Raw genomic sequence first — 57,671 nt, forward strand, 5'->3', positions numbered from 1 at the left:
CGTTCTGCCTATAAAGACCGTGTGTATATTATTTTCATCTTGCTGACCATCATTTTTGCATTCTGTTTTTTTCAGTTGTTCAGCACGGTTCCGCTTTTTTATAAAGAGCAGCTTCGTCTCGATGAAAGTTTCATTGGTATTGTAATGGGCATAAATGGTGTGTTGATAGCTTGTTTCGAAATGGTGACCGTTTACTCATTGGAAGGCAAGCGGCATAACCTGTATTATATCGTTTATGGCGTCATCATGATAGCTTTATCCTATGCGGTTTTTAACTTGTTGCATAATGGCTATGTAGTCGCTGTTGCATCGGTTTTGCTGGCTACTGTCGGTGAAATTTTTTCAATGCCGTTTATGAATTCCTTCTGGACTAGCAGGTGTGTGCCTGAAAACCGTGGACAATACGCAGGATTGTATACTGTAGCATGGTCTATAGCGCAGATTGCGGGAATGGGCGCGGGACCGTGGCTGGCGCAGCAATTTGGCTTTGCTGTACTTTGGTGGTGCATTGCTGGCTTGTGCTTGTTTGCTGCTGTTGCTTTTAAATGGCTGAGTTTAAATGAAGATATATTTTGATATTAGCAATATTTATATGTAAATTGCTAATGTTGAAAATAGCTACCCATGACAAACATTTCTCCAGTCAGGTTGACCGTCGACAACCCAGACGCATTTCTGACAGATTTAGCAAAAGAAATCAAAGAAAAGTGGAAAGGCCAGGTGCATTACAGTAATGATCTCCTCAAAATTAAAAATGATGTATGGGATGGGGAGTTACGTAATTTTTCTGTTGATAAAGGTCTGAGCATTACGCTTGTAAATTTATCAATAAAGCAGCCTTGTCAAGTCTTTCATGATCTCGGTGAAGGAGAGCTTTACTATCACTTTTATTTTGACAGGGCGCTGGGGCAACGGTTACATGTAAATGATAAAGGTAACGACATAACGCCCATTGGGCTAATGGAGAAAAACTCCTATATCGTAATGTCTTCTAACACTATGGCACATACGGATATGCCCGTTTGTCAATTGGACAATATTATCTTACACATGTCGCGGAAGTTTTTTACCGATAATGTTCCCGTAGATAATCTTAAGGTAGATGCAGCAACCTGGAAAAGATTGTTTGGAACAAAGCCGCTGGTGTTGTACGGAACTTGCAACGATAAAATTCTAAAGCTGACAGATGATCTCAGCCGTATTGATATAACAGATTATGCTCTGGCAATTTATTTGAAAGGAATTGTGATGCAACTTATTGCACAAGTCCTGCAGATTGAAATAGGAAAACATGCGGGAGAAATAACGGGCGTATCGAACTTAAAAGATGTCCGGGCATTACTTGATATCAATTTTAGGATAGAACAACAGTTTGACGAACCTTTGCCGACTATTGAAACGGTAGCTGCTGAGGCACACATGAGTGCGACCAAATTCAAGGATTTTTTTAAAAAGACATTTGGTGTCAGTTACTACACGTACTATAAACAACGCCGTATGGATAAGGCCCGGGAACTACTGTTGACAAAAAAATATTCTGTTGCGGAGGTTGCAAGCATGGTGGGCTTTTTAAACAGCGGCAAATTCACCAAGCAATTTCAAAACACCTTTAATGTTTTGCCAAAGGATATTCTTAAAACGGCTGATGATGACACGAACTGGCATCTTATAGATGCCGTAGTGAAAGACAGGCACTTTAGAATCAAATTCCAGTAGAGTAGTTCGTACTAGCATGAGTATTATGCTGCAACATCATTTTGAGTTCCAACCGAAATGTCTTTTTGGTTAATTATAATGTCTTTTCGGACCGGTATTTTTTCCGCATCTGGAGGATCTTTGTATTCGTACACTAAAGCAGAAACTTGTGTTATGAAACAAGAAAATCCGGCAAATAACCTGAGAGAGAGATTAGCAGCGAAGAAAAGCCAGCAGGCTCAGTTTCAGAAAGTCATCAGCCAGTATAATTATGCGCTCATGGTGCTTGATAAAGAAATTAACAAGCTTACACAGGAACTATCATGCAGCGATAAGTCCAAAAGAAAATGGTATTATAGTAATGATTGGGATATTGTTATCGCGGATATCATTGCAACAGCCGGTTGCCCGCTTACCAGAGAGGAAATCGAAGAAACCCTGATGGCTAGCAATCTGATTCCGGATAATATTACTAATCCAAAACAGTATATGTACCAAAAGATATTGCATGCTCAGAAGAGGGATGTCATTTTCGGGTATCATACCGCAGGCAGTCGCAGACTGTATTACAGCCTTCCTTCGTGGATTGATGAGTTCGGTAATATAAGAGAAGAAATGACCGCCGACAATAGTCAATTGGTCAACTAAGCGCGTGAAAGAATGTAGCATTTATTGTTTTTCCATTATTCACAATTAGATTTTAGCTTTCTGTTTCATCAGCAGAAAGCTTTTTTGTTTTTACGCTTGAAATGTTTTTGATCTTGCTCTTCTGTAAAATTGTGCCATAGTTTTTTCGTGGTTGCAGCCGGAGTTAATTCCCAAAAATGGGGAAACCATAGACCGCTGCGGTAGTGATGCATATACTTATGGTAATAAGCATTCTGAAAAGTTGTGTAGGTAATGGATTCTCGCCTTGGCATCAATTTTTAACCATCATAGTGTCTAAAATTTTTAACCCATAAAAAGAACATCATTATGAAATCATTCATCTTATTAAGCATGTCTGCGGCATTATTGATTACGGCCAGCTGTAACAATAGCGGTTCTACAGACAGTGTAAAAGAAGCTAAGTCCGAAAACAACGCTATGATTGATAGCCAGAATGCACCGCAGGCAATGCCTCCTGCTCCTATGACTGATTCGCTGACTAAGTCAGATGCCAACTTTGTAGTAAATGCTGCTGACGCAGGTATGCTGGAAGTAGAGCTGGGGAATGTTGCACAAACTAATGGTATGAATCAGGCAGTAAAAGATTTTGGTAGTATGATGGTGACAGATCATACAGCTGTTGGAGAGAAGTTAAAAAAATTAGCTGCTGCAAAAAACCTTGCAGTGCCAGAAACACTTTCTGATAAGTCTCAGGACAAGAAAAATAAAATGCAGGAAAAGAAAGGAAAAGACTTTGACAAAGCATATGCAAAAGCAATGGTGGATGGTCACAAAGACGTAATCAGCTCTTTTGAGGAAGAAGCAAAATCAGGTACAGATGCAGACATCAAAGCATTTGCCGCAGATCAATTGCCAACATTACATCATCATCTTGATGAGGCGCAAAAAATGCTGAACAAAGTAAAATAGAACCGGAGCAACTTAAATTATTAATAGTATTTAAACAACTAACTATGAAAACAACAAATGAAGCAAACAGCGAAGTACTGAACGATCTGCTGTTGATCAACAATGATCGTATTCAAGGTTATCAGAAAGCAAAAGATCAATTGACTGATCCAAAGGATTCCGATCTTGCGATGACATTTGATGAAATGGCCGCGCAGAGCCGCAAAAATGTTACAGAATTACAACCATATGTGCATACAGATGCTGCAGCGAATAATGAAACCACCAATGCCGGTAAACTGTATCGGACGTGGATGGGCGTAAAAGCTACATTCGCCGGTGATGATCGTAAATCAATGCTGGAAGCTTGTGAATACGGAGAAGACAAAGCACAGGACGCATATCGTAATGCACTTGCAGAAGATGGTCTTTCCAGCGAAGCGAGAGAACTGGTTACAAAACAAAAACAAGAATTGAAAAGCTCACATGATCGTATCAGAAACATGCGCGATCAGCAAAGAGCTGCCTAATTGCCGACGGCTGATAGCTGATTTCCCGATTTGGTTGTCAGGTGCCGGAAGTGAACACAATGAAATGTATTCTGTAAAGACGTTGCGAGCAACGTCTTTACTTCTTAGGACCAAATTCAGACATCAGCGATCACAAAATCAGCGCTATGGATTTAAGAACCGACTATCCTTTCTGGCTATTGGAAAAAGGCATTATCGCTACTTATCCTTCGCTGGTACAAGATTTGCATACAGAGGTGCTCGTGATAGGTGCGGGCATCAGTGGAGCGCTTGTTGCGTGGCGTTTGTGCAAGTCAGGTATAAAAACAGTAGTGGTAGATAAAAGACACGTAGGTATGGGTAGTACAGCTGCCAGCACAGCTTTACTGCAATATGAAATAGATGTGCCGCTGCGCGAACTTATCCCGAAAATAGGGCAGCGGAACGCAGAAGAGAGTTATTTGCTAGGCATTCGTGCGATCGATGAAATCGGAAAGTTGAGCAAACACTTTGCTGCGGTAGATTTTCAAACGCGTCCCAGTTTACAGTATGCTTCTTATAGGAAAGATTATAAGGATCTGAAAATTGAATATCAGCTGCGTAAAAATATTGGCATCGATATAGAATGGCTGGAGCAGGAAGATGTGAAGAAGTGGTATGGCTTTGAAAAGGCCGCGGCTGTGCTTTCTGCAAATGGTGCTGTTGTGAACGCTTATGGACTGACGCACGCTTTACTGCTTGACGGTTTGAAATCCGGTCTGCAAGTTTACGATCACACAGAAATAATTTCAATCACCAATAATAAAAGAAGTGTATCGGTGAAAACCGGCGATGGGTACAGCATAACCGCGAGAAAGCTGGTGATTGCCTGCGGTTATGAGTCCAATAAATATTTGGCAAGGCCGGTAGATCAGCTGTCGACCACCTATGCTATCGTCAGTGAGCCTTTTGCCGAAAAACAATTCTGGCATCAGAATTCTTTGATCTGGGAAACTGCAACGCCTTATTTGTATCTCCGCACTACCGATGATCATCGCATTTTGATTGGCGGTAAAGATGATAATTTTACTTCGGTACAAAAAAGAAACAAAGCATTGTCCTTAAAAGCGAAAGCGCTGGAAACATCATTCTGCAAGCTTTTTCCACATATTAATTTCAAAACGGATTTTCGCTGGGCAGGTGTGTTTGCTACTACCAAAGACGGTTTGCCTTATATCGGAAATTATGGTACGAACAGGCATATTTACTTTGCATTGGGTTTCGGTGGCAATGGAATTATCTACAGCCAGATTGCTTCAAATATTATTCATGATCTGATTACGGGCAAAAAGAATAACGAAGCAAAATTATTTTCGTTTGATCGTTGACCCTGAAATTCAAAACTGTTGGAGATGCATTGCCCGCGTATACAGATAGAGCCGCTGCAGTGCAACGGCTCTATAAAACTAAGAATTTCAAAATTCGGAAATCAGCGTTCACCAGTTATTTCCCAGGCCCCTTCAAAATAGAGCCGGTACCTTGTTGGTTGAAATTCGCCGTAGGCAAAAACAATCACAACATTATGTTTCCTGATGTAATAAAGACGCATGTCTTCGGAACCTTTATATAAATGCAGAAAACCTTCATCTGGTTGGAACGCACCATCTTTCGCAATGCCGAAAAAGTCTTCCGGATTTAATTTGTCACGCAAGCCTTCGAAGGTATTGTCTCCAAAATCAACAAAACGAATCGGCTCATGAATGTCGACGTCGACATTGTCCAGCAAAATCTGCATTTTGCCGAGTTCTGTTTCAGGACCATCGAAGATCAGTTTTTTGTCTATTGCTAATTTCCGAACCATAACTATTGTTTTTCTTCTTGAAGATAACCCTCTTTTTTCAGATCGTTGACGGTGTATGGTAATTCATATTGAGTACCGAGTCCTGGCTGGCTGAACCACGGAATGATCTGACCTTCTTTTACGTTCGGAATCGGCTTTACAATTTTGTACACGCGGTGCGGTGAGCTGAGTGTTTTTTCTGGCAATGCACGCTGCGGAAACGGTACATCTGTTTTTGATACAAAGGTGCCTTTGTCTTGAAACACGCTGTCTGCGTCATAATATCCGCCATAGCGATCTACGAGGACACCGGCAGAAAGCGTCGTGATTTTCATGTTGACTGCACCACGGTTTGGAGGCCAGCCACCATTCAGATTATTGCGTGTGAAGAAACTTTCCAGGTCTGGCCATCTTTCTGTTTTCCACATCGTCCAGGCACTATCTGCTAATGGCATTTTTGTGCTGTCAGTGAAATCTGAAACAGAAGCTTTGAAATAATCAAAGCTGACACCGCGGATTGTCTGATCTTTTTGTTGTTTTTTTTCGTGGGTGTGGGAGTGGTCGTTTTTGGTATGCGTTTTTTGCGCATTGGCTAATAGCGGAAAGAACAGCGCTGTAAGTAACAGGCTCTTAATGTTTTTCATGTGGTAGATTTTGAAGCAACAAGATAATAATCAATTTGACACTTCGGTAATCTGATGCATCCGGGAATGAGCACGACGGGCAGAATCGCGTAAATCGATGTGCGCGGTGACCGATCGCCTAAATCCGCAATTGTCGAATTATAAGTTTGCCGAATTAAATTTATTTTTACATCACCATCGAAAGAACCACCATTTAAACGAAATATTGCCCACGCATGTTCACCCTTTATTTGCTTGCATTGTTTATCGCCTACACAATTGCCATATTGCTTCATGTGATCAAGATTGTGAAGTTGGGCCGGAAGCAAGGCACCCGTGAAGAATTAGCAGAAAACGGATTTATGATCCGGCGCCTGAATAAGCGGCTTTTCACATACGCTATCGTTTTTATCGTAGTGATTTTTGTTTCCTATTTTTTGATGTTTTCGCTTTTCGGAAGCGCTTAATTTTTACCAACCCAACTAAATTTTTATCTCATTTTTTACCTGCGATTTTCGAGACTCAGAATTTTGCGGGCATCGTTTGTTTGTACTTTATTGACAGTAGCAAATTGCTTAAGCGGAATATTTTCCGAAGAAATTCATATTTTTTTTACAAACGTTTTTTTTTATAACCTGATTTTTTGCAGTACTGTTATAAGGAATTGAAGACGCTGCTTTTTTAGGAGTGAAATTTTTTCAAATATTTAAAAATCAATAAATTATGTGATGTTGTTTGTTTTGTTCTCGTAATGTATTTGCATCTGTTAATGTAAATTGTCATAATGTATAATCTGTGTGATGGACGGCAGGCGCCGTCGCCAAAATTCTAAATTGGCACAGGGTTTGATTTTTCTCTGGTAACACAAAGAAAAAAATTATGAAAATTTTCCCCCGAATTTTACCACTCCTATTCCTTGGTATTAGTTCACAAACAAAAGCGCAAACTTATTATTACAGTTTTCCTCTCTATTCTATTATCAACTCTATGCCGGGCGGCACAAAACTTCCGGACGGCACAATTGTAAAAGTTGATAAAATCAGCACCGGCGGTGGTACACACACAGATACAAGCGGTACTAAGGGGACAGGTCACGATATGGGCGGTACCTTTACCGGAAAAACACTGGCAGCCTATACCGGATCAAAAGATTCTTCAGAATTTACCGTGATTCAGGGCAACACCCAGACGATTGATAATGGTGAGGCAAACAACTGTGCCGCCAGCATCGGGTTTCATGTTTATTTTGACCGCCCAACCGCAAATATCAATTTCCTGGCGCTAGATATTGATGGCGCGTATAATGGTCCCGGTGTTAGTGGTAATGCAGAATGGGTATCGTCCATGGCATTTAATGGAACTGCTTTTGTTCCATATACACAAACTACATCGACGACGGTTACACCAGTTTTGACGGCTCGCAAGATAAACATTGGTGCCAGTCATAGTTGGCGCACATTGGTGACCAATAGCGTCTCGGCTGCCGCAGCGGCAAATATCCCAGCGAGCAATTATTATATTCAAACCGCAAATGTTAACAATCTGCAGCCAGATGATTTAAATAGCCAGGTATTTTTTAATCCAACTACAGCTACTGATCTCGTTACAGATTTCTTCTGTATGTGGGGGATCTGGCCTAAAACAAATAATGTTGGTCAACAACGTTCCGGAGTAAGCCCGATCATTGTATCCGTAAAATCAGACTTTGGTGATGATCCGGACAGCTATAAAACATTGCTGGCTTCTGGTGGTCCGTCGCATGGTGTATTGCCGGGATTGTCTTTGGGAAATACCAACGAGCCAAAGCTCGATGGGCAGCCATCAGCAGCCGCCAATCTCGATATTAACGATGATGGTGTTGCTAATGTGCCGGCAATTATCAATACGCCGTTGCTGACAACGCAGACAATTTCATCTTACACTATTATTACAACCTTTAACAACAACACCGGCCGCGATGCCAATCTGGTTTGCTGGATTGACTGGAATGGTGACGGTACATTTGATCCTTCGGAGGCGATAACCGCTACCGTACCTGCATCTACCACCAGCGGCAGCGTTCCGTTTACCTGGAATAATGTTACGTTGTCCGGCGCCGGCGGTGCAATGCAGACATACGCTCGTATCCGCCTCACAACAGGAGCTATTACCACATCAGATGTTGGCGGCGCATTCAGCGATGGTGAAGTTGAGGATTATCGTATTCCGTTTGTTGCACCATTGGTTATTACACTTGGTGATTTCAAAGGCAACATCATAAATGGCCACGCACAGCTGAACTGGAACACACTGGAAGAAAAAGATGCACAATCATTTGTTGTCGAATATGCTGCCAATGGTGCTGATTTCAATAAAGTGGGAGAAGTTACTGCAGTAGGCAGTGGTGCTAATAGTTACTCGTTTACTGATGATAACCCTGCACGAAATATTAATTACTACAGGCTCAGAATGCGTAACAATGACGGTACGGAAACATCGAGCAAGATCATCGCACTGAAGTCTGCGAACATGATTCCGTTTGCTGTAACAATCGCACCAAATCCGGTCAGCAACAATATTAATCTCGTTACAACTTCCGAAACTGCGCTGACAGTTCAAGTGTATAATATTTTAGGTAAGATTGTATACACAGGAAAGATGTTTAATCCATCTTATTCATCTGTCGACTGCTCCGGATTTACACCAGGCACTTATTTTATGAAAGTGACAAGTGATGCGGGTGAAACACAGACACTACAATTCGTAAAAAATTAAGCTCCCCAACGAAGCATGAATAAAGGGCAATCGATTTCGATTGCCCTTATTATTTTCATCGACTGGAATGGTAAAAAATTTTTTTGGCATCAGCTCCGGAAGCATCGATCGGACTTTGGTTGCGACGCTCCGTTCATCAGCAGAATTGCTATCGTGCATGAAAAATCACTCGATTACCAGATCATACTTGTATAGTAATCCTGCAAGTCCGTCTGTCGAAAATTTTGCTTTCTTCAAGCGGTTGCGCTCCGGATCAATCATAAAATAAGTAGCTGTGCGAAAATCAGCTTTCTCAAGGTTGCATTGCTGGAAAATTGCAGCTGAAAGATCACAGCGATCAAATATCGATTGTGAAAGATCAGAACCCGTAAAATCACATTCTTTCATGCTGCAATGGCTAAACGAGGTTTTTTTCAGTTTGCGTTCGGAAAAATTTGCATAATCAAGAATGCAACCGCCAAAGCTCATCGACAAAAACATATCGTTGCAAACAGCAAAATCAACACCTGTGATCTTACAGTTTTCAAAACGAATATTATTGAGTTTAGCGTTTTTAAATTTCGTTAAACTCAGATTGCAGTTTTCAAATTTGCAGTCGAGAAAATGATTGTCGGAAAGATCAGTTCCAGAAAAATTGCAGCCAGAAAAAGAACACGAAATAAATTCATGAAACCGGTGTGTCTGGCCAGTGTAATCCAGTTTTTCGTAAACCTTGTCCTCGTGTAGTTTTTCGCTCATAAAAGAAATATTGGAACCGTTTTTTGCGCCAGCAATATTACAAAACCGGAGGCAGTTTTGATGACCGGAGATCGCCAATTAGTATATTTACACCCATGAATGAATCCCGCAACGTGCTGTTTGATCTCGCGGCGTCTTATGTACATCATACCAACAGGCATTTATTTCTCACCGGAAGAGCCGGAACGGGGAAAACTACATTTTTGAAGCAAATTCAGGCACAAACGCTTAAGAATACAGTTGTTGTTGCGCCAACAGGCGTAGCCGCAATCAATGCAGGCGGCGTTACGATGCATTCATTTTTTCAATTGCCGTTTGGTCCGTTTATTCCTGGCTCCCGCCGTGGTTTCGACGGAGCGGCTGATGCAGCGACTGATCAGCATAGTTTATTTAAAAATATCCGGTTTAATGGTAACAAAAGGAAACTGTTACAGGAACTGGAATTGCTGATTATTGACGAAGTATCTATGGTGCGGGCCGATATGCTGGACGCTATAGATCTCATTTTGCGTCATTTCCGGAAAAAATATACACAGCCATTTGGTGGCGTGCAGGTTGTTTACATCGGTGATTTGTTTCAGTTGCCGCCGGTAGTGGGAAATGAAGAGTGGGGGATTCTGAGCCGTTATTATAAAAGTCCGTTTTTCTTCGACGCGCACGTGATGCAGCAGGCGACGCCTTTGTTTATTGAACTGAAAAAAATATACCGTCAGAATGATGCAGATTTCATTCATCTGCTCAATAACGTACGTAACAACTGCGCTACACGCCAGGATTTAGATACACTCAATGCTTATTATCGTCCGGATTTTATCCCAAATGAGAAGGACCGATATATTTTGCTCAGCACGCATAATTACCGGGCGGATGAGGTCAATCAACGGGAATTAGAACGGTTAAGGGGAAAATCACACACATTTACCGGTGCTATAAAAGGCGAATTCAGCGATAAAGCTTTACCGGTAGACATAGATCTGCAGTTGAAGGAAGGTGCGCAGATCATGTTTATCAAAAATGATAAAGGCGAAGCACGACGTTTTTACAACGGCAAACTGGCCACAATCGATAGTATTACGGAGAATGGCATTTACGTGCGGTTTGCACCTGGCGATGATGCGTTTTTGCTGGAAAAAGAAATCTGGAAAAACGTTCGCTACGAATACAATGAAAAAGATGATAAGGTAGAAGAAGAGGAAGTCGGCAGTTATACACAATATCCCGTTCGTCTGGCATGGGCAATTACCATTCACAAGAGTCAGGGGCTTACGTTTGAGAAAGCAATTGTGGATGCAGGATCTGCCTTTGCGCCAGGACAGGTTTATGTGGCACTAAGCCGTCTTACTTCGCTGAAAGGTTTGGTACTGCATTCGAAAATCAATAGTGACGCCATTTATACTGATGAGCGCATTCTTGCATTTTACGATACCGAAATGGCAGAAGATTTGATACAGCAACAGCTGCGTCAGGATCAGACTGTCTTTTTGCTTGACAGGCTCTCGCTGCTATTTGACTGGAATAATTTACTGGATGAAGTGAAAGAGCATCATAAAGCATATAAAGACCGAGCACTAGCCGATAAACAATTGGCCATGCAATGGTCGGCTGGCTTTATGGAGCGGGTTTCAGACGCAACGGCCACGGGAGATAAGTTTGTGAAGCAGATACATTTTCTGGCTGCGACGGCAAACGGGGATTTTACGCAACTGCTGCAACGTACGGATGCTGCCATCGCTTATTTTACGAAGCTGATTGATGAAGAAATTCTTTATTCGCTGCAGAAACATTATGACGAAATAAAAGTGCGTAAAAACGCAAGAGCCTATTTGCGTGCACTTGAAGCACTCCGACATGGCTTGTTGCGCAGAAAACGCCAAATGACTCAAGGCAGAATAATTGCGAAGGGACTAAGCGAAAATGCAGATCCGGAAACCATTATAAAACTGGTAGAAGCGGTACCGCCTATAGTGGAAGCATGGAGTGGGGAAGAGGAACAGAAACCAAAAGAAGATAGTAAAACGATCAGCTATAATATGTTTAAAGAAGGTAAGCTGATCAATGAAATTGCAACAGAGCGTGGTCTTTCTAATAGTACGGTTGAAGGTCACTTACTGCAGTTCATCAAAACCGGAGAGATCAGCGTGTCCATGTTTGTTTCTGATACGGTGCGAGATCAGATTTTGAAAGTGATGGCTGAAACGGAAGATAATTCAGCCTCGGCTATCAAATCAAAGCTCGACGAAAGTATTACGTACACAGAAATCCGCGCCGTATTTTATTATGATGAGTTTGTGAAGGCGAAAAATTAATTCAACGGGCATAATGGGCAGGAGGAGTTCGGGAGTGTACTTCCCACAAAAGTGGAGCCTAACGCCGGAGCCGGTGGGCATTTAATTAATGTCCAGATTTCTTTTCCGGAAGGGGGCAGTTAGAAAACGGAAAAATATTTTTTGTTTCGTCAGCCATGAAATCTGGCTGCCGTTGGTATTGTTATTGAGTAAAAGTTGATCGGCAATCCATGGTGTTACTGTTTCCACTTTATCCGCCAATACGCGGAAAATCCATTTCAGTTTCTTAATCTGTTCCGGGTCCTCCGTATCGTTACCTACAAGTAAGTCAGTCAGTACCATGCCCGGTAAAATAGTGCCCACTTGCACATTGGTTTTTGCCATGTCTTTTATGAGCGTTTCTGTGAAGTACCTCATTGCATATTTAGTACTGCTGTAAAGTCCGTAGCCTTTTACTTTCATGCCATTGCTGCCTAAGCCAAGCATATTGTACAAGTTGCCGAAACCTTGTTCCATCATTCCTCTTATTGCTACAGAAGAACCGTTCATTGCACCAAGCAGATTTGTATCCACGACAGACCGTAGCCGTTCCGGTGTTTGTTGCCAGATGCTTTTTCGAGGATGACTCTGGCCGGCATTGTTAATCCATATATGTACTTTGCCGTAACTTTCTGTTGCAAGATTCCAAAGTGCCATTACGCTTTCGTAGTTGGCGACATCACATGCCATGCCAATAACCCTACCAGAGGTATATTTTTCTTGTAAAGTTTCTAAAGCTGCCTCTACTGAATGTATCGACCTGCTGCAAATTACTACAGAACATCCTCTGGCCAGAAATGCTTCTGCCAGCCCATAACCAATACCTTTTGTACCGCCTGTTATTACTACGACTTTCAAAATGAATAAAATAATATTATATATAAATAATGGGCGTAATCGCGCCCGCGTGCGGCTTTCGTGGTGGGAAAAAGATATTGCAAAGCTATTTAATTCGGACAGGGAGTTTTGCTAATAATTTGTTATTGGAATTAATTGCTTTTTGATTATGCATTTTTTGTTTTTAAATGTGTAATTGCGATGAATATTTAAATTCTACTTTTCGATTAGTCCATATTGAAAGAACTTCGATTCGATTTTAGGAATTTCATTGCTTCGTCTAATTGATTTTGTTCAAAATATTTTTCTTCAAACGCCGTTTTTTTGAAGCTGAGGATTTTGCACTCAATTTCAAATAATGAATTGAGTAACTCAACAGGTGCCACTATTGCACAACAATTTATTTTATCAGCGTGTAGAAAATCCCACAGGAAGCCTTCAAGAAAGGCTTTGAATTTTATGAGACTAGTTACAGCTCCATTTTCGACCTTAACCAGGAGGTTAATATGTTTGCAGTTTTCTTTTAATCTAGTTTCAAATATTTTTTTAATCAATGCTGCATCATTTTTGGTAAATGTTTTTGTCAATTCCAGAACAATCCCATTTTCAGAGAACACTTTTATTTGTCGCAGCATAACTGAAATAATAAGGCAAACAAGTATTATCAACCTTCATTTTGATTGAAAAAATTATTAGAACTAACGGTATAGCTAAAATCTTTCTCAACTGATATAAACGGGTGTATAAAAAACTTTTTTTTCGTCAACATAGAAATTTTATAGTCTGCGGAATCGACGAAATTCGCCGCTATTATCGTTTTAAAAAATTTCTGGAATATCACAGTAAACTGTATCCCAGAAAAGATGTCCGTTTTAAAAACATTTGCCGCGGTGTTGATTGAGCAGTCAATTGTTTGAGAACATCCATTTAGAATATCAGCTTCATAAGATTGGGCAATTGTTATGCACTCAGCCAATTGTTTTGGAGAATAATGTTTGGTGAAACTATGGCTGTCCTTACAGATGATCACATATTCATCTGTTTCGTGAGTTAGATTTTGGAGTATATAAATAATCGTATTCCAAAATCCGATTGCATCAATTTTATGCTCGAAAACAGGTACAATCTGAATTGAAAATTCAGATCTGCCGCCAAATTCATTGATACAATGAATTACCCGCTCTGCATCAGGTTTTAAATTTATTATATATACAGGAATTGGCATTTTAAGAATTCATGGACTATTGATACAATATCAAATATCATGCCGGACTTTTGACAATCAATAATTTATCGTGCTTGATCTACCTGTAAAACCTGCTTGAACATAAAAGTGAGGGTATATATTTCGGGTATAAGGGCATAAAAAAGCGGTTGCCTCTAGTTTTTGAGACAACCGCTTTTACAGTTAGTGAACTTTATTATTTGTTCAGTTTTGTCTTCAGATTCGCATCCAGTGCATCGAGGAATTCCTCTGTGTACAGATAATGATCGCCGTGTTTCACGTTGTTGCCGTGGATACAAACAGCCAGATCTTTAGTCATTTTACCGCTTTCTACTGTTTCGATACAAACAGCTTCCAGAGCGTTTGCAAAATCGATCAGTTCCTGGTTGTTATCCAGTTTACCGCGGAATGCCAGACCACGCGTCCATGCGAAGATAGATGCGATTGGATTGGTAGACGTTGGTTTACCTTTCTGATGATCGCGGTAGTGACGTGTTACCGTACCGTGTGCAGCCTCAGCTTCCATTGTTTTACCGTCAGGTGTAACCAGAACAGAAGTCATCAGACCCAGTGAACCGAAACCTTGTGCTACAGTATCGCTTTGTACGTCGCCATCGTAGTTTTTACAAGCCCATACAAAGTTACCGTTCCATTTCAGTGCGCTTGCTACCATGTCATCAATCAGACGATGTTCGTAAGTGATGCCTGCAGCGTCAAATTCAGCTTTGAATTCGCCTTCGTATACTTCTTCGAAAATATCTTTGAAACGGCCATCGTATTTTTTCAGGATGGTGTTTTTTGTAGAAAGATACAGCGGCCATTTTTTGCTGAGCGCCATGTTGAAGCAAGAGCGTGCAAAACCACGGATTGATTCATCTGTGTTGTACATAGCGAGCGCTACGCCATCACCTTTGAATTGGTATACTTCATGTTCGATTACGGTACCGTCTTCACCCTCAAATTTGATAGTGAGTTTACCTTTTCCTTTTGTAACGAAATCGGTAGCACGGTATTGATCGCCGAATGCGTGACGACCTACGATGATTGGAGCATCCCAGTTAGTAACCAGGCGCGGGATATTCTGAATAACGATTGGCTCGCGGAATACGGTACCATCAAGGATGTTACGGATAGTGCCGTTCGGACTTTTCCACATCTGTTGCAGGTTAAATTCTTTTACGCGCGCTTCGTCCGGAGTGATGGTAGCACATTTGATACCTACGCCCACTTCTTTGATTGCGTTTGCGGCATCAATAGTTACCTGATCGTTGGTAGCATCGCGGTGCTCCACGCCGAGGTCAAAATATTTGATGTTTACATCAACATATGGAAGGATCAGTTTGTCCTTGATAAATTTCCAGATAATTCGGGTCATTTCATCCCCGTCCAGTTCCACTACCGGATTTGCTACTTTGATCTTAGCCATGAAGGATCGATTATTTTTTGTTGTTGTATTAAAAGTTAGCGGCTGCTAAATTACAATTCTCAGATTAATCCCAACGCGTGATATGTTAGATTTTTGCGACGTGGGGATAAAAGATTTAGATAGCTATAAAAAAACGGCATTGTATATGTAAAAAACAAATTTATTGTCGGGTAAATTGTATATTACGGCCGAGTTCAAAGGACCACCATCTAGAACTGCGCAGATACCGGATGTCGTATTTCCGGTCATTTGACGGCGTTGCAGGGCTCTTTTTCATTATGTGCCAGTTTGAAGCTATGACTTCAGAAACCCGGTTTGCTGCTTATTTAAGAAAATCCACGCGGTGGCGATGGTTGTTGGTTTTTACCAATGCGCCTCGCCGCTATGCCGCTGGATAAGTGGAAGAGAGCTCATTGCCCCCGTTTATTTTTCCTTCTGATCCGGCCCGGAATCTTCCGTTACTGCCTCTACCGTTACCTCATCGTTGATGAATTCATTGATGTATACACGTACCAGCAAGATAAACAGGGAAAGCAGCAATGGTCCGAAGATGACACCCCAAAAACCAAACATATCCAGGCCAACCACTACGCCGAATACGGTGATGAGCGGGTGGATATCGACCAGCCTTTTTTGCAGGATCAACCGGAGTACGTTATCGCTGAGGCCGATGACGATAAATCCCCAGGCAATAAGCCCGGCGCCTTGTCCAACGTGCCCCTGCGCTAATGTGTACACTGCAATCGGCACCCAGGTAGCCATAGTGCCTACAAATGGAATCACGGAGCAGATACCGGTCATGATGCCCCACATTACTGGATCTGATACGCCGAAAAGATAATAACCAAGCACAGCCAGTAATCCCTGTAAAGCCGCTACAATGGGAATGCCAATAGCATTACTTGAAATGATAGCCTTAGCCTGACTGAGCACTAATATTTTATTTTCCTGCCGTAGGGGAAGGCTTTTACGAACCCATGCTTCTAATGAAGTAATGCTGGTCAGCATAAAATAGAGCAGGAAATACATGACTATCAGATTGGTCAGCATATTGAGCGTAGAGCCGAGTAGTGTCGGCGCCAGACCGGTAATCGCATTTGTGATTTTTGCCAGATTTTCTTTGTCCAGCATATTGAAATGAAACTGGTGTTGTAAATAACCATCAATTTGGGTGAAAAAATGATTGATGGCGTTGGGGTCCTGGAGAAAAGGGGAAATACGGTCAATGACTATGGAACCCAGCCAGCCAAACGGAAGGACAATGGCAACGAGCGACAGCAACATCAATGAAAGTGCAGACAGTCCATTTTTCCATTTCCAGTGCAGCGTCATGCGTATCATTGCCTTGCGCAACAGCACATAGAGCGTGACAGCGCCCAGCAATGCACTCAGCAAAAAGAAGAAATGAATGCAGAGCACCACCAGGATCAGTAACAACAGTGAAAGGAAAAGTACCTGTCGTACTTTATTAGGGTGAATTCTTACGTTAAAATCCATAGAACTAAATTTAAGGAATGGAAAGCAAAAAGCAGGCCAATGGCCTGCTTTTCTTTATTCCGGTAAGAATAATCTACTATTGAAATTCGCTGTCAGCGATGCCTTTGTTCACTTCTACGGTAGTTACTTTAGAATCGATAGACATGTTAGGGCCAGCCGGGATTTTAACCGAGTATGGAACCTTGTAACCATTAGTACCCGGTACTTCGCGATAATCTGCGAATTCGGTTGTAGCTGCGCCTTGTTCAGACATTTCTACTTTTTTTACCAGGAAGTTGGTTGCCGCATCATAGTATTCAGTGCTTTTATCACCTTTAGCGTTTACTACATCCAGCACATAAACGTCTTTGTCGTTCACTTTATCCATGCCTTTCAAAGTGCGTTTGATGCCATATTGCGTAGCATGCAGGTCGCTTTGCAGATCCGCTTCTTGTTTCAGATCTTTCAGTTCATCAGCTGTAAGATCTACTTTTTGTCCGCGTTCTACTTTGTAACCTTTGTCGCCGTTTACAACCATTTTTTGCAAAGTCATGCTACCCATCGCAACTACCATTGACATCTGGGCTGGTGCTTTTTTGATAGAAGTAAAAGTCAGCGTTTGTCCCTGGATAGAACCTGAAGCTACCAGTTTCATATCTTTCAGACCGTTGATCGCTTTTTCACCACCGATAGCTGCAACATATTTATTGTAAACAGCATCAGCAGTTACTCCGGCAGGAGCTGCAGCAGTAGCGGTTTCCTTCAGCGGACGACCGTAACCATCGAAATAAGCGATGTTGCCATCTTTTGAGTATTTAGCCAGTTTCTTAGATTCATCTTTGCTACCTACTACAACGATGTTTGCGTTTGCAGGCGTGATGTATTTTTTAGAAATAGCCATTACATCATCAGAAGATACGGCAGCCAGATTTTTCAGATAGTTCTGATAGTAATCTTTTGGCATGTGGTAACGTTCTGTGTTGATCGCAAATTGTGCAATACGCGCAGGATCTTCCAGGCTCATTGCGAAACCGCCGCTCATATAAGCAATGGTGTTCTGCAGTGATTCGTTATCTACTTTTTCTACGCTCAGGCGGTTCATCTCATTCAGGATTTCGCCAACAGAGCTATCGGTAACAACGTTGCGGCATTTTGCATATGCAGTGAAATTACCCGCCAGCTCATCTGCAGTAATAGAAGAATAAGAACCGTAAGTCCAGGCGTGTTTTTCACGCAGGTTCAGGAACAGACGACCCTGTGAACCACCACCGAGAATAGTACCTGCTACTTTAGCCTTGATCACTTCCGGCGTGCCAGGTTTCAGATCAATTGGGTAAGTAACATTGATTACGCTTTGTACAGCGCCGTCACGTGGTACGAATTCAACGCCGGTTGTTGCCGGCGCAGTTGGTTTTGCATAAGTCGCTACCGGAACGGTTGCTTTAGCCCATTTGCCAAAATATTTTTCCAGCAATGGTTTTACCTCAGCAGCTGTGATATCGCCAACTACAGCCATGTAAGCTACATTTGGACGGAAATAAGTGCTATAGTATTTTTTTACGCGATCCAGACTGATCTTTTTTACAGATGTTTCTGTAGAAACTTCGCCGTAAGGATGTTTCGTGCTGTAGTTGAGGACTGCTGCCACGTTTTTCAACATCGCATCCGGTTCGTTTTTGCTTGCTTCCAGACCAGAAAGTGTACGTTGTTTGGTTTTATCCAGTTCTTCCTGTTTGAAATCAGCGTTCATAGCGATATCGCCCATCAGCGTCAGCAATTGGTCCTGATGCTTTTTGAGTGAGCTACCGTTCAGGCCTTCAGAAGTTGCAGATACATCAGCGCCAATAAAATCGATTTCTTCGTTCAGTTTGTCTTTAGAACGTGTTTTAGTACCGCTGGTCATCAGTTCAGAGAACATGTCGCGGAAACCAGCCATATCGCCTTCCAGTTCTGGTTTGATATCGAGCTGGATAGAGTATTCAACCGTTGGCAGTTTGTGATTTTCAACCACGAAAACTTTCATGCCGTTAGACAGTGTGAATGTTTCAGTTTTACCAAGTTTTACTTCAGGAGCAGGACCTGCTTTCGGGCGAATGCTGCGATCCAGAGTCTGTGCGCGGCTTACAGAAGAAAGCAGTGCGAGTGTAAGTATAGAGAGCGTGATCTTTTTCATAAATAATTAGTTTGAAAGCTGTGATCAGATGAACAATCGCTTATTTTTTTTCTTCAGATTTAGGTAAATAATAAACGACCAGTCTGTTCTCTTTCGTGAAATACTTGTTAGCTACACGCTGCAGATCTTCCTTCGTGATTTTTCTATAACGGTCCAGTTCTGTATTGATCAGATTCGCGTTGCCTTCAAATGTCCAGTAAGTAGCGAGGTTAGTTACCACGCCCAGTACTTTTTGGTTTTTAGCTACGAAATCAGTTTCTGCCTGGTTAATGAGTTTTTGATATTCTTCGTTAGAAAGCGGTGTTGTTTTTACTTTCTCGATTTCATCTTCCATTGCCTTTTCCAGTTCAGCTGGTTTTACGTTCATGTTCGCAATGCTGAACATTACAGCCAGAGAAGGATCTTCGTTTGGCAATGCGAAAGCGCCTGCTTCAACAGCTTTTTGTTGTTTGTCTACGATTTCTTTGTGAAAACGAGAGCTGTTGCCCTGGCTCAGCAGTTGTGTCAGCATCTGGATCGCATAGTAATCATCCGTGCCGATTTTTGGTGTATGGTAAGAAAGCAAAACTGCAGGCAACTGTACGTTATCATAGAAAGTAACGCGTTTTTCAGCTGTCTGTGCAGGTTCTACCGCCGTTGGACGAGGAATTGCTTTTGTGCCTCTTGGAATATCACCAAAATATTTAGTGATCAGCGCCTTGCTCTGCTCGATGTTGATATCACCACCGATAACAACTACTGCATTGTTTGGCACATAGAATGTTTTGTAGAAATCCATGAATTCGCCCAGCGTAGCCTGATCGATGTATTGTTCTTTACCGATCGGCGTCCAGCGGTACGGATGCACCGTGAATGAGTTTTCATACACAACATTGAGCAATTGGCCGTAAGGACGGTTATCATAGCTCTGTTTCTTTTCTTCTTTTACCACTTTACGTTGCGTTTCTACGCCGATCGTGTCGATTTTGGCGTGCAGCATACGCTCAGATTCCATCCATAAAGCCAGTTCCAGCTGGTTAGATGGTAATACTTCGTAATAAAAAGTGCGGTCTTGCGTAGTATTGGCATTCAGCTCGCCGCCGTTTGCCTGAACCAGCTTCATATATTCGCCGCGTTTGATGTTTTCGCTGCCTTCAAACAAGAGGTGTTCAAAGAAGTGAGCGAAACCAGTGCGTTGCGGATCTTCGTTTTTAGAACCAACATGGTACATTACAGACATCGCTACAATGGGAGTAGCGTGATCTTCATGGAGGATTACATGCAGCCCGTTGGGCATGTCATATTCTGTAAATTTAATGTTGCCTTCAGCGCGTGCACCTGCACTAAGCAGCGATGCACCTACCAGAAAAGCATAAAAAGCATTGCGCTTCTTCATAAAGAATTGGAATTTTGCGGTCAAAAATAATCTTTGGCACCATTCAAAGCCATTTTTTATTGAAAATTTCACCCGAAAAGTCACCCAATACGGCCATTCTCTACAGGGATGCCTCATCGGAAAGTTACCATATCGGTCACAATCAACAGATTAATTGCATCCGTTATCAGGAATTAACACCGCTTTGCGCTGTAAGCTTTCGGCTTTTGCCCGGTTGTCCGTAATTTTGCGGCGGCATAAAGGCCCCTTTAACTCCTCCAAAGGAGGAGAACGCCCAACGCGATCTATTTGATTTAACAAGGGGTGCTTTCTGCTTTGAGCTTTCTGCTTTCAGCTTTTTTGACTTTTTGAATTTTGACTTTATGATAAATACCGTATTGTTCGACATGGACGGATTATTGCTGGATACAGAGCCCCTGTGGGGCGAAAGTATGCTGCGCATTGCCGGTAAACACCGGATTCCGATCACGCCGGAACGATTTAAAGAAACAACTGGTCTCCGCATTTATGAAGTAACGGATTACTGGGCGGTGAAATATCCATGGGAAGGGCAAACTGCTAGTTTTGTGGCCGACGAAATCCTTGATGATATTATAGAATTATCAAAACAACGTGGCCGCGTGATGCCGGGTATTGAAAAAGCTTTGGAATTGCTGAAAGCAAATAATTATAAAATCGGATTGGCGTCTTCCTCTCCGATGCGCATGATACAGGCCTTGACCGATTATTTTGGCATCTCTCATTATTTTGATTGTATTACTTCCGCCGATTCTGTTGAATTAGGCAAGCCGCATCCTGGTGTGTTTTTGCATTGTGCAAAAGAGCTGGGATCTACGCCGCTTCAATGTGCTGTGCTGGAAGACTCAGTAAATGGTATGATTGCGGGAAAATCGGCGAGAATGAAAACGATTGTGGTTCCGGATGCTGCACATTACAATGATCCGCGTTTTGCAATTGCCGATGTGAAGCTGCACAGTATGGAAGAATTTACTTTAGACTTAGTAAAATAATCGCTGCGATAAACAACAATCCTTCCCTAAGCGGAAGGATTTGTTTTATGTATCTGTTTGCGGAAACTTCGGTAGCGGTCGGCCAAGACAAGTAATACTACAATATAGATGGCGGCGCCAAAGAAGAGTAAATTATGATTTTCCTTGCTGCTGAATTCCCAATGGAATATTTGCGTATTGCCCGTTCCTTTGGTGGTAAATAACAGGACGCCCCACAGAATAGTCGATAACACAAAAAAAGCACCTAATAATTTTACAACCCAGCTTTTCGCCAAAGGCTGCATCTTATGGGCAGGTTGAACAGTCGCCAATTGCTCCATGATGTTTTGTGTAAAACGCATGGATGGCTCATCCAGTAAATTTTTATCACTAAGCAAAGATTGCATTGCCAAAAGGCGCTCATAAGTTTCCTTCCAGGCGCGATCTGTCGCAAGCAACATTTCTGTTTTTTGTTTTTCTGTTGCAGTATCGAGGCCGTCGATATAGGCCCATATCCGCTGATCTATTTCATATTGCTGCATGACAATTTTTTTATGAGGGCTTATCGATAGGTTTCTAATTCTTCTTTAAAATGCTGTTCCAATATATCTTTCAATCGGTTTCGTGCACGATGCAGTTTTACTTTTACGGTATTTGCGGAGATTCCGGTGATTAATACGATCTCGTCTATCCGCTGCTCTGCAAGGTAGAACAACTGAAGCAATTGAGCGTCGGCTGCCGGTAAGTGCTCCAGCGCCCGTTGTATCAATTGGTAATTTTGTTTTGACAGCGGTAAATGATCTGCTGTTGCGCGGTTTTCTGAAAGGTGAACCAGGTCGGCTTCTTCGAAAAAATGCACATTTTCCTGCTTCTTCCGTAAATAAGACAGACAAGTAGTGTTGACAATTGTATAAAGCCAGGTGCTGAATTTGCTGGTACCTTTAAAATCGACCAGTGAACGAAACGCTTTCACAAACACGTCCTGAGCCAATTCTTCTGCGGTTTCCCGATTATTTACATAACGCAAAACCAGCGTGAACACGTAGTTCTTATAACGATCCACGAGTATTGCATAGGCATTTTTCTGCCCGTTTAATACTTGCTGAATAATATCGTTGTCCTGGATTTGCGAATTCATCTATGGCTATATGACGCTGTTTGCCGGAAACTGGTTACACCTGAAGAAATCTTTTTCCGGCTGTAACCTTTTTGTTGCCTGTTGCGTCTTAGATCTGTAGAAGCCTGCAGGCGACTGCTCAACAAAATAACAATCACAAATTAAACAGAAATATTATGCTCGCAACAGAAGCTATGATTCCAATTGCTGTCTCATTTGCCATTTGTGCTACCATCTTTGGAATTTATTATTTCAGAACAAAAGAAAATCTATCGCTGATCGAACATGGATTTAATCCTAAGGAACGAAAGCAACGACCTTCCGCCTATGTAAGCCTGAAATACGGCCTGCTGCTGGCCGGAGCGGGAATGGGCCTGCTGGCCGCCTATATTCTCGATGTCATCATTATGAAGCATGGTGTACATGTCGCACATGAGGTGGTGGGAGGTTCAACTGTTTCTGATATGGTAGATGACCGTGAACCAGTATTGTATTTCGCAATGATTGCTATCGGCGGCGGTTTAGGGTTGATTATTTCCTATGCTAAAGAAAAGAAAGACTTTAAATTATTAGATCGCTGAATTCTGGCGAAATAAAATTTATAATGACCCTATCGAATGGTAAAGTTTAAATGCGATGAGTAAAGAGACGTCTATGGCGTCTCTTTACTTGTTCTTTAAATAATCGATGCACAAAAAGAGAGGCGTCTTACGGGACGCCTCTCTGCTTACATTTCAATGAAACATTTAACCAAAAACCATGAAAAACACATCATTTATAGAAACCTCCTTTGTTTGAATCTCTGATACAAAATTCGGATAGATACATTTTTTTTTAAACGCCAATCGGGCAGGATTAAGGTCCAATCAGACGAAATGAAGTAAGTCGACGATCTTAGCTATTTTTCATATAGGAATTGAAACCCTATTTTTGCGTCCGTTTTTGTAACATACCACACGAAACTGGCAGCTAAACCTTATGAATTTACGTTTATTGACCTCATTGGCATTGTGCAGCTTATTGCTTGTATTGCAGGCAAGCGCTCAAAGCAAGAGCCTGTATCAGTACCATGATCTTTCCAGTTTTTATTATAAAAATCAAAAAGATTCGCTGAAGAAAGCCTGGACTTGTCCTGTTGTTTTCAGAGAGAAAGAAACCCAGAAAAAATACAAGGAGCTCTGGGATGATCGTTCTCAATTTCTTACCTCGTCCATTTCGGACAATAGTTATATCCACGACCAGGTAGTATATAACTATGTACAGGGTATCGTCTCACAATTAGTTAATGCCAATGCTGGTGCGATTCCTGCGCAGCCTTTTTTGCTGATAGACCGCAGTTCTTCGGTAAATGCTTACGCTGTGGGCAACAATATTATCGCAGTAAACCTCGGTCTCATCGTGTATGCGCATACGCGCGAGGAAATCGCTTTTGCGATTGCACATGAACTGGCGCATAACATTCTGAATCACGTCGATAATATCATCCGTCAGCGGGCCGAGTGGCTGACTTCTCAGGCATATAAAGATTCGCTGAATGCAGTGCTTGATTCAAAATACGGTCGTCTTTCCCGGTTGAAAAAAGTGTACGAAACTTATTCCTTCAGTCGCAGCAGGCACCAGCGCTATCGCGAAAGCGAGGCTGATTCGCTGGCATTGGTATTGTTGAAGAGATGCAATGTATCGTTTGACGCTTCGCTGTTTCTGCATTTGGACAGTTCTGATATGCAATTTAAGCAACCACTGAAACAACCTTTGAAAAACTACTTCACTGCATATAATGTTGCTTTTGATGAATCCTGGACGCAGCGTCGTTCCAGAGGACTTTCTACGAAAGCTTATAATTTTAAAGACACAACCAGTATTGAAGATTCGCTGAAAACGCACCCAGATTGTGAACAACGCTATGAAGCGACACGTGCGCAAACGATGCCCAACGGAAATTTTACACCCGTAGATCCCGCTGTCAGAATGCTCGCTAATAAAATGATGCTTTGGAATCTCTATAACAACGAAAACTATACCTACGTGCTTTACCGCATTATGCTGGAGAAAGACAAAGGCAATACAGATCCGTGGTATGATATAATGTTTAGCAATGTTATTTCCAGTCTGCAATATTCCGACAGAGAGTTGCACCGCTTTACAGCAATCGGCGTAGTGCAAAAAGAATATATTTCGCGCAATTTTTACGAGCTGCAGAATATGCTGGAGCAAATGCCGCGTGAAAGCCTGGAGCAGTATGCCAAAACGATGCAGGAACACACAAGCTGGGCCACCGCGGGACCTGATGAGCAGACGCTGAAAGCATTTTTGCACACACTTGCATTAGGTACAGATCGCTCTGAGGATGCTAAAAAGGAAGCTGCGCGCACATTGATCAGCGCTAACAAAAGCAGTATTTACTGCGAGCTTGCTGCGTCATTTGACAAATAAATATTTCCACAATTATAATTCCTAAAAAATGAAAAAGTTCGTTTTCGCAATGTGCGCATTGCTGACAACCTTCGGAACCTATGCCCAAAAGAAAGTTTTTAAAGAAGTGGGCGAAGGCATTTCTACTCAGTTAAAAGTTATTCATCAGGATAATACACTGGTGGGTTATCTCTCTTTTACAGAGCTCGAAAAAACTAATAAGGATTCCTTCAGTTATAAGATCACAATCATGGACGAGAATCTGAACGATATCGGTACCGTGAATTTCAAAAATAAAAAACTGACCCTTCGGTCCGTAGCGTTTGAGCAGGATGTTATCTGTCTCGCGTACATTAAGAGTAACATGTACCACCAGGAATTCAAAACTAAAAAGGAATACAACAAAGCAGAACGTGTTGCCGATGATGAACTGTACATGCAGTTTCTGGGGCTGGATGGCAAAATTATCAATACGAAAGATAACCGTTTGATAATGAGTCATACGGCAGTGTATGTGCCACCTGCTGCGAGAGTGGGCAGAGGGAAACTGACATCTGTTCAGGCATTAAAACATGATGTGCAGCTGAGCAATATTCCGCAAAAAGGTTTCGCTTGTTTTTACGGTGATGGCAACGGTAAAAATCTGCTCGTCTACAACACGGCCGGGGAACAAACCTGGAGCAAAAAAATAACAGAAAAAGCAGAAGGTTATCGCATGTTGGTTTCTAATCAGGATGTTTTCTTCCTTTGTAAAGAATACTACACTGTAGAGGGCAGTTACAAAGTGTTTGGTTATGGAACGGTTGACAGCACTGTGTTTCCGACCCGTGACCTGAAAGACAAACAAGACAATCCGCTGAAAGTGATTTCTTTTGAAAACGATCCGGTAAGCGGCAGGCCTTATATCTCTGGCAGCATTATTGCTAAAAAGAGAGCAGCGAAATTCATCAGTGCAAAACATCTTTCCACCGGCGCATACGCAGGCGTATTTACTATGAATGCTACCGACGGAAAATCCAATGAATTTAAAGAAGTATATACCTACTGGTCTGATAATTCGAAAGCGAATATTTCCCGCAAAGGTTATTTCAGGAACGAGCGTTGCTATGCCGTATTTGAAGAATCATTCAAAGATTATGAAGGCAACACCTATTTTACCGGTAATTCTCTTTACCGTAAAACAAATATCGGCGGCATTATAGCCTCTGTGCTGACTGCACCGTTGATCGTTCCTCCGATATTTATTCTTACTCTGGGCGGCACGCAAAGATGTAAAGTGAAAGATCCGGTGGTGATCAGGCAGGACCGCGAAGGAATGGTTAGCTTTCAGAAATATATTCCTTCCACACGCAACGCATTCCATCCGGCAGCTGCAAATTATGCGGCTTTTTGTGACAACAACGATTTTGGCGTTGTGAACAGCACGGAGACGAAAAACAATTACATCATTGTGTACGAGCCGAGGAACATCGTAATTTTCGACGTAAAACAAAACAAACAGGTACGCAGCATTCCGCGCAATGATGGCAATACTTATACGTCTATTTTTCCAGCTAAGGAGGGACATATTATGGTGTCTGAATATGATTTCAAGGCACGTTCAACGAGCCTTTCCATTGAGGCTCTGTAAAACGATGAAGGTTTAGCGTCTGATTATCTTTTATTATGCCAGGGGAATCAAGCCTGTCTGACAATAATTATGAAAGCTTCGAGCAAAAGCAAGAGAGACCTAGAATAATCTCTCCTTTGCCATTTAACCGAACATAAAAAAAACATCTCAGAACAATCCGTTCAGACATCTGATGTTTTCTTTTCAAAAAAAGGAAAAGATGAAAAAAATAAAGGCGTCTCCCCAGACGCCTCTATTCATTTAACCAAAAACTACGAAAGCAAAATCGCCCAAGCGACTTTTAAAATTCTAAACCCCCGTTTGAATTTCTGATACAAAATTCGGTCAGAATTGGTATGTGGAAGTGGCCAATCAGACGGGATAATGATCCATTTGGTCGTAAATTCGTATCACAAATCTGCGACATGAAACAAAGTGCTAAGAATATTTCCTTTTCAGGCTCAATTCCAGTCAATTATGACGATGGGATGGGAGAAATGTTTTTTGAGCCTTATGCAACAGAAATGAGTAACAGAGTAGCTTTGCTGCAGCCTTCAGCTGTGCTGGAAATTGCGTGTGGTACCGGGCGGTTAACAAAATATCTGTCGCAACAACTGCCAGGTGCATCTATTACGGCAACTGATCTAAATCCCGCCATGCTAGAGTTTGCCCAAAAGAGGTTCAGTGGGCTTTCGAATGTTCGCTGGGAAATAGCGGATGCATTGTCGGTGCCGTTTGCGGATCAGTCCTTTGACTGTGTGGTGGTGCAGTTTGGCGTAATGTTTTATCCTGACAAAATACAAGGTTTTAGAGAGTCATTCCGTGTTTTAAGAAGCGGTGGCAAGTTCATTTTCGCGACCTGGAAATCTCTTGCTGATAATGAAATTGCGCAGATAGCAAATGATACTGTGAAAATATTTTTCCCAAATGATCCGCCTGTTTTTTTCAATATTCCGTTTTCCTACTATGATAAAGACCAGATTCGAAAAGACGTAATGAATGCGGGTTTCGGTAGTGTCGAAATAGAAGATTTGTCACTCAGTGGATCTAACATCTCCGCTGAAAACGCCGCCAGGGGATTGTTTGACGGTACACCAATTATTAATTTTCTCAACGAGCGGGCACCGGATAAAATACCGGAGATTAAACAACGGTTTGTAGATGCGATAACTAAAGTATATGGTAAAGACCATTTATCGATACCATCAAGTGCTTTGATCGTAACAGCGGAGCGTTAATCTGACGATATCATCGAAAATAATAGAGGTGTCTTTCGGAAGACACCTCTATTCACAACCCCAAAACTACGAAATAGAGATTCATAACCCCCGTTTTGAATCTCTGTTACAAAATTCGTTCAGGTGCGGATTTTAAAGCAGTCCGATCGGACAAAAAAATAATCCATTCAGACATCTGATGTCTGTATTTTTGTGAAGCTGGGGATTTGTGTACTTGTTGAATCGTTCGGATTTGGCTCTGCTGCGAATTTTCAGGCAATTTATTTTTTCTTTTTTGCGTTTAGTTACCAAAACCTTCTATTATGCCCAATCGTATTCTTTTTTTCTCAGCTCTTGTGTTGACTGTAACGCTGACTTCCTGCCACAAGTCCCATTCTAATCTTGGCCAAACGAAAATTCAGGTGCCTAGTCTGGAAGATTCCTGTCTTTTTGAAATGGGGACCGCCGCGACCCATCTGATTCATGTGTGGGGAAAACCGGGAGATGCAGTATTGCAGATTAATAAACTTACCGGCACATTGACCGACACAAACGGCTTTATGACGCCGATTTCAAGGCTGAGTGCGCAGGCACAATTCAGCAATGGCAATGTCATCTACAATTATATTTCAGCAGGCAGTTTGTCGCTCAACGGATCTCCCGTAAGTCTGGCAACAAACAATAACTTCAATTATTATATTTCGTATAATAATGCTGTGACCTGGAATGATACAGGAACAAACCAATGGCAAGTGGGCGGAAGTAATGCATTTCCAGCAGCTACTGTTAGCATGGATGGCAGCTTTCCGGAGTTTACCGGCGTGTTGCCAGATTCTATTTCTCCTTTGAATTATACATTTACATTTAACAGCAGTAATACCGCTAATGCCGATTCCGCTGTTCTTTTTCTTTATGCAGGTCGTAAAGACGATAGCGTTTCCGAGCCTATGATAGAGCTTTTTACTCATGGGCAGGCTGTTGATGCCACTAATGGGGTTGCTGATGTTGGCGCTCGTACGGGTGTCACCTATGCCAATTATCGCATGCGCATACAAAACAAATCATACCGTACCTGTTTGTTGGTGGTCGTCTTATTAAAAGAATCGCAGCAGACCGTGAATGGGAAAGTGTTTACACTGGCGCGGCAACGGATTGTGTACAAAACGGCATACATTAAATAATGCGCCGAAAGTTTATGGTGTCACGAACAGACAGCATTTACACACCTGTTTTTTTTAACCTATCAACAGTCTAATGTATTCACGCTCATGCGTAATGTGCTGATCATCTGTGTTTTTACGATTGGGTGGAAAAATTCTATCAGCTATTAGCCAGAATTTAGGTTTATTTGCGCCCGATTATATTTATGGAGCATTTTTTTGATTTGCCTGTGTCTTATCAGGAGGAGGAATTGACCTTTCGTGGAAGACTGGTGACATTTGGCTATGCGTACAAATTTTATGTGATCATTGAAGGACAGGAACTGGTTTTTGAAAAGGACGATGAAATGAATTATCGAGCCATCAATGCAGCTGAACATAGCAAAACCATTTCCTCTGAATTGATCGAAGCAGTAATTGAATCATTACAGAAGATCAAGGAATAAGAAATCGCTTGAAGAAAAAAGGACCGTTCTCATTACTGCTGAGGACGGTCCTTTTGCATTCTATTAATAGGATCAGGAATGCAGTAACTTTTTACTTGTCAACTTATCATACCAAAATACCCGTCATCGCTTCGGCATATGCCCATAATTTTTTTGCTGTTGTTTCATCCATCGCATTTGCAGCTATAACTGCTTCGCCGGGATAGCCACGATAACCACCATCTTTATCAGGGCCATAAAGTGCCCCAGCTTTTGCATTTGGGTCAGTTGCAGCATACAAGGATGGCAGTGCTCCCTGCCAGGGCTCCATCAATTCACCAATACGATCTAATGCAGCAGCATATTCTGCTTCATTCATGTGACGTGAGAGGTCTGTTTTATTAGCGCCAGGTTGTACGGCAATTGAAGTAGTTTGTCCGCCAGTCTGTGTTATCCGGCGTTGCAATTCTAATGAGAAAAGTACATTGCCCAGTTTGCTTTGCGCATACTCACGCATTGGATCATAATCTTTTTCGGATTTCAGGTTATCAAAGTCAATAGTGCCGCGGAGGTAGGCGAGACTGCTGACAGTTACAATTCGCGAGCCTGGCGTTTTGTTCAGCAGCGGATATAAATAGCCGGTAAGTGCGAAGTGTCCGATAACGTTTACCCCAAACTGCAATTCAAAGCCATCATCTGTTTTAGAAGCCGGTGGAATCATTACACCTGCATTATTGATGAGTATATGCAGTTCATTGTGCCGGTTTAGAAAATCTGTTGCGAACGCTTTAACAGCGTCCAGATTAGCGAGATTCAGTATCCCGGTTTCCAGAGATCCTTTTCCGCCTGACTTTAGTATAGATTTTAGTGCTTTATCTGCATTTTCCTGACTGCGGCATGCAAGTATTACATTTGCGCCTGCTTCGTATAACGCCAGTGCTGTTTCATATCCAATGCCTGTATTGGCGCCGGTTACCATCGCTGTTTTGCCGGAGAGATCCGGTATGTTTTGCTTTGTCCACATAAAAATATTGTTGTGTTTTACATGGCAAAGTTCGGACGGAACGCAAAGCAGGCCATACCAAATCGAAAGCAAAAAGTACAAAAATCAATCAGGCGGAACGTTGTGAGTTGTTGGCGGTTTTTATGGTAATGACGATCTGAAATTTCTGGGTGTTTGACCGGTTTTTGTTTTGAAAAAGCTAGAGAAATGATTGGCTTCTTCAAAGCCCAGACTCCACGCAATATCGGCAATAGACCAGCTGGTACTCTTGAGCAGGATTTTTGCTTCTTTCGCTATTCGTTCCTGTATCAGTTGTGAAGTAGTTTGTCCGGTTATTTCTTTAAGCGCTTTGTTGAGATGATTGACGTGAATATTCAGTTGCTTTGCAAAGCCCGCAGGTGTGCTCAGTTGCAGTATCTGACTGCTCAGTTCTATTGGAAACTGCCTTTCGAGCAGTTCGGCAAAAAGCCCTGTGATACGTTCCGATGCGTTGGAAGCCGCGTAGGGACTGTGTTGGGCTGGTTGCATTTTTTGTGCATCATGTGTTATTTCCAAAAGCAGATTTCGCAGCAGATCATATTTGAATGCGTAATCGCCTTGCAATTCTTTAAACATTTTTTCAAACTGGCGTTGGAAACGTATTGTCTCTTTTTTATTGAGCGGAATTACCGCCGCATCGGCAGATTGAAACACCGGATAGTCTTTGAGATTTCCTGAACGGCTAAAGAAATCTTCGGTGAAAATGCAAACAAAGCCCGTATGTTTTTCGCTGATACGTTCCCAGAAGAAAGGAATCAAAGGATTGGTAAATACCAGTACCGTTCCATTAGTTTCAATAGTATGGTCTGCATAGTGGATTTTACTATGCCCGTTTACCAGGCTTACCTTGTAGAAGCTACGCCGGCTGTATGTTACAGGCTTATTGTCCGGCAGCATCATATCTTCTACTTTGAAAATATTGAAATGCCCGATCTCGCTGTGAACCGAATCTAATTGTTGGTTCACATTTTCGTAGAACTGTTGCAATTTCATGAAAGCTGCCATTGTTTAAAGTTATCGCCGATTTTTAATTCAGAAGGCAAAAATCAAAAGTTGATATCATTCGCGTTGTAAAACCGTTTTGTGGGTTGGAATGTTTATTTATTATTTATTTTTGTTATGCTATGAAAAGCAAACTATTCAACCATCTGATGGCGGCGTGCCTGTTTGTTTTATTTGCGTATCCGACTTACGCATGTACCCGCGTGGTGTATAAAGGCCCGGAAGGGACAGTTATTACTGCCAGGTCAATGGATTGGAGTGAAGACGTACGCAGCAATCTATGGGTTTTTCCGCGAGGCATGCAGCGCAGTGGTGAGGTAGGACCAGCTTCAATAAAATGGACATCAAAATATGGCAGTGTAATAGCCTCGGGTTACGACATCTCTACTACTGACGGTATGAACGAGAAAGGTCTGGTGGCAAATGTCCTTTGGTTGGCGGAGTCTGAATATCCTAAATGGAATGGTAAAACGCCCGGACTCTCCATAGCAGCATGGGCCCAGTATGTATTGGATAATTTTACAACGGTAAGCGAAGCGGTGACAGCATTGGGCAAAGAAGACTTTACGATTGTAACCGCTAACGTTCCTGGTCAACCGAGATTGACGACTTTACATCTTTCCCTTTCCGATGCAACGGGCGATAATGCCATTTTTGAATACATCGGCGGTAAGCTGGTGATTCATCATGACCCTTCTTATCAGGTCATGACTAATTCGCCGGCGTTTGATAAGCAACTGGCGTTAAATGAATATTGGAAAGAGATAGGCGGGACTACCATGTTGCCCGGTACCAATCGGGCAGCAGATCGTTTTGTGCGCGCATCGTTTTATGTACACGCTATTCCGCAGACAGCCGATACCCGCATTGCGATTGCGTCAATGTTTAGTGTGATTCGCAATTGTTCAGTTCCTTTTGGTATAACTACTCCTGATCAGCCGAATATTTCATCGACGCGCTGGAGAACGGTTGCGGACAGCAAGAATAAGGTTTATTATTTCGAATCGGTTTTAACGCCAAATACATTTTGGGTTGATTTTAAAAACATAGACTTCTCGGAAACAGCAAAGGTGAAAAAACTGTCGCTGGTCAATAACGAGGCCTATTCCGGTGATGCATCCAGACAGTTTAAAGATGCCGCAGCTTTTAAGTTTGAAGGGCTTAATTGATGGGATATTCGAACTTCTTAGTTGAAAAATATGCCCGAACACTTTTGGGAAGTAAGTTTTACCGAATTCGTCCAACGCTCCCTAATTTTTGTTATTTATAAGGCAATTTTCGGTTATTCTTTATCACCGTGTAATCATTGTATTGTTTCTGTGTCTTATCTTTAGGATGGAGAGCATTTTTACGGTTTAAAAATAGTATACAGTGAATATTACTACGAAAAATAACGTTCGTATTCTGGGAAACGAACGTGCAGACCAGACAATAGTATTCGGACACGGTTTTGGAACAGATCAGACTTCTTTTGCGGAAGTGGTGAAAGGATTTGAAAACGATTATCGCATTGTGTTGTACGATAACGTTGGCGGTGGTAAATCTGATATAAATGCGTTTAGTCTGGCGCGCTACAGCACGCTTAATGGTTACGTAACAGATCTCCTCGATATTCTGCAGGAATATCAGCTGGAAAATGTCAACTATGTTGGGCATTCTGTAAACGGTATGGTGAGTTTGCTATCCTCCATTAAATCGCCAAAGCATTTTTCGAAACTGATTCTGTTAGGCGCATCACCACGTTACCTGAACGACCTGCCGGAATATACAGGCGGATTTGATCAGCCAAGTCTGGATGCGCTTTATCAGACCATGGATACAAATTACTATGCCTGGGTGAGCGGTTTTTCCAAACTCGTGATGGATAATCATGATCGCCCTGAGTTGGCGGCACAGTTTGCAGAAACGCTTTCGGCTGTACGTCCTGATATCGCATTGTCTGTTGCTAAAGTTATTTTCCAGACCGATCACAGAGGCGACTTATCCAGCGTCAATATTCCAACGTTTATTTTGCAGACAACACACGATGTGGCAGTTCCTGAAAGTGTGGGTGATTATCTGAATAACGCAATTGTGGGAAGTAAGCTGACGAAGGTAAAAGCGAAGGGCCATTTTCCGCAGATCAGTTCACCGCAGGAAGTAATTGACGCGGTACGTTCATTTATTTAGCAAGCAGTTTTTTAAAATTAATACCAGGCAGCCTTGATCAACTGGCAGACACAAACGTTAGATTTTATGCTCCGGACGGGCAAATGGGCGATGAATTATAGTCCCGTTAAAGTCCTGGAGGAAGCTATTTTATTGCTGAAAGATATTGCGAAAGCAGACCTTGCTTTGATATTCCGCATAGATGATAACTACACTGCACGGTCGGTGTATGCTAATCCGCCTAGATGGAATGATCTGATAGTAAATCCGCAGCCGTTGCGAAAATTATTTCACGACAGCGATGCCGACGTTTATCTCCTGCAGGATCAGCGCATGCTGGAAACCTTATTCTCCGGTAGTTTTAATCATATCGGAAGTGCATGTTTACTTTATGTCAATGAAGAAAATCTTCAGGCTGTTTTCTTTTTGGGCTGGGAACATAACATCTCCGTCGATGAGGAATTGCAAAGCTTTATGACGCATGCGCGCAACCGGATTGCCGAGTTGCTCTGGCAGTGTGAATTGCGCATTTCCCTGGATAATACAAAAGTCCATTTTAACGCAATCCTCGATACGATTCCGCAGTCGGTAATCTTTATTGATAATACAGGAAAAGACGGCTGGGTAAATCCGCATGCTGCAAGTATGATTGGTCTGGATCATCCTGGTCCGCAGAAACCGGAAATACTGGCGGCAACAATGGCCGGATGGCGCAGTAAAGCCACTAATATTGATGAGATCAATCAACGGGCAATGGCGTTGTTTGGCATGGGCGTTGGTGTTGTAAAAGACTGGGTTTGGCGTTTTGATGAGCCGCAGCAGCATATTCTGAATGTGTCTTGCGTGCCGATTAATTCAGCATATCTGAAAGGCTGGCTTTGGGTATTTGAAGATATCACGTCGATGTATCTGGCGAATGAACATCTTACCGACCTCAACGTGAAACTGCATCAGGAAACCGAACGCGCGGATAAAGAGAATAAAGCAAAATCAGAATTCCTCGCGAATATGAGTCATGAAATCCGCACGCCGATGAATGGCGTGATTGGGATGGCCAGTTTGCTGATGAATACAACGCTCGATGACGAACAAAAAGATTTTGTTGATACTATTCGCCTGAGCGGCGATACACTGCTGACGCTGATCAATGATTTACTCGATTTTTCTAAAATTGAATCGGGCGGACTTGAACTGGAGCAACAGCCGTTTGTGTTACGCAGTGTAATCGAGGAAACTTTCGACCTGCTTTCGGTGGCAGCCAATAAAAAACAACTCGACTTACTATATCTGATAGAGCCGGACGTGCCTGCTGAGATTGTCGGCGACATTACGCGCATGCGTCAGATACTGGTGAATCTGGTTTCAAATGGCATCAAGTTTACCGAAAAAGGGCAGGTGTACATTTCTGTGCAGCTCAATAAACGCACACCAGACGGCAGGGTAGAGCTGGAATTTAAAGTACAGGACAGCGGTATAGGCATTCCTGCTGATAAATTTGACAGACTATTCCGCAATTTCTCTCAGGTAGATGCTTCCACCACCAGACGTTATGGTGGCACCGGCTTAGGGCTTGCCATTTCCAAGCGATTGGTAGAACTGATGCGGGGAAATATCTGGGTAAATAGTAAAGAAGGCGTGGGTACGTCTTTTCATTTTACCGTTGACGTCCTGCAAAATAATGGACCGTCAGTACAAGTACAGGAACCGCTGCCATTGCAGGAATTAAGCACCCGTAAAATCCTGGTGCTCGATGATAATGAAATCAATCTGCTGATTCTTAAAAAGCAGTTTGAATACTGGAATATCGCGATCGATACATTTGCAACCGTTCCGGAAGCGATTACGGCAATGCAGGAGAAAAAGTATGATATCGCACTGATTGATCTGCTGATGCCGGTTACAGATGGTATAGGTACTGCTAAAGAGATAAAGGCAAATCCGAAAATTGCAGGAGTGCCGTTGATTTTATTTAGCTCGGCATATGGGTTCAATCATATGACGGCTGATGATAAAGCCATGTTTACAGCGATACTGGATAAGCCAATCAAACATTCTTATCTACTCAAAGTAATGGGCAAAGCGCTGGGGCACACAAAAGCTTCCGAATTAATTACTACATCGGAAAGCAGAGAATTGAAACCAATGAAGATAAATATTCTTATAGCAGAGGATAATGTAATCAACCAGAAGCTAATTACGAAAGTGCTGCAAACAATGGGTTACAACGCAGATGTGGTAGCGAATGGACGTGAGGCGGTCGAAGCCTTAGAACGCATACCTTACGATCTCATTCTAATGGACATGCAGATGCCGGAAATGGATGGCATCGAGGCTACGCGTGAGATCCGACGTATTTATGATGGTGATTATCGTCCGCTGATCATTGCAATGACGGCGAGTGTATACGAGGAAGATAAAGAACTCTGTTATGCGGCTGGTATGGATGACTATTTACTGAAGCCTTTTAAACTCGATGATGTGAGTGAGAAGTTTGGTAAGTGGGCGCATCTTTTCACCTCCTCTGGCTCCTCTTAAGGGAGAAGAACTTCCGGCGCATTGCCAGAAGTTTGGTTACACGTGTTTGTCACTCTGATGAACGAAGCGTCCCGCGTAATTTGGAATAACCCGGTATTGTCGATCCAAATTCTGCGGGACTTCTCCTATCGTCAAAGCGAAACAGAAATCAGACATCAGCGATTGTGTGTGCCATCTCTGTCACCACCTCACTAGGTGTGCCCAGCAAGCGATGCAGCGGGCAGGCATCTGCAATCTGAATCAATTTCGTGCGTTGTTCTTCAGTCAGGTCATTGCCCAGATCGAGACGGCAGTAAAATGTATTGACGCCAGAAGCTGCATCTGCGGCTTTTACCAGACTCACGTTTACTTTTATCTGTTCTACTTTCCAGTCCTTTCGTTTCAGATACATACGCAGCGTAATGGCGGTGCAGGAAGCAAGTGCCATACATAAATATTCCGCTGGCGAAGGACCCGCATCTTTACCGCCTATGGTCAGCGGTTCGTCCGCAACCGTAATGTGATCGCCGACCTTCATTTGTGTAGTAAAAACATCGCCGATATTGGTGGCTTCTACCGTTGCTGTGATTTTTGTTATGGACATCGTTTGGGATTTGTTACTTGAAATTAGGCATAAATGTCTGATGTCTGATTTTTCGAGCGATGATTTGGAGGGAACGTGTTGTACATGTCGAATGTGATGAATGTGCGGAATCTCGTTTGGCACTTTTAATAATGATAAAATAGTAGTAAAATAAAATATTATTTGTATCGTTATAGTATCAACTAAAACTCTTTCAAATTGAAGTACACTTCCCTTATCCTTCTGTTTTTTGCTATTAGCTTTTCCTCATTTGCCCAACATACGGAAGATATACCTACACCATCTGGCATGCGGTCTTTTATGATAGGAGAGAAGAATGTAGATGCGACGCTCCTAAGCTGGAAAGACTGGAACAAAGAATATCAGTTCGGGCAGCAGCCGTTTAAGAATTGGAAAAACAGAAGAGCGCCGTTAGGATTTAATTACACTGCTGAGCTAATAAGGGATACTACTTTAAAATTGAAATCAGATTCTGCGCGCTGGGCCGTAGCAAGATTTGTTCCTGGTTATCGTATTCTCGCAATGTGGGGCTGTGGAACTGCTGCGAATTTCTGCCAGTGGCAGCATATTGAAATGATTTTTCACAACGGATTGCTGATCAATTTTACGGCGGATGCAGATCCTATGGTTTATAAAGTAATGACAGCGAAAAATGGACAGCCAAGGATTGTTACGAAAAAAGATACCATAGCCAAGTACGTGCCTACAATGGGTAAAATTGCACATTTTGCGATGGACACTACCTGGTATGTATGGCGGAGTGGAAACAATAAAGCTGAATTAACGGTAGCCGATTATCTGGATAGCAAATTCATGAAACGTAAATCAACAGTGCTGGTAATCTCAGACTCTGTAAGCACTGCCGCCTACGAACAACAGGTACGACAGCAGATGGCGGAACTGAAGAGAAAAGCAATTGCACAGAAATAAGATCTGGGTAATGTGCTAGAACATATCGCACTGGTTAAACACATTCGATCAAAAAATCAGCGATCGGCAATTGGTAATTTATAATAAAAAAGAGGCATCGTAAGATGCCTCTTTTGGGTATCAAGCTATTTAATCGCAGTCACTACTTTTAGGTTTTGACTTTTGAATTTACTCCGGAATGTTCTTCAATGTTTCCAGCAAATATTTCCAGAATTTCTGTACCGAGCTAATCTGAACACGTTCGTCCGGAGAGTGTGCGCCGAAAATGTTTGGACCAAAGGATATCATTTCCATTTTAGGATAATTGCCACCAATGATGCCACATTCCAGACCAGCGTGTACCGCGTTGACGTGTGCGGATTCGCCAAACAATTGTTTATAAAGATCACTCATCACTTTCACAATTGCAGAATCCGGTTTTGGTTGCCAGCCCGGATATTCCCCACTGTATTTTGAAGAAGCACCCATCAGGCCAAAAGCGCATGAAATAGCGTCTGCGAGATCATATTTTTCGCTGTCTACAGAGCCGCGTGTAAGGCATTGCAGGCTATAGTTTCCGTCTTTGATGAGAATACGGGAAAGGTTGTTAGATGTTTGTACCAGTCCGCTGATTTCAGGGCTCATGCGATAAATGCCGAATGGACAGGCATACACAGCACGCAGCATTTTATACTGGAAATCGGCCGACATAACTTTTGCTGGCATAGATTCGGCATCAACTGTTACTGCCAGGTTTGGATCAGTAGTTTTGAATTCGTCTTGTAAAGTCGCGGCCAGCTTTTGAATGGATTCTTTTACGCCAGCCTGATCTTTATCAGCAATTGTAACAACCGCAACTGATTCGCGTGGAATGGCATTGCGCAAGCTACCACCGTCGATGCTGCTGATACCAATTGTGAAATCTTTGGTGAGATTAAACAGAATACGGTTCATCAGCTTGTTGGCATTACCACGACCCAGATGAATGTCACCGCCAGAGTGCCCGCCAGTCAGACCTTTTACCATGATGCGCAGCGCAGTGTTGCCCGTTGGTGCTACTTGTTCGTAATCGCCCTGTGCAGTAATATCTACACCACCGGCACAGCCGATGGTAAGATCTGTATCTTCTTCTGTATCCAGATTGAGCATGATATTGCCATGCAGCATGCCTGGTTTCAGAGATAATGCACCGGTCATGCCGGTTTCTTCATCAATGGTAAATAAAGCTTCCAGCGCAGGATGTGCAATATCTGCAGACGCCAGAATGCTCATGATTGTGGCGACGCCAATGCCGTTGTCTGCACCGAGTGTTGTGCCTTTTGCTTTCACCCAGTCACCATCTACGTACATTTCGATGCCTTGCGTATCAAAATCGAAATTGCTGTCGCGGTTCTTCTGATGCACCATATCGAGGTGGCTCTGCATTACAATTGGCTGGCGGTTTTCCATGCCTTTCGTCGCAGGTTTGCGGATAATTACATTGCCTACTTCGTCTACTGTTGTTTCCAGCTTCAGACTTTCACCGAAAGCTTTCATCCAGGCCACCACTTTTTGTTCTTTCTTAGATGCACGCGGAATTGCGTTCAGTTCTGTAAAATAAGACCACAGCGGTTCAGGCGCCAGCTGTTTTATAGCATCATTCATTGTTGAATATTTATCAGGTTCGGAATGGATGCTAAAGTAAGCAATTACAGGTCACAGTGGACAATTGACAATTGATAGTTGATTGTGGATGGTTGATCCCTGATAGTTCGTCATACGCTACAATTTCCCCCAAAAATAAAAACGCGGAGCCTACTGGTCCGCGTTAGAATAAAGTACAAAGGTTTTTCGGAAAAGGGAAGAAAAATAGGGTTCCGGGTTCATTAATTACTTACGGGTCGACAGGTCGCTCTTGCGGGTTGACAGGTTTTTTACTGAGGGTCTAACGGTCGTTAATTTCGGATTTGATAGGTACTTTATTCAGGGCTCAGTAGGCAAAATCCAGGGTTGTCAGGTAAAATTTATTCGGGGTTAACTAGGTATTTTTGTAAGGCTTATTTGGTACTGCAATAAAATCTTCCACAAAGAAACGCCGCGCCGTTCGTTCGGAACGAATTTCCTTGACGAACGGCATGGTTTTTCTACTAACGGCGGAATTTTGACGATTTATCCTGAAAAATTGAGAATTTGTCGTGTCATGTGGAAATGTTTCCTCATGTATGCCTCTCTGGTGGCGGGTTTCAGTTGGGTGTTTTAAATTATATGTCTGGAGTAGGAGTGCTACGTTTTAAGTTGTATGTTTTAAGTTATACGTTTTAAGTTTTACATGATTGACCATTCACCATTGACCATTCACCATTGACCATTCACTGTTGTCCTTTCACCATTGACCATTGCGCGCTCTATTATTTCAAAATCTTCACCGGATTTTTGTCCTCATCAATCGCAACAAAAGTGAAGTCGCCACTTACTGCTTTCTCGCGGTGCTCTGTATACATCTGTTCAATAAAAATATCTACTCGAACTTTAAGGCTCGTATTACCGAGATACGTAACGCGACCAATCAATTCTATGATCGTTCCTGCAGGAATCGGTTTCTTGAAATCAATCCTGTCGCTACTGACGGTAACCATACGCTGGCGCGAAAATCGGGTGGCGGTGATGAACGCTGCTTCATCCATCAGTTGCATGGCTGTGCCGCCAAATAGTGTGTCATAATGATTGGTAGTACTGGGAAACACTGCTTTAAATATGCGAGTTTCCGATTGTGTAATTTTTTCTTCAGTTGTCATTTCTGAATGTTCAGTTGTAGGTATTAATTAATAAGTTGTGGTAAGCTTTTGACCTAGTCTTTAGGCTTTGTGAACAAAGCGGAAATATGTTCCAGCTTGTCGTGAAAAAGTTTGCTGTGAAACTCAGCTTTCAACGCTCGCATACAGTTGGCGCAAAGACAATCATCAAACCGTTCACCGAGAAACGTACGCTCCTCATCTGTCAGTGTAACCGTCATACATTGGCAATGCGCGATATCACCCACTTTACATTCAAATGGACCGTTACAGCGGGGACAATTTTTTACTTCGTGTTTGCACGTCATATGAGTGATTTGAGACGTTGAAAGTTATGAGTTATAGGTCGTAAGTTGTACGTTTTACGTTGTGGGTTACGTAGAGACGTTGCACGCAACGTCTCCACGTATCACCATTTTGTTTGACAACATTTATGTTTCACCATTCATTACTGATTTGTCAGGCAGAGCGCAGTCGAAGCCCCAACGCAGAACGCAACTTCAGACCATCGGCTTTGAGCTTTTAGATTTGAAGGCGCATTTCCTGCGCAGCAGCGACCATTTCAATAAGTGCTTTTTGTGTTTCCTCCCAATGACGCGTTTTCAATCCGCAATCAGGATTCACCCAAAGTTGTTCGGCGGGAATCACCGCTTTTGCTTTTTTCAATAAGTCAGTCATTTCCTTTTTTGAAGGCACACGCGGCGAGTGAATATCATAAACACCTGGTCCTATTTCATTCGGATATTTAAAATCAGCAAAAGCATCGAGCAATTCCATTTGTGAGCGCGAGCATTCAATAGTGATTACATCCGCGTCCATCGCAGCAATGTTTTCAATGATATCGTTAAATTCCGAATAGCACATATGCGTGTGGATCTGCGTTTCGTCTTGTACGCCACTGGCCGCAATACGGAATGCGCGCACAGCCCAATGCAGGTATTCCTGCCAGTTTTCTTTGCGCAACGGTAAGCCTTCGCGGATAGCTGGTTCGTCGATTTGAATGATACGGATGCCGGAGTTTTCAAGGTCAACCACTTCATCGCGGATGGCGAGTGCAATCTGTGTGCAAGTTTCACTGCGCGGCTGATCATTACGGACGAAGCTCCACTGTAGGATTGTAACAGGACCGGTCAGCATACCTTTTACCCATTTTTCGGTTAAGGATTGAGCATAAGCGCTCCATTTTACCGTCATCGCAAATGGGCGGCTCACATCTCCGTAAATCACCGGCGGTTTTACACAGCGACTGCCATAACTCTGTACCCAGCCATTTTTTGTAAATGCAAAACCATCTAGTTGTTCGCCAAAATACTCAACCATATCATTGCGCTCAAATTCCCCATGTACCAGCACATCCATGCCGATGCTTTCCTGCCAGCGAATCGCTTTTTCGGTTTCCTGTTTCAGTAAATCATTGTAGTGTTGATTGCTGATGATTCCTTTTTTGAAATTGGCACGCCAGTTACGTACTTCCGTTGTTTGCGGAAACGAGCCGATTGTAGTTGTTGCGAACATCGGTAAATTTAATGCTGCACGTTGTTTCAGCTTGCGGGTCGCAAATTCGTTTTCGCGATTGGCATCTTCCTCTGTAATCGCAGCTACGCGTTGCTTTACTTTTTTATTATGAATCACCAGCGATGTTTTGCGCGCTTTCAGCGCCGCTGTATTGTCCTGTAGTTTCTGTTGCAACGCATCGTTATCACTTTCTACTGCCAGACGTTTCAGCGTAACAACTTCGTCTATTTTCTGTTTTGCGAAAGCCATCCATTGTTTAATTTCAGGTTTCAGCGCATCATCATTTGTTTCGAGATCCAGATCGCAAGGCGAGTGGAGTAGCGAACAAGAAGGCGCCACCCACAGGCGGTCCGCAGGTACTTTCGTGTTTGCTTTGCTGATTAATTCCAGCGATTGTGCAAAATCGTTCTTCCAGATATTGCGGCCATCTACCAGGCCCAATGAAAGATTGAGTTTGTCGTTGAGTAATCCGGAAGCGAAAATGTCATCGATCTGCGAAGGGCATCGAACCAGGTCGAGGTGCAGTGTATTTACTGGTAATTGTAAAACAGTGGAAAGGTTTTCGCCATAGCATTCAAAATAGCTGGCGAGTATCAGATGCAGATGCGGGAACTGCTTTTTGATTTTCTGATAAGTATCGGTAATGACTTTCCGTTCTTTATCGTTCAAATTCAGCGCCAGGCAAGGCTCGTCGAATTGAATATAATGTGCATTGATATCGTCCAGTCGTTTTAGTACCTCAAAATAAACAGGTAGCAAACGGTCAATTAAATCCAGGCGATGAAAACCTGTTTCTTTTTCTTTGCCTAAAAGCAGGAATGAAACGGGGCCCAACAATACTGGTTTTGCAGCGATGCCATTTTGTTTTGCTTCGATAAATTCGTTGATCACTTTATGTGAAAGCAGGCTGAAATGCTGGTTGGCTGCGAATTCTGGTACAATGTAGTGGTAGTTGGTGTCAAACCACTTAGTCATTTCCATCGCGGTAAGATCATAACCTTCTTTTTGATAACCACGAGCCATTGCAAACAGCAAATCAATTTCCGGAACTTGCTTTTCCTGTAGCAGCGCATGATACCTTTCCGGTATAGCACCTACCATCAAGCTGGTGTCCAGCACCTGATCATAGAAGGAAAAATCATTGCACGGAATAAGATCGATACCGGCTGTTTGTTGTAATTGCCAGTTTTGTTTTCTGATCTTCTGACCGGTAAGCATTAATTGACTGGCCGTAATTTTTCCAGCCCAGTAAGCCTCGCAGGCTTTTTTGAGTTCACGTTGGCTGCCAATCCTCGGGTAGCCTAAGTTGTGTGTGCGCATTTTGACGCTTTTAAAATGAAAAAATCAATTAAAAGCTCCATGCTCCATTCCGCAATGCGATCGGTGAAAGAAAATCAGAAAAGATAAGACAGGAGTAGGCGCACCTTTGCGGTGGTTACCAACATATCTGCCTGACCATTGCTTCAATCCGCGAAAGCATTGTCAATTCCGGTAAGGCAGGTCTCCTGGCTTGTAACATTTCTGCCATCCTTCCCATTCCGATTTTATCGGGACAGTGGACATACGCGGCAAAAACTATCTGGTTACTTACAGTTGCGGGACAGCTTGTGATTTTCACACAATTCCCTATTAATCTACATTAAGTAAAACCTTTCCGGTTGATAATGAAATAAAGTAAAGAACTTATCGCTGCGAAAGTAGGAAAAAAACGAAAAAGACTACTATGCGTCTATAAGAGCCGTTTTACAGGAGTTTTGCAATGTTTGTTTTTTCGCAATGCAACGATATTCTTCCGGTAATTTTTATTAATTACCTTGCCTGCCCGAAAACCTGTTCGTTATATGTTCAAACATGACGTTTTGAAGAAAACATACCTTCCCTGTCTGCTATTTGTCATCGCATTGGTCTTTATTTTTCCCAGAGATTTTTACAACGATCTTTCTGATAAAACGACGCTGGTTGATAACGGATGGAAATGGGCACTGCATTTTTTCTCGGCTCATTTTGAACGCTATCATTGGGGTAAAGACGTTATTTACACTTACGGTCCGCTGGGAATTCTTTCAGCGCGGAGCTTTCCATTTTCGTTATGGTTTCTGCAATTCGCGTTCGACATTTATATAGGGTTTAATCTTTTTGTTGTTTTCAGAATATTACTCAAACAATACAGCAATCTGATGGCCTGCATATATGGCATCGGGCTGCTGGTAAGTCTTTGGGAGGTCAATTGGCTATTACAGTTATCAAATGTGCTGCTGTTGATCTTGTTGTATAAAGATAGTGCGCGTCACCGGGTGGCTTATATCATAGCGATTAACATTGCGTTGCTATTGTTCATCAAATTAAATACACTTTGGTCGGTCGCCTTTATTCTGCCAACGCTTGTGTATCTTTTGATCAGCACTAGAAAATATAGTACACTGTTGGGTAGTCTGATTTTAATGTTAGGTGCGAGCATGCTGATCGGCAGTCTGACGCATGTTTCTTACGTTTCCTATTTTCAGACTTCGCTTGATACCGTTGCTTACTACACGCATTCTATGTATTACTTTACCACTGCGTATCGCGGGGTATTTTACATTGGTGTTGTGTTTTCGGTTGTGTTGATCCTTTTGCTGGCATACTTGTCCATTCGCAGTCTGGCAGCCAAACGCATTGCGGAAGTGTTGCTGTTCGCCAATATTTTTATTCTGTACTTTATCCTGTTCAAGCAAGGCTTTACAAGATTCGACCGTGAACATTTCAATCAATATCTCTGTTTAACGCCGCTCGTCGTTTTTTGTTTGTATCTCGTAACACCGGACATACGGAATATAGTGGGCGGATTTTGGGCGATTACGATGCTGGCTGTATTGGGAATTTGCGGCGTACGGTTTATAAAAGGATATCAGGGCAATATTCCCGTTTTTACCTTCAAACCTGCACCGCTGTTCAATTACACGAAGCAATTGGTTTTCGCAATGGGACAGCAACAACCAGAAAATCTTTCCAGCGGCGGTTCTTACGATTACTACATTAATCAGTGCATCAATCAGAAGACAAATAGTAACGATAACTGGCATAATCGTCCGGCATTTCAATCGATCGTAACTGTGTCCAGACATCTTGATTCCATCAACACGGCTTACTACAGCGGCGCTGACGCTCCCGATACCATTTTTTATGATGGCGCCGGTGTAGATGACCGGAATCCGTTTTGGGATGATCCGTTGTGCAAATGGACGATATGGAGCCGTTATCAATACGCAGGCAACGCAGCAGACCAGCAATTGTTACTCACCAAACGTCAGGTACCGTTACAATGGAAACGTGTACTACTGCTGGATACGACTGTATCTTTCGGCCAGGCGTTGAATATTCCGGCTCATCAGGAAGGTGTCGTTGTATTTAATGCAGCTGTTAATTACAGTAGCGTCGGAAAGCTTCAGACGTTCTTATTTCAGCCGCCTGCAACGACTGTGAAAATACATTTGAACGATGCGATTGCAGATACGTTGGCGCCGTTCCGATTTATTCCGCCGTTACACAACAATGAAGACCTAATGGCTGGTGCGTATGCGCTTCCGGGTGACGCCAGCTTGTTTCAGCACCTGACGACGGATTTCAATCACGTTGGCGCAAATGTAAAATCGGTGACGTTTTTGACAGATCGTTTATCGGGTGTCGACAATAAGATTAAAGTAAAACTATACCTCGTCCAGGCTCAACTTTGATTTGATTCTGTGCGTTCCATGATCAGTTTCCCGATTTGCCGTTGGTAGGAAAATGGTACCGTTCGTAAGGAATTTAATATTGAATTGACACACCTGTATTTATTTGGCGATTAATTTCCGGGCTTATATATTCTCTAAAAAATGAATTGTCATTGTTCGCTATTATATGGATCTGTTTGTTTCTTGTTTTGAATTGATAATTAATGTATTAGGAATATCATAGAATGGAATTGTTATAAAACAAAAATTACCTACATTGCTGGGCAATTTATAATAAACAGTTAGCTAATCAGATCAACAAGTGCAACAACAAACCATTCTCATCACCGGTGGTTGCGGATTCATTGGTTCCAACCTGGCGATCCAACTCAAGGAAAAATACCCGCATTACCAAATTATTTCGTTAGATAATCTGAAACGTCGCGGTTCTGAACTCAATATTGTCCGGCTCAAAGACGCCGGGGTACAATTTATTCATGGGGATATCCGCAATAAAGAAGATCTGGTCTTCGAGCATAAAATTGACTACATTATTGATGCCGCTGCGGAGCCTTCCGTAATGGCAGGCATGGATGCCACACTCAATTATGTCATCAATACAAACCTGAGCGGTACTATTAATACGCTGGAATTGGCAGCGAAGCATCAGGCAAAATTTATTTTCCTTTCTACCAGCCGCGTTTATCCAATCGAACATTTAGAAAATATCAGCTACACGGAAGGCGATAACCGTTTTGAAATTTCGAAGCTGCAGTCGCTTGCGGGCATTACTGAAAAAGGTATTAGCGAAGATTTTCCGTTGAATAAAGCCCGGTCTATATATGGCGCCACGAAACTGGCGTCTGAATTAATGATTGAAGAGTTCCGCGAGTTTTTTGGCGTGGACTATGTCATCAATCGCTGTGGCGTTGTAGCAGGGCCATATCAAATGGGTAAGGTAGATCAGGGCGTGATTACGCTTTGGGTAGCGCGTCACTACTGGAAAAATGATGTAGCCTATTTCGGCTATGGTGGCAAAGGCAAGCAGGTGAGAGACGTGATGCACATCCTTGATCTTTTTGATCTGGTAGACTATGAGATTCACAATTTCGACAAAGTAGGCGGACATACATTTAACGTCGGCGGTGGTTCTTTGACTAGTGTTTCACTGAAAGAGCTGACAGATATTTGTGCCGATGTTACTGGAAATAAAGTAAATGCTGCATCGCAGCCGGAAAACAGAAAAGGCGATATCCCGCTATACATCACCGATTGTTCCCGTATTCATAAACATATCGGCTGGCAACCGCGCCGTACTGTTACTAATATTATTGAAGATATTTTTCACTGGATAAATAAAAACGAGGCTCAGCTCAAAAAAATACTGAATTAACCATGAATATTGCAATTGTAACGGGTTCCGGCGGTCTTATCGGAAGCGAAAGCGTAAGCTTTCTGGCAGATAAGATGGATCTGGTCATTGGGATTGATAACGATCAGCGTGCTTATTTTTTCGGCGCGGAGGCGTCTACTAAATGGAATAAGGAAAGACTGGAAAATCAGTTTGACAATTATAAGCACTATGCCCTTGATATCAGAGATTATGCAGGTCTTCAACACATATTTGAAGCGTACAATACAGATATCAAACTCATCATTCATACTGCTGCACAACCAAGTCATGATTGGGCTGCGAAAGAGCCGCTGACTGACTTTACGATTAATGCCAACGGTACTTTGAATTTCCTGGAGCTCACGCGGTCGCACTGCCCGGAAGCGGTATTTATTTTTACGTCTACAAATAAAGTATATGGAGACACGCCAAATTACCTGCCACTGGTAGAACACGAAAAACGCTGGGAAATCGATGAAACACACCGTTATTTTAAAAACGGAATCGATGAGCAGATGAGTATCGACCAATCCAAGCACTCTATTTTTGGCGCGTCCAAAGTAGCAGCAGATGTGATGGTGCAGGAATATGGTAAATATTTCGGCATGAAAACTGCGGTATTCAGAGGTGGTTGTTTGACAGGCCCGCAGCACTCTGGTGCACAACTGCACGGTTTTCTGTCTTACCTGATGAAATGTGCTATTGGAGGTAATGAATACACGATCTTCGGCTATAAAGGCAAGCAGGTGCGTGATAATATTCATGCCTGGGACCTGGTGAATATGTTCTGGAACTTTTACAAAGCGCCAAGAAGCGGCGAAATGTATAATGCCGGCGGCGGACGTTTTTCCAATTGTTCGATGATTGAGGCAATAGAGCTGTGCGAGAAGATTACGGACAAGAAAATGAAATATACCTACTCGGAAAACAATCGCATCGGCGACCATATCTGGTATATTTCTGACGTGTCAAGGTTTAAAGAACATTATCCGGAATGGGAGTATAAATACAATCTGGAGAGCACGCTGACGCAGATTTTTGATAACTTAAAAAGTCGTGTGTAGCAGATGAAACTAAGTGTTGTCATTCCTGCTTACAACGAAGCAATGAATCTCCCGGATACTATTTTAGCATTTTATCAGGAGCTGCATCAAAATAATATCGATCACGAATTGCTTGTGATCAATGATAATTCAAAAGACAATACGATTGAAGTCATAACGGAACTCCAGCAAACAGTACCAACGTTGCGCACCATTTTTAATAATCCGCCACACAACGGTTTTGGTTATGCGGTGCGCAAAGGACTGGAAAATTTTTCGGGTGACTGTGTAGCTGTGGTAATGGCCGACTTATCGGATTCCCCGCAGGATCTGATTAAGTTTTACAATACGATGCTGGAGCAGAAGGTTGATTGTGTATTCGGCAACCGCTTTGCAAAAGGTGGAAAGGTGATTGACTATCCGAAGAAGAAATTATACATCAACCGTTTTGTGAACAACATGATAAGCTTTGTGTTTAAGCTCAAATACAACGATTGTACCAATGCATTCAAGCTCTATTCACGTCAGACGATTGATGGTATCAAACCTTTTATGTCACCGCATTTCAACCTTACGGTAGAATTGCCGCTGAAAGCGGTTGTGCGTGGTTATAGTTTTAGTGTGGTGCCAAATTCCTGGCAGAACAGAAAACATGGTACTTCCAATCTGAAGATACGCGAAATGGGAAGCCGGTATTTCTTTATAGTGCTTTACTGTCTCATTGAGAAATACTTTAGCAGAGGAGACTTTAAAAAGAAATGGTAATGTCGTGAATGGTCAATGGGGAATGGGCAACGCTCGTGTTGGGAAACCCACTCGCGTTTAGTCCCCCTGACTAATTATATGGCGCCCATAATCAAAAGACAATGACATCTTGATTTAGCAATAGGCCTTCAAATCTGGCTTCGAACCATCATTCTCCTACTTTTTTTATGCCAAAAAAAGTAGGCAAAAAAGGGCAGTCTAAGCCAGATCACTCCGTGGCTTAGACGGTCGCTCGATTGAGCTTCATCGCTACTGTGCTGCCAAACTAAGAGCCTTGAAATTGAACTCAATTTTAAATGTGTCATTGGCACGATGGGAAGGGACCACGGGATTTGAAACGCTGATAATACTATAGCAGAAGGCCGGAACAATCGTTCCGGCCTTCTTATGTATGTCTGATCTGCTAATTTAAAAGACTCGCAAGTTTAGATTTTTGCCTTTTGCCTTTTTAATTTAATCACCCCATTCCTTTTCCAGCCAGCTTTTCATGATCGTATCGGTAAAATCAAACTTGATCGGAACGATAGATGCATAACCTTCTTTTAGCGCCTCAATATCGGTACCATTGCCCGAATCCATATTTACGAACTGTCCCGTCATCCAATAATAATCTCGTCCACGCGGATCAATGCGGTGATCGAAATTTTCCGCCCATTTAGCATCCGCCTGGCGGCATATTTTTAAGCCTTTAAATTCACCAAGCGTGGTTATCGGAATATTCACATTGAGCAGCATATTCGGCGGCATTTGCTTTTCCAGCATGCGGCTTGCAACAGTGTGTGCTACTTTTTTAGAAACTGTAAAGTCTGCATCAAACTTGTAATCCAGTAGCGAAAAACCTGCAGAAGGAATGCCTTCAATAGCAGCTTCCATAGCCGCACTCATGGTGCCCGAGTAGATTACGTTGATAGATGCGTTGCTGCCGTGATTAACGCCACTCACACATAGATCCGGTTTGCCCTTTAAGATTTTATCGCGTGCCAGTTTCACACAATCAACGGGCGTGCCCGAACATTGATATGCCTCGATGCCCAGATCTTCAAAAACAGAAACGCGGTCGAGACGCAATGGCTTGCCAATGGTAATGGCGTGCCCCATGCCCGATTGCGGGCTGTCAGGAGCCACTACTACCACAGTACCCAGGTCTTTTACAGCTTCTACCAGCGCACGAATGCCTGGCGCAGTAATGCCGTCATCATTTGTAACAAGAATAACAGGTCGATTGTCTAATTGCATACTGCAAATTTACCAATCGCTGCGCATCAATCTGCGTCGGGCTATTAAATAATAGATACAAATCCAGATACAGGAAACAATCGCATAGGTGAGCGTCGGTGGCTGATATCCGAATTTTCCTGTTTTCAACAAGGCATTAAACGTAGACGAAGGCAATAGCTCATCACTGCTTTGTAGCGGCAGCAGCAGATCGAGGAATGGCAGTTTTAGTTTGAAGAGAAAGAAAAAATGCAGCATCATTTCAATAATCATGCAGTACAACATCAAGATACCAATAGCAAGGCCACTGCGTTTTACAAATACTGAAATCATCAGGGCAAAGCCAAAATAGTTGGCGCAGAGGATAAGCATGTATACCAGCTTCTCAATGTTGTCGCCGATGTACGCAAAAGAGGCGCCGGTGATTAACCCGATTACCAGGCCCATTACGGCAACAAATAGCGTTACGGTCAGTGCCAGCGATTTCATCATATACCATTTGGCATGAAAAAACTGAAGACGGGTCCAGCCATCGATCACATTCTGCCGGTTGGTACGAAACTGGTATTCATTGGTGATTCCGATGATAATAAAAATAGCAGGAACTAAAACAAAATTACTCGTGTAATAAGTGACCGTATCCCAAATACCTCCAAAAGAATTGGAACTGCCCAGCAGATTAATTCCGTCTCCGCCCAGACGTAAGACACCAGTGGTAACACCAAGATTCCATAGCAATACGCAGGCGCCAAACAAAAGCATGATCGTCCAGAACGTGCGGTATTTCTTTATTTTCAGCCATTCAATGGCCATAAGTTGTTTCATTTTCTCTTTTTTAGTATCAGGTATAAAGTATCAGGTATAAAGCTGTGTTTAATTGTAGTCGGTAATGAACAGTTGACATTCGCGTTTTGTCAGACTGAGTGAAGTCGAAGCCTTTTATCATTTCATGAGCATTGTCAATTGATCAGTTTTTGATTTTTGACTTTTGACTTTTCACTTTTCACGTTTCACAAGGATTCACCATTGACCATTGACCATTCACGAAGTAAGCTCCATAAACCTGCTTTCGAGGCTTTTCTTTTTCAGTGAGAGGTGCGACGCCACAATGCCTTTAGAAAACAGATATTCGTTGAGCTTAGTTGTCGTTAATCCATCTGTGATACTAATCTGCAGCGTATTGTTTTGTTGCATGATATTTCCGATGCCCGGCAGTTCTTTTACCGTTTGCAAGAGTAGATTCATATCTGCGGCGCGTACTTCAATCTGATCTTCGTTGTGCAATACTTCGTCTACCGGACCGCTTAGCAGCAGATCACCCTTTTTCAGGATCGCCACGTGCGTGCAAACTTTCTCTACCTCATCCAAAAGATGACTCGCCATAATGATCGTCATTCCGCCGGCGTTCAGCTGGCGGATCAGTTCGCGTATTTCAGCGATACCAGCCGGATCCAGGCCGTTTGTCGGTTCGTCCAGTACCAGTACTTTCGGATTGCCAAGCAAGGCTGCAGCGATTGCCAGCCGTTGTTTCATGCCGAGTGAAAATGTTTGAAACTTGCTGTCCTTGCGTTCCAGAAGATTTACAAGCTGCAATACGCGCAGCCGGTCATCCATGCCACGTTGCTTGATTGATGCACTGATCTCCAGATTATCGAAGGCAGACATGTAATGGTAGAAATTAGGCGTCTCAAGCAGCGAACCGATTTGCTGACGTGCTTTTTCAGATGGTGTATTGTCCAGCCAGTTGTAGTTTCCCGAATCAGCTTTTAAAACGTCGAGGACGGTGCCGAGCAGGGTGGTCTTGCCACTGCCGTTGGGACCAAGAATGCCAAACACACTGCCCGGCGGCACATCAAATGAAACGTTCTTCAGTGCCTGAATGGGGCCGTAGGCTTTAGAGATACCTTGAAGAGAAAGTATAGATTGCAAAAGGTGGTGATTTTGATTTCAAAAATGAGGAATGGCTTTGGTAAAAATGTCACCTGCAAAGGGTGAAAAAACGAATGGAAGCATAAGTGCTTCCATTCGTTGCAAAATAATTTAAACTTCTACAAACAGATCGGTTTGTAATTCTCCGCCCGGCTTCACTGAGTACATCGAGAGATCGGTGATGCCGGCTTCACGCAGCACGTCTTCATCAAGGAAAAGATTGCCCGTGTATGTTTTAGCGTCTTGTTTAAAAATATGGAAAGCCGCGTCCGCTAATATCTCTGGCTTGCGACTGCGTTGCGTAAGATAATCGCCGCCCAGCAGATTTTGTACTGCTGCAGTCCCAATGGTTGTTACCGGCCAGAGTGAGTTGGCTGCAATGCCTGAATGTTTCAGCTCTTCTGCCCAGCCGATCGTCATCATGCTCATATTGTATTTGGCCATCGTATAAGCTACGTGCGGGCCAAACCATTTTGGATCCAGACTGATGGGCGGAGACAGTGTAAGAATATGCGGATTGTCTGATTTGCGCAAATGCGGAATGCAATGTTTGGTAACTAAAAATGTTCCGCGCACATTGATATCATGCATCAGATCGAAACGTTTTGTCTCTGTTTGTTCTGTAGTTGTAAGCGAAATTGCAGAAGCATTATTTACGACGCCATCGATAAACCCGAAAGTTTCAATCGTTTGTTGTACCGCTTCAATGATCATGTCTTCACTGCGAATATCACATTGTACTGGTAATGCTTTACCGCCTGCTTTTTCAATCTCTTTAGCTGCCGAATAAATAGTGCCGCCAAGCTTCGGATTTTCTTCTGTAGATTTTGCTGCGATCACAATATTAGCGCCTTCACTAGCCAGTTTTAAAGCTATTGCCTTTCCAATTCCGCGGCTTGCGCCTGTTATAAAAAATGTTTTTCCCGTAAAGAGCATATCTTCTTAATTATGGTAATTAAATATACGGATCAATGGTCAATGGGCAATGGTCAATGGTGAATTTGTGAAAATTCAAACATGAAACGTGAATGCGTTATGCAGAAATGTGATTTCTTGCATAGAAATCGTCATTTCTTTAAAGAGAAATGGCGTTTCTTAAACAGGAAACATGATTTCTCAATCGGGAAACTACTCCGCTTCAATCAGAATTACGGTTTCTTTAATTGGAAACGAGGAAGAATGGACAAATGACAATGGGCAAAGCAAAATAGTAGCACTAATAATGCTCCTCACGGATTCCTCAGGATGACAAATAAACGCAAGAAACAGTGTTGGGAATGTGATCAATGTGGCGAATCTGTTTAATGTGCTTAATGTGTTTGCTCGTGATTTTTTGTTTCTGTTTGTGTACTCGTGTTTGTCACCCTGACGAAGGAAGGGGCCCGCGTAGTGTGTGCCTACATTATTGCGAGATCCCTCGTTGCCTCAGGATGAACTGCGACGCAACTCAGCGCAACTGGGGTATCCCTGCCGGTGGCAAAAAGTCGAAACGCGCATTAATTAAATAACGCGCGTTTCGACTTTCTGATTTCGACTTTTGAATTGTGTTAGTAGCCTGGTCCGCCACCGCCATATGGAGGACGTCCGCCCGGCGCATGTATATCACCTGGACCGCCGTTATTATTAGTATTAGTAGGCATGCCACCACTTTTAAAATGGCGCAGTGTGTACGTAATTGTAAACATAAAATATTGCGTCAGCACCTGCGTTCTGCTATCTTCAATATATGTGTCTGTGATATTGCGGCTGATGCTTTTATTCTGATTCAGGATATCGTATGCGCTTACACGTGCCTCCAGCGAATGATCCTTCAGGAATTTATAACCGATGTAAGCATTCCACAGGAAGAAGTTCTGATCATAAGCGCTGCCTAAACCAGAGTACAGGTTTTCATTGAGACTGGTATTAATCACCAGGCGCTTGAAAAGAATATAGTTCAGCTTCGCACTTACAACATGCGAATAATAGCTATTGTCTGACTGCGTCTGAATAGTGTTCTTCACAATATTGTAATTACCGGCGTACGATAATGTAAAGTCTACATTTTCGCTGATATTACTACTCAGCACAAATCCGCCGTTGATTGTCGTGCTGTTAGAGAAGTTCTCTACGTTGTTGATTAAGGAAGGAGCATGACTGTAACTAATACCTGCATTCAGGTTCAGATTGCTTTTAATCAGGCCAACCGGAATACCATAAGTAACAAATGTTTTACCCGTAAAATAGTTGTTCAGGTTCACTGGCAAAGTCAGTTGGCTACCGCGATTGATAGTAATGCCATTGGAAAATGCACTGTCTTTGGTCGGAATCAAGGTAGCGTTACCGATATAATCCTGGATGTAACTTCCGTATGCGTAGATGAAGAAATTGCTGCCGCCGCCGGATTTTGTTTTTCCGTAGCGTATGGTGAGTGTGTTTTCGAAATCCTGTTTCAGATTAGGGTTACCAGTGCGCAACAAAAGTGGATTTGAGATATCTACTACACTTTGTAATTGCGTAATGTTCGGCGCGGTTGTATTTGTGCGATACATAACGCGCAGGTTTGTGCCCTGACTGAAGCGGTAATTAAACATCGCCTGCGGCAATACAGAAGAAAACGGTTTGGATATATCTAATGGGTACGGGAAATCCTGTGTCCCCTGCAGCGTGGCGTACTGGTAATTCACACCCGCCATAAAGTTCATTTTCTTATCGCCCAGTCGATAGCTCAGGCCACCTTTCTGTGTGATATAAGTATTGTCGTATTTGTTGGAAAGAATCGTATCTAAATCTGTATAAGCCTGATCTGCCGATTCAAAATTGTACGTCTCTTTATCTGATTTGTTTTTGGTGTAAGACGGGCTGTAGTTCACCATCAGCTGGCCTTTTTTGCCCATAGGTTCTGTATACACAACGCTTGGCGAAACCGTGTAGCCATTGCTGTAGACAGTGTATTGCTGATCGAGCAGGGTAGTATCATTGATGTATTGGTTTAATGCATACAACTTGCCATCTCCATTTTTTTCGTTCAGCTGTGTACCGATATTCAGTGAAACCGTTCTTCCTTTTTTCGCGAAGCGGTGACGGAAGAGTATGTTATTAGAAAAGCTGTAACCAGTGTTGTTGGAAATATTCTGATTATTCGTCGCCCCTGCAGGAGCGTCGCCTAAAGTGGTGGCGCCTAGTAGATTTGTCGTGTATTGATTATTCTGGAAACTCAGTTTTGGGGTTACGATCAGCGAGTTAAATGAGTCGATCGTGTATTCAAAACGTACATTGAAGCGATGATTGTAGTTTTTGGTTTCCGTATTGCTGAGTTCGTTGTATGCCTGCGCTGCCGTATCACTATTGGTAAAATAGTTGCGCGTCAGTTGTGTACTATTGGTGTTATCTGTCTGATTAAAGAAATAGCTACCTGTTACTTTTATCTTTTTACCCCACGCATCGCTATAGTTCAGGCCGATTGAGTTTGTTTTGGTGATACCATTTTGTTGGCCAACTAAAAAGTTGCTTGACGAAGAACCGCCACCACCACGACTTCCGCCACCGCCACCATAGCCGCCGCCACGTCCGCCGCTGCTACCGCCGCTTACACCCAGCAGATCTTCTGCACTAAAGTTTTGCTGATTGATATTATTTGAAAGTCCGATGAGGGAAATGCGTTGATCACCGTTGAAATAATTCATGCTGGCGCCCGCGCTGTAACGGTCGTCTGTGCCATAACCCGCATACACTTTACCAAATTCACCAATGTTCTTGCCACGTTTGGTAATGATATTAATTGCCTTCTGCGACTGGCCATCATCAAAACCCGTAAACTGTGACTGATCGCTTAGTTTGTCAAACACCTGAATTTTGTCGATGACTTCTGCCGGTAGATTTTTCAACGCGAGGCTAGGGTCATCCCCGAAAAACGGTTTGCCATCTACCAATACAGTCTGTACCGTCTCGCCGTTTACTTTCACACCAGTGTTATCAGAAGTAACGCCCGGCATTTTGGTGACGAGGTCTTCGGCCGATGCATCCGGATTTGTTTTATAGGCGCCAGCGTTAAACTGAGTGGTATCGCCCATTTGTTGCGCGCGCACTTGTTGCGCCTGTACCACTACGTTTTGCAATACATTGCTGGAAGCTTTCAGACGGATTGTACCTACATTGATATCTCCGCTTACAATGTGCACGGCACGTTCCTGTGTCGCGTACCCGAGATAAGAAACGCGTATCGTATAATTGCCTGCATTAAGATTCGGAATCTGGAAATAACCGTCTATATCAGAAGTGGTGCCGGATTTTTTAGCACTGTCGCTTTGAAAAATCAACTGAATAGTAGCGCCGATTACCGAAGAACTATCGCGCTGATCCAACACGCGGCCGCGTACAGCGTAAGATTGGGCTTGTGCAACGCTGACAAAACAAAACAGAGAAATAAGTAAAAAAGTAAATATAGTTTTCATATTCATCAAGGTTATTGGACTGATCATTATGCTTGATGTTTAACCGTAACCAAAATTTCATCTTAAGTTCGCTTCCTGGTCGACTTATTTATTGGCTTCTTTACCACAATGTTAGCCGCTCTGGCCTTCGGAATGTTGAAATAGATCTTCTGCTCGTTAAAGTTGATACAGACCTTTTCAAATTTCTCCATAAAGTTATTGCCTAAAAAGCCAACAGCGTCCGGACGTTTAAAATATCCTTCCTCCGGCTGAATGATAACATAAGGTGAGCGCACAATAAAATCGCTGATCTCCATCGATCTGATTTGCACCACCGGCAAATAGACATTGCCACCCACTGCAGTCCCGGTCATATAGCTTTCTGTTGTGAGTGTCATATCCAGGTTTTTAAGTTTGCGCCAGGTATCGTATGATATATTAATAAAGATATCGCGGTTCCCCACCAGACTCACACCCGTATTATAGCGCAGCGGAATCCGTATTGAATCGTTCAGCTTCACATTCATTTGCGGGATGTTATCCTCCATCTCAAACGGAAAATTATAGAGATACTTGACCGAAGGTTTTTTAGGCGTCAATAATAGCTTATGCGCTTTAAAATCAATCGTCACATAAAACTGGCGTAAAAAATCCGTACCCAGAATGCCGTCCAGAGGCTTCTGATCCGGTGCCGGCCATTTGCTGAGATCCCTTTTCGTAATCTCCATATTATCCACCCGCGCATCACCCAGTTGAATCTTCGCTATCCGGAGCACTTTCACCCGTTCATAGCCCACAGTTCCCTCCACACTGTCTTCCCGCACTTCCGGCAGCCTTATAATATTAGCAGTCTGCGTGTTCAATACCGAAGTATTGGCCCCGGTATTCAGCAAAAACACAAGTCCTGGCTTGTTATTAATCTTCACATGCACATAAATCAGACTCTGATAATATTGAAAGCCCACACCGTTTGACTGAGCCAAAACAGTTGAAACACCATAAAGAGATAGGAACAGGAATAGATAAAAAGGACGAAATATCTTATTCATAGAGCGGAATCGCTAATAAAAATAACAGAATAATCATCAACGACAAACCTCCATCGCAAATTGGCAATAAAACATTCGAATCGCCGAACCACTGATTTTCCGACACGAAACCCTATACTATATATAATATCACAGTAGAGGAGCCAAACCACAATTTTCCAATCAGCATTCGTCCTGCTGTCCGCTATTACTCCTCGCTCGTTACCTC

At 42.7% G+C, this 57,671-nt stretch carries 49 protein-coding genes and 1 riboswitch (1 of these 50 running past the window's edge); of the genes, 24 read left to right on the plus strand and 25 right to left on the minus strand.

Going from position 1 to position 57,671, the window contains the following annotated elements:
* The 6 genes from DN068_RS03255 to DN068_RS03280 all read left to right on the plus strand — a co-directional run.
* On the plus strand, positions 1-576 hold the 3' end of the coding sequence (locus DN068_RS03255; RefSeq protein WP_110997448.1) for an MFS transporter. The gene continues 636 nt to the left of window position 1, outside the view; the window shows 576 of its 1,212 coding nt (coding positions 637-1,212); the start codon falls outside the window, past its left edge; its stop codon occupies positions 574-576.
* 48 nt (positions 577-624) lie between these two features.
* Positions 625-1,716 carry a helix-turn-helix transcriptional regulator gene (locus tag DN068_RS03260; RefSeq protein ID WP_110997449.1) on the plus strand — a complete coding sequence of 364 codons (1,092 nt, stop codon included), beginning with the start codon at positions 625-627 and terminating at the stop codon, positions 1,714-1,716.
* A gap of 153 nt (positions 1,717-1,869) precedes the next feature.
* A complete protein-coding gene (locus DN068_RS03265; RefSeq protein WP_123985219.1) occupies positions 1,870-2,343 on the plus strand; it encodes a hypothetical protein in 474 nt (157 codons plus the stop codon).
* A gap of 327 nt (positions 2,344-2,670) precedes the next feature.
* Positions 2,671-3,273 carry a DUF4142 domain-containing protein gene (locus DN068_RS03270; protein WP_110997451.1) on the plus strand — a complete coding sequence of 201 codons (603 nt, stop codon included), beginning with the start codon at positions 2,671-2,673 and terminating at the stop codon, positions 3,271-3,273.
* A gap of 44 nt (positions 3,274-3,317) precedes the next feature.
* Positions 3,318-3,782 carry a PA2169 family four-helix-bundle protein gene (locus tag DN068_RS03275; RefSeq protein ID WP_110997452.1) on the plus strand — a complete coding sequence of 155 codons (465 nt, stop codon included), beginning with the start codon at positions 3,318-3,320 and terminating at the stop codon, positions 3,780-3,782.
* A 146-nt stretch (positions 3,783-3,928) separates the two neighbouring features.
* Positions 3,929-5,128, plus strand: coding sequence for an NAD(P)/FAD-dependent oxidoreductase (locus tag DN068_RS03280; RefSeq protein ID WP_110997453.1), 1,200 nt, complete (start codon positions 3,929-3,931; stop codon positions 5,126-5,128).
* A gap of 101 nt (positions 5,129-5,229) precedes the next feature.
* On the opposite strand, the gene DN068_RS03285 is transcribed toward DN068_RS03280, so the two are convergent.
* The gene (locus DN068_RS03285; RefSeq protein ID WP_110997454.1) at positions 5,230-5,601 is read right to left on the minus strand and encodes a hypothetical protein; all 372 of its coding nucleotides are present in this window, start codon (positions 5,599-5,601) and stop codon (positions 5,230-5,232) included.
* Between the two features lie 2 nt (positions 5,602-5,603).
* Positions 5,604-6,224 (minus strand): TNT domain-containing protein, encoded by a 621-nt coding sequence (locus tag DN068_RS03290; protein WP_110997455.1) that lies wholly within the window; start codon positions 6,222-6,224, stop codon positions 5,604-5,606.
* A gap of 215 nt (positions 6,225-6,439) precedes the next feature.
* On the opposite strand from DN068_RS03290, the gene DN068_RS03295 reads away from it, so the two are divergent.
* Both DN068_RS03295 and DN068_RS03300 read left to right on the plus strand, forming a co-directional pair.
* Positions 6,440-6,670 (plus strand): hypothetical protein, encoded by a 231-nt coding sequence (locus DN068_RS03295; protein WP_110997456.1) that lies wholly within the window; start codon positions 6,440-6,442, stop codon positions 6,668-6,670.
* Between the two features lie 412 nt (positions 6,671-7,082).
* On the plus strand, positions 7,083-8,957 hold the full coding sequence (locus DN068_RS03300) for a GEVED domain-containing protein (protein ID WP_110997457.1): 1,875 nt from the start codon (positions 7,083-7,085) through the stop codon (positions 8,955-8,957).
* A 165-nt stretch (positions 8,958-9,122) separates the two neighbouring features.
* Here the strand turns inward: DN068_RS03300 and DN068_RS03305 are convergent, their stop codons facing one another.
* Complete coding sequence (locus tag DN068_RS03305) at positions 9,123-9,695, minus strand: pentapeptide repeat-containing protein (protein WP_110997513.1); 573 nt, start codon at positions 9,693-9,695, stop codon at positions 9,123-9,125.
* A 95-nt stretch (positions 9,696-9,790) separates the two neighbouring features.
* Here DN068_RS03305 and DN068_RS03310 point away from each other — a divergent pair, with 95 nt between their 5' ends.
* Positions 9,791-12,001 (plus strand): helix-turn-helix domain-containing protein, encoded by a 2,211-nt coding sequence (locus tag DN068_RS03310; protein WP_110997458.1) that lies wholly within the window; start codon positions 9,791-9,793, stop codon positions 11,999-12,001.
* An 81-nt stretch (positions 12,002-12,082) separates the two neighbouring features.
* Here the strand turns inward: DN068_RS03310 and DN068_RS03315 are convergent, their stop codons facing one another.
* From DN068_RS03315 to DN068_RS03345, 7 genes are all read right to left on the minus strand, one after another.
* Positions 12,083-12,877 carry an SDR family NAD(P)-dependent oxidoreductase gene (locus DN068_RS03315; RefSeq protein WP_165836266.1) on the minus strand — a complete coding sequence of 265 codons (795 nt, stop codon included), beginning with the start codon at positions 12,875-12,877 and terminating at the stop codon, positions 12,083-12,085.
* 206 nt (positions 12,878-13,083) lie between these two features.
* Positions 13,084-13,491, minus strand: coding sequence for a SpoIIAA family protein (locus tag DN068_RS03320; RefSeq protein WP_123985220.1), 408 nt, complete (start codon positions 13,489-13,491; stop codon positions 13,084-13,086).
* A 29-nt stretch (positions 13,492-13,520) separates the two neighbouring features.
* On the minus strand, positions 13,521-14,081 hold the full coding sequence (locus DN068_RS03325; protein ID WP_110997461.1) for a hypothetical protein: 561 nt from the start codon (positions 14,079-14,081) through the stop codon (positions 13,521-13,523).
* Between the two features lie 196 nt (positions 14,082-14,277).
* Complete coding sequence (locus DN068_RS03330) at positions 14,278-15,507, minus strand: NADP-dependent isocitrate dehydrogenase (protein WP_110997462.1); 1,230 nt, start codon at positions 15,505-15,507, stop codon at positions 14,278-14,280.
* Positions 15,508-15,930: 423 nt separating this feature from the next.
* Positions 15,931-17,004 (minus strand): AI-2E family transporter, encoded by a 1,074-nt coding sequence (locus DN068_RS03335; protein WP_110997463.1) that lies wholly within the window; start codon positions 17,002-17,004, stop codon positions 15,931-15,933.
* 76 nt (positions 17,005-17,080) lie between these two features.
* Complete coding sequence (locus DN068_RS03340) at positions 17,081-19,156, minus strand: M16 family metallopeptidase (protein ID WP_110997464.1); 2,076 nt, start codon at positions 19,154-19,156, stop codon at positions 17,081-17,083.
* Between the two features lie 40 nt (positions 19,157-19,196).
* Positions 19,197-20,531 (minus strand): M16 family metallopeptidase, encoded by a 1,335-nt coding sequence (locus tag DN068_RS03345; RefSeq protein WP_110997465.1) that lies wholly within the window; start codon positions 20,529-20,531, stop codon positions 19,197-19,199.
* 362 nt (positions 20,532-20,893) lie between these two features.
* Here DN068_RS03345 and hxpB point away from each other — a divergent pair, with 362 nt between their 5' ends.
* A complete protein-coding gene (gene hxpB, locus DN068_RS03350) occupies positions 20,894-21,541 on the plus strand; it encodes a hexitol phosphatase HxpB (protein WP_110997466.1) in 648 nt (215 codons plus the stop codon).
* 26 nt (positions 21,542-21,567) lie between these two features.
* Here hxpB and DN068_RS03355 read toward each other — a convergent pair whose 3' ends face one another.
* Both DN068_RS03355 and DN068_RS03360 read right to left on the minus strand, forming a co-directional pair.
* Complete coding sequence (locus DN068_RS03355; protein WP_110997467.1) at positions 21,568-22,062, minus strand: anti-sigma factor family protein; 495 nt, start codon at positions 22,060-22,062, stop codon at positions 21,568-21,570.
* A 20-nt stretch (positions 22,063-22,082) separates the two neighbouring features.
* Entirely contained in the window at positions 22,083-22,658 is a 576-nt protein-coding gene (locus tag DN068_RS03360) for an RNA polymerase sigma factor (RefSeq protein ID WP_110997468.1), read from the minus strand.
* 155 nt (positions 22,659-22,813) lie between these two features.
* On the opposite strand from DN068_RS03360, the gene DN068_RS03365 reads away from it, so the two are divergent.
* The 6 genes from DN068_RS03365 (at position 22,814) to DN068_RS03390 (ending at position 29,481) form a co-directional block, all read left to right on the plus strand.
* Positions 22,814-23,218 carry a DUF6249 domain-containing protein gene (locus tag DN068_RS03365; RefSeq protein WP_110997469.1) on the plus strand — a complete coding sequence of 135 codons (405 nt, stop codon included), beginning with the start codon at positions 22,814-22,816 and terminating at the stop codon, positions 23,216-23,218.
* A 397-nt stretch (positions 23,219-23,615) separates the two neighbouring features.
* On the plus strand, positions 23,616-25,070 hold the full coding sequence (locus tag DN068_RS03370) for a M48 family metalloprotease (RefSeq protein WP_110997470.1): 1,455 nt from the start codon (positions 23,616-23,618) through the stop codon (positions 25,068-25,070).
* A gap of 28 nt (positions 25,071-25,098) precedes the next feature.
* Complete coding sequence (locus tag DN068_RS03375; protein ID WP_110997471.1) at positions 25,099-26,679, plus strand: DUF6770 family protein; 1,581 nt, start codon at positions 25,099-25,101, stop codon at positions 26,677-26,679.
* A 404-nt stretch (positions 26,680-27,083) separates the two neighbouring features.
* Positions 27,084-27,896, plus strand: coding sequence for a class I SAM-dependent methyltransferase (locus DN068_RS03380; protein WP_165836267.1), 813 nt, complete (start codon positions 27,084-27,086; stop codon positions 27,894-27,896).
* Positions 27,897-28,198: 302 nt separating this feature from the next.
* A complete protein-coding gene (locus tag DN068_RS03385; protein WP_110997473.1) occupies positions 28,199-29,056 on the plus strand; it encodes a hypothetical protein in 858 nt (285 codons plus the stop codon).
* Between the two features lie 185 nt (positions 29,057-29,241).
* Positions 29,242-29,481: a hypothetical protein gene (locus DN068_RS03390; RefSeq protein ID WP_110997474.1), complete on the plus strand. Its 240-nt coding sequence runs from the start codon at positions 29,242-29,244 to the stop codon at positions 29,479-29,481.
* Between the two features lie 106 nt (positions 29,482-29,587).
* On the opposite strand, the gene DN068_RS03395 is transcribed toward DN068_RS03390, so the two are convergent.
* Positions 29,588-30,484: an oxidoreductase gene (locus DN068_RS03395; RefSeq protein ID WP_110997475.1), complete on the minus strand. Its 897-nt coding sequence runs from the start codon at positions 30,482-30,484 to the stop codon at positions 29,588-29,590.
* 120 nt (positions 30,485-30,604) lie between these two features.
* Entirely contained in the window at positions 30,605-31,495 is an 891-nt protein-coding gene (locus DN068_RS03400) for a helix-turn-helix domain-containing protein (RefSeq protein WP_207798845.1), read from the minus strand.
* A gap of 131 nt (positions 31,496-31,626) precedes the next feature.
* Here DN068_RS03400 and DN068_RS03405 point away from each other — a divergent pair, with 131 nt between their 5' ends.
* The 3 genes from DN068_RS03405 (at position 31,627) to DN068_RS03415 (ending at position 36,187) form a co-directional block, all read left to right on the plus strand.
* Complete coding sequence (locus tag DN068_RS03405; protein WP_110997477.1) at positions 31,627-32,673, plus strand: linear amide C-N hydrolase; 1,047 nt, start codon at positions 31,627-31,629, stop codon at positions 32,671-32,673.
* Positions 32,674-32,875: 202 nt separating this feature from the next.
* On the plus strand, positions 32,876-33,673 hold the full coding sequence (locus tag DN068_RS03410) for an alpha/beta fold hydrolase (RefSeq protein WP_110997478.1): 798 nt from the start codon (positions 32,876-32,878) through the stop codon (positions 33,671-33,673).
* A 66-nt stretch (positions 33,674-33,739) separates the two neighbouring features.
* Entirely contained in the window at positions 33,740-36,187 is a 2,448-nt protein-coding gene (locus DN068_RS03415) for a hybrid sensor histidine kinase/response regulator (RefSeq protein ID WP_123985221.1), read from the plus strand.
* A gap of 148 nt (positions 36,188-36,335) precedes the next feature.
* On the opposite strand, the gene DN068_RS03420 is transcribed toward DN068_RS03415, so the two are convergent.
* Positions 36,336-36,770: an OsmC family protein gene (locus DN068_RS03420; RefSeq protein WP_110997480.1), complete on the minus strand. Its 435-nt coding sequence runs from the start codon at positions 36,768-36,770 to the stop codon at positions 36,336-36,338.
* Positions 36,771-36,968: 198 nt separating this feature from the next.
* On the opposite strand from DN068_RS03420, the gene DN068_RS03425 reads away from it, so the two are divergent.
* Positions 36,969-37,700, plus strand: a complete 732-nt coding sequence (locus DN068_RS03425; protein ID WP_123985222.1) for a hypothetical protein — start codon at positions 36,969-36,971, stop codon at positions 37,698-37,700.
* 168 nt (positions 37,701-37,868) lie between these two features.
* On the opposite strand, the gene DN068_RS03430 is transcribed toward DN068_RS03425, so the two are convergent.
* The 4 genes from DN068_RS03430 to metE form a co-directional block, all read right to left on the minus strand.
* The gene (locus DN068_RS03430) at positions 37,869-39,323 is read right to left on the minus strand and encodes an aminoacyl-histidine dipeptidase (protein ID WP_110997482.1); all 1,455 of its coding nucleotides are present in this window, start codon (positions 39,321-39,323) and stop codon (positions 37,869-37,871) included.
* A gap of 743 nt (positions 39,324-40,066) precedes the next feature.
* On the minus strand, positions 40,067-40,453 hold the full coding sequence (locus DN068_RS03435; RefSeq protein WP_110997483.1) for an acyl-CoA thioesterase: 387 nt from the start codon (positions 40,451-40,453) through the stop codon (positions 40,067-40,069).
* Between the two features lie 53 nt (positions 40,454-40,506).
* Positions 40,507-40,758 (minus strand): cysteine-rich CWC family protein, encoded by a 252-nt coding sequence (locus DN068_RS03440; RefSeq protein WP_110997484.1) that lies wholly within the window; start codon positions 40,756-40,758, stop codon positions 40,507-40,509.
* Positions 40,759-40,972: 214 nt separating this feature from the next.
* Positions 40,973-43,285, minus strand: coding sequence for a 5-methyltetrahydropteroyltriglutamate--homocysteine S-methyltransferase (metE, locus tag DN068_RS03445; protein WP_110997485.1), 2,313 nt, complete (start codon positions 43,283-43,285; stop codon positions 40,973-40,975).
* A gap of 158 nt (positions 43,286-43,443) precedes the next feature.
* A riboswitch (cobalamin riboswitch) is annotated at positions 43,444-43,634 on the minus strand.
* A 190-nt stretch (positions 43,635-43,824) separates the two neighbouring features.
* On the opposite strand from metE, the gene DN068_RS03450 reads away from it, so the two are divergent.
* The 4 genes from DN068_RS03450 (at position 43,825) to DN068_RS03465 (ending at position 48,858) form a co-directional block, all read left to right on the plus strand.
* Complete coding sequence (locus tag DN068_RS03450; RefSeq protein ID WP_123985223.1) at positions 43,825-45,678, plus strand: hypothetical protein; 1,854 nt, start codon at positions 43,825-43,827, stop codon at positions 45,676-45,678.
* A 301-nt stretch (positions 45,679-45,979) separates the two neighbouring features.
* A complete protein-coding gene (locus tag DN068_RS03455) occupies positions 45,980-47,050 on the plus strand; it encodes an NAD-dependent epimerase/dehydratase family protein (protein ID WP_110997487.1) in 1,071 nt (356 codons plus the stop codon).
* Between the two features lie 2 nt (positions 47,051-47,052).
* Positions 47,053-48,114, plus strand: a complete 1,062-nt coding sequence (locus tag DN068_RS03460) for an NAD-dependent epimerase/dehydratase family protein (RefSeq protein ID WP_110997488.1) — start codon at positions 47,053-47,055, stop codon at positions 48,112-48,114.
* A 3-nt stretch (positions 48,115-48,117) separates the two neighbouring features.
* Positions 48,118-48,858, plus strand: coding sequence for a glycosyltransferase family 2 protein (locus DN068_RS03465; RefSeq protein WP_110997489.1), 741 nt, complete (start codon positions 48,118-48,120; stop codon positions 48,856-48,858).
* A 453-nt stretch (positions 48,859-49,311) separates the two neighbouring features.
* Here DN068_RS03465 and surE read toward each other — a convergent pair whose 3' ends face one another.
* The 6 genes from surE to DN068_RS03495 all read right to left on the minus strand — a co-directional run bounded on the left by surE (position 49,312) and on the right by DN068_RS03495 (position 57,463).
* The gene (surE, locus tag DN068_RS03470) at positions 49,312-50,094 is read right to left on the minus strand and encodes a 5'/3'-nucleotidase SurE (protein WP_110997490.1); all 783 of its coding nucleotides are present in this window, start codon (positions 50,092-50,094) and stop codon (positions 49,312-49,314) included.
* 9 nt (positions 50,095-50,103) lie between these two features.
* Positions 50,104-50,898: an ABC-2 transporter permease gene (locus DN068_RS03475; RefSeq protein WP_110997491.1), complete on the minus strand. Its 795-nt coding sequence runs from the start codon at positions 50,896-50,898 to the stop codon at positions 50,104-50,106.
* A 216-nt stretch (positions 50,899-51,114) separates the two neighbouring features.
* Entirely contained in the window at positions 51,115-52,002 is an 888-nt protein-coding gene (locus DN068_RS03480) for an ABC transporter ATP-binding protein (protein ID WP_110997492.1), read from the minus strand.
* A 111-nt stretch (positions 52,003-52,113) separates the two neighbouring features.
* Complete coding sequence (locus DN068_RS03485; protein ID WP_110997493.1) at positions 52,114-52,938, minus strand: SDR family oxidoreductase; 825 nt, start codon at positions 52,936-52,938, stop codon at positions 52,114-52,116.
* Between the two features lie 611 nt (positions 52,939-53,549).
* The gene (locus DN068_RS03490) at positions 53,550-56,435 is read right to left on the minus strand and encodes a TonB-dependent receptor (protein ID WP_110997514.1); all 2,886 of its coding nucleotides are present in this window, start codon (positions 56,433-56,435) and stop codon (positions 53,550-53,552) included.
* A gap of 62 nt (positions 56,436-56,497) precedes the next feature.
* Complete coding sequence (locus DN068_RS03495; protein ID WP_110997494.1) at positions 56,498-57,463, minus strand: retropepsin-like aspartic protease; 966 nt, start codon at positions 57,461-57,463, stop codon at positions 56,498-56,500.
* Positions 57,464-57,671: the final 208 nt, after the last annotated feature.

The organism is Taibaiella soli, from assembly GCF_003236175.1.
Lineage (GTDB): Bacteria > Bacteroidota > Bacteroidia > Chitinophagales > Chitinophagaceae > QKTW01.

What these genes read in the sequence shown, in the direction of transcription:
- DN068_RS03260 (WP_110997449.1), top strand. Translation starts at nt 625, where the DNA reads ATGACAAACATTTCTCCAGTCAGGTTGACCGTCGACAACCCAGACGCA.
- DN068_RS03265 (WP_123985219.1), top strand. Translation starts at nt 1,870, where the DNA reads ATGAAACAAGAAAATCCGGCAAATAACCTGAGAGAGAGATTAGCAGCG.
- DN068_RS03270 (WP_110997451.1), top strand. Translation starts at nt 2,671, where the DNA reads ATGAAATCATTCATCTTATTAAGCATGTCTGCGGCATTATTGATTACG.
- DN068_RS03275 (WP_110997452.1), top strand. Translation starts at nt 3,318, where the DNA reads ATGAAAACAACAAATGAAGCAAACAGCGAAGTACTGAACGATCTGCTG.
- DN068_RS03280 (WP_110997453.1), top strand. Translation starts at nt 3,929, where the DNA reads ATGGATTTAAGAACCGACTATCCTTTCTGGCTATTGGAAAAAGGCATT.
- DN068_RS03285 (WP_110997454.1), bottom strand. Translation starts at nt 5,601, where the DNA reads ATGGTTCGGAAATTAGCAATAGACAAAAAACTGATCTTCGATGGTCCT.
- DN068_RS03290 (WP_110997455.1), bottom strand. Translation starts at nt 6,224, where the DNA reads ATGAAAAACATTAAGAGCCTGTTACTTACAGCGCTGTTCTTTCCGCTA.
- DN068_RS03295 (WP_110997456.1), top strand. Translation starts at nt 6,440, where the DNA reads ATGTTCACCCTTTATTTGCTTGCATTGTTTATCGCCTACACAATTGCC.
- DN068_RS03300 (WP_110997457.1), top strand. Translation starts at nt 7,083, where the DNA reads ATGAAAATTTTCCCCCGAATTTTACCACTCCTATTCCTTGGTATTAGT.
- DN068_RS03305 (WP_110997513.1), bottom strand. Translation starts at nt 9,695, where the DNA reads ATGAGCGAAAAACTACACGAGGACAAGGTTTACGAAAAACTGGATTAC.
- DN068_RS03310 (WP_110997458.1), top strand. Translation starts at nt 9,791, where the DNA reads ATGAATGAATCCCGCAACGTGCTGTTTGATCTCGCGGCGTCTTATGTA.
- DN068_RS03320 (WP_123985220.1), bottom strand. Translation starts at nt 13,491, where the DNA reads ATGCTGCGACAAATAAAAGTGTTCTCTGAAAATGGGATTGTTCTGGAA.
- DN068_RS03325 (WP_110997461.1), bottom strand. Translation starts at nt 14,081, where the DNA reads ATGCCAATTCCTGTATATATAATAAATTTAAAACCTGATGCAGAGCGG.
- DN068_RS03330 (WP_110997462.1), bottom strand. Translation starts at nt 15,507, where the DNA reads ATGGCTAAGATCAAAGTAGCAAATCCGGTAGTGGAACTGGACGGGGAT.
- DN068_RS03335 (WP_110997463.1), bottom strand. Translation starts at nt 17,004, where the DNA reads ATGGATTTTAACGTAAGAATTCACCCTAATAAAGTACGACAGGTACTT.
- DN068_RS03340 (WP_110997464.1), bottom strand. Translation starts at nt 19,156, where the DNA reads ATGAAAAAGATCACGCTCTCTATACTTACACTCGCACTGCTTTCTTCT.
- DN068_RS03345 (WP_110997465.1), bottom strand. Translation starts at nt 20,531, where the DNA reads ATGAAGAAGCGCAATGCTTTTTATGCTTTTCTGGTAGGTGCATCGCTG.
- hxpB (WP_110997466.1), top strand. Translation starts at nt 20,894, where the DNA reads ATGATAAATACCGTATTGTTCGACATGGACGGATTATTGCTGGATACA.
- DN068_RS03355 (WP_110997467.1), bottom strand. Translation starts at nt 22,062, where the DNA reads ATGCAGCAATATGAAATAGATCAGCGGATATGGGCCTATATCGACGGC.
- DN068_RS03360 (WP_110997468.1), bottom strand. Translation starts at nt 22,658, where the DNA reads ATGAATTCGCAAATCCAGGACAACGATATTATTCAGCAAGTATTAAAC.
- DN068_RS03365 (WP_110997469.1), top strand. Translation starts at nt 22,814, where the DNA reads ATGCTCGCAACAGAAGCTATGATTCCAATTGCTGTCTCATTTGCCATT.
- DN068_RS03370 (WP_110997470.1), top strand. Translation starts at nt 23,616, where the DNA reads ATGAATTTACGTTTATTGACCTCATTGGCATTGTGCAGCTTATTGCTT.
- DN068_RS03375 (WP_110997471.1), top strand. Translation starts at nt 25,099, where the DNA reads ATGAAAAAGTTCGTTTTCGCAATGTGCGCATTGCTGACAACCTTCGGA.
- DN068_RS03380 (WP_165836267.1), top strand. Translation starts at nt 27,084, where the DNA reads ATGAAACAAAGTGCTAAGAATATTTCCTTTTCAGGCTCAATTCCAGTC.
- DN068_RS03385 (WP_110997473.1), top strand. Translation starts at nt 28,199, where the DNA reads ATGCCCAATCGTATTCTTTTTTTCTCAGCTCTTGTGTTGACTGTAACG.
- DN068_RS03390 (WP_110997474.1), top strand. Translation starts at nt 29,242, where the DNA reads ATGGAGCATTTTTTTGATTTGCCTGTGTCTTATCAGGAGGAGGAATTG.
- DN068_RS03395 (WP_110997475.1), bottom strand. Translation starts at nt 30,484, where the DNA reads ATGTGGACAAAGCAAAACATACCGGATCTCTCCGGCAAAACAGCGATG.
- DN068_RS03400 (WP_207798845.1), bottom strand. Translation starts at nt 31,495, where the DNA reads ATGAAATTGCAACAGTTCTACGAAAATGTGAACCAACAATTAGATTCG.
- DN068_RS03405 (WP_110997477.1), top strand. Translation starts at nt 31,627, where the DNA reads ATGAAAAGCAAACTATTCAACCATCTGATGGCGGCGTGCCTGTTTGTT.
- DN068_RS03415 (WP_123985221.1), top strand. Translation starts at nt 33,740, where the DNA reads ATGCTCCGGACGGGCAAATGGGCGATGAATTATAGTCCCGTTAAAGTC.
- DN068_RS03420 (WP_110997480.1), bottom strand. Translation starts at nt 36,770, where the DNA reads ATGTCCATAACAAAAATCACAGCAACGGTAGAAGCCACCAATATCGGC.
- DN068_RS03430 (WP_110997482.1), bottom strand. Translation starts at nt 39,323, where the DNA reads ATGAATGATGCTATAAAACAGCTGGCGCCTGAACCGCTGTGGTCTTAT.
- DN068_RS03435 (WP_110997483.1), bottom strand. Translation starts at nt 40,453, where the DNA reads ATGACAACTGAAGAAAAAATTACACAATCGGAAACTCGCATATTTAAA.
- DN068_RS03440 (WP_110997484.1), bottom strand. Translation starts at nt 40,758, where the DNA reads ATGACGTGCAAACACGAAGTAAAAAATTGTCCCCGCTGTAACGGTCCA.
- metE (WP_110997485.1), bottom strand. Translation starts at nt 43,285, where the DNA reads ATGCGCACACACAACTTAGGCTACCCGAGGATTGGCAGCCAACGTGAA.
- DN068_RS03460 (WP_110997488.1), top strand. Translation starts at nt 47,053, where the DNA reads ATGAATATTGCAATTGTAACGGGTTCCGGCGGTCTTATCGGAAGCGAA.
- DN068_RS03465 (WP_110997489.1), top strand. Translation starts at nt 48,118, where the DNA reads ATGAAACTAAGTGTTGTCATTCCTGCTTACAACGAAGCAATGAATCTC.
- surE (WP_110997490.1), bottom strand. Translation starts at nt 50,094, where the DNA reads ATGCAATTAGACAATCGACCTGTTATTCTTGTTACAAATGATGACGGC.
- DN068_RS03475 (WP_110997491.1), bottom strand. Translation starts at nt 50,898, where the DNA reads ATGAAACAACTTATGGCCATTGAATGGCTGAAAATAAAGAAATACCGC.
- DN068_RS03485 (WP_110997493.1), bottom strand. Translation starts at nt 52,938, where the DNA reads ATGCTCTTTACGGGAAAAACATTTTTTATAACAGGCGCAAGCCGCGGA.
- DN068_RS03490 (WP_110997514.1), bottom strand. Translation starts at nt 56,435, where the DNA reads ATGAAAACTATATTTACTTTTTTACTTATTTCTCTGTTTTGTTTTGTC.
- DN068_RS03495 (WP_110997494.1), bottom strand. Translation starts at nt 57,463, where the DNA reads ATGAATAAGATATTTCGTCCTTTTTATCTATTCCTGTTCCTATCTCTT.